Origin of the sequence: Chryseobacterium sp. Chry.R1, from assembly GCF_039645525.1 — a bacterium.
In the GTDB taxonomy this organism is placed as follows: domain Bacteria; phylum Bacteroidota; class Bacteroidia; order Flavobacteriales; family Weeksellaceae; genus Chryseobacterium; species Chryseobacterium proteolyticum.
In genome coordinates, this window is record NZ_CP151793.1 from 2,537,548 (window position 1) to 2,595,218 (window position 57,671).

Annotated in this window: 51 protein-coding genes (2 of these 51 only partly in view); 37 read left to right on the forward strand and 14 right to left on the reverse strand. The window is 37.3% G+C overall.

What is annotated here, in order from left to right:
- Both AAEU33_RS11595 and AAEU33_RS11600 read left to right on the forward strand, forming a co-directional pair.
- Window positions 1-441 carry the final stretch of a cupin domain-containing protein gene (locus AAEU33_RS11595; protein ID WP_345987623.1) on the forward strand. It extends 726 nt beyond the left edge of the window, so the window shows 441 of its 1,167 coding nt (coding positions 727-1,167); its start codon lies off the left edge, out of view; the stop codon is at window positions 439-441.
- A 294-nt stretch (window positions 442-735) separates the two neighbouring features.
- Window positions 736-2,244 carry an adenosine kinase gene (locus tag AAEU33_RS11600; RefSeq protein WP_345987626.1) on the forward strand — a complete coding sequence of 503 codons (1,509 nt, stop codon included), beginning with the start codon at window positions 736-738 and terminating at the stop codon, window positions 2,242-2,244.
- Window positions 2,245-2,323: 79 nt separating this feature from the next.
- Here the strand turns inward: AAEU33_RS11600 and AAEU33_RS11605 are convergent, their stop codons facing one another.
- The 4 genes from AAEU33_RS11605 to AAEU33_RS11620 all read right to left on the reverse strand — a co-directional run bounded on the left by AAEU33_RS11605 (window position 2,324) and on the right by AAEU33_RS11620 (window position 5,538).
- Entirely contained in the window at window positions 2,324-2,500 is a 177-nt protein-coding gene (locus tag AAEU33_RS11605; protein ID WP_273648494.1) for a hypothetical protein, read from the reverse strand.
- A 184-nt stretch (window positions 2,501-2,684) separates the two neighbouring features.
- On the reverse strand, window positions 2,685-2,963 hold the full coding sequence (locus AAEU33_RS11610; RefSeq protein ID WP_306614667.1) for an Ada metal-binding domain-containing protein: 279 nt from the start codon (window positions 2,961-2,963) through the stop codon (window positions 2,685-2,687).
- Window positions 2,964-3,039: 76 nt separating this feature from the next.
- Window positions 3,040-3,753, reverse strand: a complete 714-nt coding sequence (locus AAEU33_RS11615) for a 2OG-Fe(II) oxygenase (protein WP_345987629.1) — start codon at window positions 3,751-3,753, stop codon at window positions 3,040-3,042.
- Between the two features lie 162 nt (window positions 3,754-3,915).
- A complete protein-coding gene (locus AAEU33_RS11620; protein WP_345987631.1) occupies window positions 3,916-5,538 on the reverse strand; it encodes a hypothetical protein in 1,623 nt (540 codons plus the stop codon).
- A 467-nt stretch (window positions 5,539-6,005) separates the two neighbouring features.
- On the opposite strand from AAEU33_RS11620, the gene AAEU33_RS11625 reads away from it, so the two are divergent.
- Window positions 6,006-6,617, forward strand: coding sequence for a DUF4142 domain-containing protein (locus AAEU33_RS11625; RefSeq protein WP_345987633.1), 612 nt, complete (start codon window positions 6,006-6,008; stop codon window positions 6,615-6,617).
- A 161-nt stretch (window positions 6,618-6,778) separates the two neighbouring features.
- Here AAEU33_RS11625 and AAEU33_RS11630 read toward each other — a convergent pair whose 3' ends face one another.
- On the reverse strand, window positions 6,779-9,181 hold the full coding sequence (locus tag AAEU33_RS11630; protein ID WP_345987635.1) for a hypothetical protein: 2,403 nt from the start codon (window positions 9,179-9,181) through the stop codon (window positions 6,779-6,781).
- A gap of 372 nt (window positions 9,182-9,553) precedes the next feature.
- Between AAEU33_RS11630 and AAEU33_RS11635 the strand changes: the two genes are divergently transcribed.
- The 9 genes from AAEU33_RS11635 to AAEU33_RS11675 all read left to right on the forward strand — a co-directional run bounded on the left by AAEU33_RS11635 (window position 9,554) and on the right by AAEU33_RS11675 (window position 17,315).
- Complete coding sequence (locus AAEU33_RS11635) at window positions 9,554-10,210, forward strand: MarR family winged helix-turn-helix transcriptional regulator (protein WP_345987637.1); 657 nt, start codon at window positions 9,554-9,556, stop codon at window positions 10,208-10,210.
- 36 nt (window positions 10,211-10,246) lie between these two features.
- Window positions 10,247-11,743: an oleate hydratase gene (locus AAEU33_RS11640; protein ID WP_345987639.1), complete on the forward strand. Its 1,497-nt coding sequence runs from the start codon at window positions 10,247-10,249 to the stop codon at window positions 11,741-11,743.
- Window position 11,744: 1 nt separating this feature from the next.
- A complete protein-coding gene (locus AAEU33_RS11645; RefSeq protein WP_273648485.1) occupies window positions 11,745-12,581 on the forward strand; it encodes a phytoene/squalene synthase family protein in 837 nt (278 codons plus the stop codon).
- 12 nt (window positions 12,582-12,593) lie between these two features.
- A complete protein-coding gene (locus tag AAEU33_RS11650) occupies window positions 12,594-13,061 on the forward strand; it encodes an SRPBCC family protein (RefSeq protein WP_172279167.1) in 468 nt (155 codons plus the stop codon).
- 1 nt (window position 13,062) lies between these two features.
- Window positions 13,063-13,515: a beta-carotene hydroxylase gene (locus AAEU33_RS11655; protein WP_345987642.1), complete on the forward strand. Its 453-nt coding sequence runs from the start codon at window positions 13,063-13,065 to the stop codon at window positions 13,513-13,515.
- On the forward strand, window positions 13,512-14,219 hold the full coding sequence (locus AAEU33_RS11660) for a lycopene cyclase domain-containing protein (RefSeq protein WP_172279163.1): 708 nt from the start codon (window positions 13,512-13,514) through the stop codon (window positions 14,217-14,219). The genes AAEU33_RS11655 and AAEU33_RS11660 overlap by 4 nt, the downstream gene beginning before the upstream one ends.
- A gap of 34 nt (window positions 14,220-14,253) precedes the next feature.
- Window positions 14,254-15,537 (forward strand): deoxyribodipyrimidine photo-lyase, encoded by a 1,284-nt coding sequence (locus tag AAEU33_RS11665; RefSeq protein ID WP_345987644.1) that lies wholly within the window; start codon window positions 14,254-14,256, stop codon window positions 15,535-15,537.
- A gap of 10 nt (window positions 15,538-15,547) precedes the next feature.
- The gene (hemH, locus tag AAEU33_RS11670) at window positions 15,548-16,576 is read left to right on the forward strand and encodes a ferrochelatase (RefSeq protein ID WP_345987646.1); all 1,029 of its coding nucleotides are present in this window, start codon (window positions 15,548-15,550) and stop codon (window positions 16,574-16,576) included.
- A 64-nt stretch (window positions 16,577-16,640) separates the two neighbouring features.
- Complete coding sequence (locus tag AAEU33_RS11675; protein ID WP_345987648.1) at window positions 16,641-17,315, forward strand: MarR family transcriptional regulator; 675 nt, start codon at window positions 16,641-16,643, stop codon at window positions 17,313-17,315.
- Between the two features lie 70 nt (window positions 17,316-17,385).
- On the opposite strand, the gene AAEU33_RS11680 is transcribed toward AAEU33_RS11675, so the two are convergent.
- On the reverse strand, window positions 17,386-18,336 hold the full coding sequence (locus AAEU33_RS11680) for a beta-1,6-N-acetylglucosaminyltransferase (RefSeq protein WP_345987650.1): 951 nt from the start codon (window positions 18,334-18,336) through the stop codon (window positions 17,386-17,388).
- A 329-nt stretch (window positions 18,337-18,665) separates the two neighbouring features.
- On the opposite strand from AAEU33_RS11680, the gene AAEU33_RS11685 reads away from it, so the two are divergent.
- Window positions 18,666-19,787 carry a cation:proton antiporter gene (locus AAEU33_RS11685; RefSeq protein ID WP_345987652.1) on the forward strand — a complete coding sequence of 374 codons (1,122 nt, stop codon included), beginning with the start codon at window positions 18,666-18,668 and terminating at the stop codon, window positions 19,785-19,787.
- A 187-nt stretch (window positions 19,788-19,974) separates the two neighbouring features.
- Entirely contained in the window at window positions 19,975-20,427 is a 453-nt protein-coding gene (locus AAEU33_RS11690) for an Hsp20/alpha crystallin family protein (protein WP_172279151.1), read from the forward strand.
- A 125-nt stretch (window positions 20,428-20,552) separates the two neighbouring features.
- Here AAEU33_RS11690 and AAEU33_RS11695 read toward each other — a convergent pair whose 3' ends face one another.
- Window positions 20,553-20,870, reverse strand: a complete 318-nt coding sequence (locus tag AAEU33_RS11695) for a nuclear transport factor 2 family protein (protein WP_172279149.1) — start codon at window positions 20,868-20,870, stop codon at window positions 20,553-20,555.
- A 20-nt stretch (window positions 20,871-20,890) separates the two neighbouring features.
- Window positions 20,891-21,685: an SDR family oxidoreductase gene (locus AAEU33_RS11700; protein ID WP_345987654.1), complete on the reverse strand. Its 795-nt coding sequence runs from the start codon at window positions 21,683-21,685 to the stop codon at window positions 20,891-20,893.
- 144 nt (window positions 21,686-21,829) lie between these two features.
- On the opposite strand from AAEU33_RS11700, the gene AAEU33_RS11705 reads away from it, so the two are divergent.
- The gene (locus tag AAEU33_RS11705) at window positions 21,830-22,183 is read left to right on the forward strand and encodes a helix-turn-helix domain-containing protein (protein ID WP_228456963.1); all 354 of its coding nucleotides are present in this window, start codon (window positions 21,830-21,832) and stop codon (window positions 22,181-22,183) included.
- A 77-nt stretch (window positions 22,184-22,260) separates the two neighbouring features.
- Here AAEU33_RS11705 and AAEU33_RS11710 read toward each other — a convergent pair whose 3' ends face one another.
- On the reverse strand, window positions 22,261-22,851 hold the full coding sequence (locus AAEU33_RS11710) for a Crp/Fnr family transcriptional regulator (RefSeq protein ID WP_345987656.1): 591 nt from the start codon (window positions 22,849-22,851) through the stop codon (window positions 22,261-22,263).
- Between the two features lie 197 nt (window positions 22,852-23,048).
- On the opposite strand from AAEU33_RS11710, the gene AAEU33_RS11715 reads away from it, so the two are divergent.
- The 13 genes from AAEU33_RS11715 to AAEU33_RS11775 all read left to right on the forward strand — a co-directional run bounded on the left by AAEU33_RS11715 (window position 23,049) and on the right by AAEU33_RS11775 (window position 35,728).
- Window positions 23,049-23,561, forward strand: coding sequence for a YceI family protein (locus AAEU33_RS11715; protein WP_345987658.1), 513 nt, complete (start codon window positions 23,049-23,051; stop codon window positions 23,559-23,561).
- Between the two features lie 255 nt (window positions 23,562-23,816).
- Window positions 23,817-24,638 carry an alpha/beta hydrolase gene (locus tag AAEU33_RS11720; protein ID WP_345987660.1) on the forward strand — a complete coding sequence of 274 codons (822 nt, stop codon included), beginning with the start codon at window positions 23,817-23,819 and terminating at the stop codon, window positions 24,636-24,638.
- Window positions 24,639-24,654: 16 nt separating this feature from the next.
- Complete coding sequence (locus AAEU33_RS11725) at window positions 24,655-24,966, forward strand: hypothetical protein (protein ID WP_002978753.1); 312 nt, start codon at window positions 24,655-24,657, stop codon at window positions 24,964-24,966.
- A 32-nt stretch (window positions 24,967-24,998) separates the two neighbouring features.
- Window positions 24,999-25,631 (forward strand): hydrolase, encoded by a 633-nt coding sequence (locus AAEU33_RS11730; RefSeq protein ID WP_273648470.1) that lies wholly within the window; start codon window positions 24,999-25,001, stop codon window positions 25,629-25,631.
- 19 nt (window positions 25,632-25,650) lie between these two features.
- A complete protein-coding gene (locus AAEU33_RS11735) occupies window positions 25,651-27,039 on the forward strand; it encodes an alginate export family protein (protein ID WP_345987663.1) in 1,389 nt (462 codons plus the stop codon).
- 20 nt (window positions 27,040-27,059) lie between these two features.
- On the forward strand, window positions 27,060-27,803 hold the full coding sequence (locus AAEU33_RS11740; protein WP_345987665.1) for a M17 family peptidase N-terminal domain-containing protein: 744 nt from the start codon (window positions 27,060-27,062) through the stop codon (window positions 27,801-27,803).
- Between the two features lie 6 nt (window positions 27,804-27,809).
- Complete coding sequence (locus tag AAEU33_RS11745) at window positions 27,810-29,699, forward strand: amidohydrolase (protein WP_345987667.1); 1,890 nt, start codon at window positions 27,810-27,812, stop codon at window positions 29,697-29,699.
- Between the two features lie 12 nt (window positions 29,700-29,711).
- Window positions 29,712-30,137, forward strand: coding sequence for a DoxX family protein (locus AAEU33_RS11750; RefSeq protein WP_172279125.1), 426 nt, complete (start codon window positions 29,712-29,714; stop codon window positions 30,135-30,137).
- Between the two features lies 1 nt (window position 30,138).
- Complete coding sequence (locus tag AAEU33_RS11755) at window positions 30,139-30,612, forward strand: DNA starvation/stationary phase protection protein (protein ID WP_172279123.1); 474 nt, start codon at window positions 30,139-30,141, stop codon at window positions 30,610-30,612.
- A gap of 4 nt (window positions 30,613-30,616) precedes the next feature.
- Window positions 30,617-31,282 (forward strand): YoaK family protein, encoded by a 666-nt coding sequence (locus tag AAEU33_RS11760; RefSeq protein WP_172279121.1) that lies wholly within the window; start codon window positions 30,617-30,619, stop codon window positions 31,280-31,282.
- A gap of 45 nt (window positions 31,283-31,327) precedes the next feature.
- Complete coding sequence (locus AAEU33_RS11765) at window positions 31,328-33,595, forward strand: histidine kinase dimerization/phosphoacceptor domain -containing protein (protein WP_345987670.1); 2,268 nt, start codon at window positions 31,328-31,330, stop codon at window positions 33,593-33,595.
- A 12-nt stretch (window positions 33,596-33,607) separates the two neighbouring features.
- Complete coding sequence (locus AAEU33_RS11770) at window positions 33,608-34,960, forward strand: sigma-54 dependent transcriptional regulator (protein WP_345987672.1); 1,353 nt, start codon at window positions 33,608-33,610, stop codon at window positions 34,958-34,960.
- 126 nt (window positions 34,961-35,086) lie between these two features.
- On the forward strand, window positions 35,087-35,728 hold the full coding sequence (locus AAEU33_RS11775; RefSeq protein ID WP_345987674.1) for a TMEM175 family protein: 642 nt from the start codon (window positions 35,087-35,089) through the stop codon (window positions 35,726-35,728).
- On the opposite strand, the gene AAEU33_RS11780 is transcribed toward AAEU33_RS11775, so the two are convergent.
- From AAEU33_RS11780 to AAEU33_RS11800, 5 genes are all read right to left on the reverse strand, one after another.
- Window positions 35,707-37,266 carry a sigma-54 dependent transcriptional regulator gene (locus tag AAEU33_RS11780; RefSeq protein WP_345987676.1) on the reverse strand — a complete coding sequence of 520 codons (1,560 nt, stop codon included), beginning with the start codon at window positions 37,264-37,266 and terminating at the stop codon, window positions 35,707-35,709. The genes AAEU33_RS11775 and AAEU33_RS11780 overlap by 22 nt on opposite strands.
- A 181-nt stretch (window positions 37,267-37,447) precedes the next feature.
- On the reverse strand, window positions 37,448-38,095 hold the full coding sequence (locus tag AAEU33_RS11785) for a MarR family transcriptional regulator (protein ID WP_345987678.1): 648 nt from the start codon (window positions 38,093-38,095) through the stop codon (window positions 37,448-37,450).
- 35 nt (window positions 38,096-38,130) lie between these two features.
- Complete coding sequence (locus AAEU33_RS11790; protein ID WP_345992764.1) at window positions 38,131-38,829, reverse strand: SDR family oxidoreductase; 699 nt, start codon at window positions 38,827-38,829, stop codon at window positions 38,131-38,133.
- 10 nt (window positions 38,830-38,839) lie between these two features.
- On the reverse strand, window positions 38,840-39,121 hold the full coding sequence (locus AAEU33_RS11795) for a TIGR03643 family protein (protein ID WP_172279109.1): 282 nt from the start codon (window positions 39,119-39,121) through the stop codon (window positions 38,840-38,842).
- A complete protein-coding gene (locus AAEU33_RS11800) occupies window positions 39,121-40,599 on the reverse strand; it encodes a cryptochrome/photolyase family protein (protein WP_345987679.1) in 1,479 nt (492 codons plus the stop codon). The genes AAEU33_RS11795 and AAEU33_RS11800 overlap by 1 nt, the downstream gene beginning before the upstream one ends.
- A 333-nt stretch (window positions 40,600-40,932) precedes the next feature.
- Between AAEU33_RS11800 and ribA the strand changes: the two genes are divergently transcribed.
- The 9 genes from ribA to AAEU33_RS11845 form a co-directional block, all read left to right on the forward strand.
- Window positions 40,933-41,523, forward strand: a complete 591-nt coding sequence (ribA, locus tag AAEU33_RS11805; RefSeq protein ID WP_345987681.1) for a GTP cyclohydrolase II — start codon at window positions 40,933-40,935, stop codon at window positions 41,521-41,523.
- A 48-nt stretch (window positions 41,524-41,571) separates the two neighbouring features.
- A complete protein-coding gene (locus AAEU33_RS11810) occupies window positions 41,572-43,002 on the forward strand; it encodes an SDR family oxidoreductase (RefSeq protein ID WP_345987682.1) in 1,431 nt (476 codons plus the stop codon).
- Window positions 43,003-43,577: 575 nt separating this feature from the next.
- Entirely contained in the window at window positions 43,578-43,991 is a 414-nt protein-coding gene (locus tag AAEU33_RS11815; protein WP_345987684.1) for a transcription termination/antitermination NusG family protein, read from the forward strand.
- Between the two features lie 178 nt (window positions 43,992-44,169).
- Window positions 44,170-46,845, forward strand: coding sequence for an amino acid adenylation domain-containing protein (locus AAEU33_RS11820; RefSeq protein WP_345987685.1), 2,676 nt, complete (start codon window positions 44,170-44,172; stop codon window positions 46,843-46,845).
- A complete protein-coding gene (locus AAEU33_RS11825) occupies window positions 46,838-50,572 on the forward strand; it encodes an amino acid adenylation domain-containing protein (RefSeq protein ID WP_345987687.1) in 3,735 nt (1,244 codons plus the stop codon). The genes AAEU33_RS11820 and AAEU33_RS11825 overlap by 8 nt, the downstream gene beginning before the upstream one ends.
- 115 nt (window positions 50,573-50,687) lie before the next feature.
- On the forward strand, window positions 50,688-51,668 hold the full coding sequence (locus AAEU33_RS11830; protein WP_345987688.1) for a condensation domain-containing protein: 981 nt from the start codon (window positions 50,688-50,690) through the stop codon (window positions 51,666-51,668).
- A 5-nt stretch (window positions 51,669-51,673) separates the two neighbouring features.
- On the forward strand, window positions 51,674-51,985 hold the full coding sequence (locus AAEU33_RS11835; RefSeq protein ID WP_345987690.1) for a condensation domain-containing protein: 312 nt from the start codon (window positions 51,674-51,676) through the stop codon (window positions 51,983-51,985).
- Between the two features lie 107 nt (window positions 51,986-52,092).
- A complete protein-coding gene (locus AAEU33_RS11840) occupies window positions 52,093-54,537 on the forward strand; it encodes a condensation domain-containing protein (protein WP_345987691.1) in 2,445 nt (814 codons plus the stop codon).
- A 17-nt stretch (window positions 54,538-54,554) separates the two neighbouring features.
- Window positions 54,555-57,671 carry the 5' portion of an amino acid adenylation domain-containing protein gene (locus AAEU33_RS11845; RefSeq protein WP_345992766.1) on the forward strand. It continues 2,262 nt past the right edge of the window, so only the first 3,117 of its 5,379 coding nucleotides appear in the window; the start codon lies at window positions 54,555-54,557; the stop codon falls past the right edge of the window.

Here is a 57,671-nt window from a genome sequence, read left to right on the forward strand (position 1 = left end):
GTTTATGAAAAATATCCTGGTGGTTCTACTATAAAAGTATCTGCTCAGGAATTCCCTATTCAAAAGACTTTAACTGCTTTACGGATGGATATCGAACCAGGAGCAATCCGTGAACTGCACTGGCATCCTAATGCCGACGAGTGGCAATACGTTATGAGCGGACAGGGAAATCTGAGTATTTTTGGTTCACATGGACGGGTAAAAACAATGCCTTATAAAAAAGGTATGGTTTCTTTTATCAAGCAAGGTTTCGGTCACTATATAGAAAACACCGGCACTGAAACCCTTAAATTGATTATTGTTTTCAATTCTGACGAATATCAGGATATATCCTTGAATGACTGGCTGGCCTCTAATCCAGCGCAACTTGTTGAAGATCATTTTGGAATTACCCCAGCCCTGACGGCTAAAATAGCAAATCACAAAAAAGGAATTTTTTAGTTTTGGAAAATATGGAAAAATAAGGCTTCTGAAGTATAATCTCAGAAGCCTTATTAATAAGATGCTGTTTGGGGTTCATTCAGGTTGAAATAATTTTGATGATCCTAAAAGAACAAAATATAAATCAGGAGTATCAAAAATAAAGTCGTTGAGACTCAGTTCTTAGCGGCTGCATTCCTTTATTTTATCTGAGATTCTGCCAGGTTGAAGTTGTTTTACTCAAAAAATTAATTATATTTTTGATAATAATTAATTCTTAGGCATGCCGAATTATGCCATATAACCCTCGATATTATGATGAAAAAATATATTACTTATCTGTTATTTTTTGGATTTCCTTTATTTGGATGCCAAAGCAAAGTGGCTGAAAATTCTGCATATCAACAAAACTGGATGCAGCTGGAACAGCAGAATAAAGCAATTGCTTTCGATGCTGATGTAAAGTTATCTGATGCTGAAATTGCTTTGGATCAAAAACTATTTCAGATAAGAAAAGATTTCCTGGCCGGAGCAGAAAAGCAAAAAGTATCTTTATATAATAGCTCATTTAATGAATTAAAACCTCTGATTGAAAGCAGTAAATTATTTGAGATCTTCCAATCAATGCCTAAAGGAGGATTACTGCATACGCATAGTGGCGGGATCACGGATGCTAAATGGGTAATTGCTGCAGCAAGAAAATATAAAGAATGCTATATCTATGATCAGGCGGATACCAAAGATTTTATTTTCGGGCAGCTGGCGTTTTTTCAAGATGGGAAAGTCCCAAAAGGATTTGTCAGCCTTGATCAAAAATTGAGTTCCGAACCCGGCTTTGAAAAACAGTTGACAGAACTTCTTCTGCTGAAGCGGGAATCACTCTGTACGTATTCGGATTACTGGATTGAATTTGAAAAACGCTTTACAAGGATAAGCCTCCTGTTACCTTACCGTCCTTTTTTCAAAGAGTATTATAAAAAAGGATTTGAAGATTTAGCGGCAAATAAAGTACAGCATGTAGAAATAAGATATGTTTTTGATGAATTGTACGATTTTCAGCATGGAAAATGCCCTCTGAAAACTTCAGTCACAGATTTGCAGGAAGTAGTGAAAGAGATACAGAAAAAGTACCCGGAATTCAGTCTGAAATTAATTTACTCAAGTTTTAAATTTTTAGATCCACAGGCTATAGGAAAACAACTTGAAACAGCTTTTGAACTTAAAAAAGAATTTCCGGATGTTATTTCAGGTTTTGACCTTGTGGCCGATGAGGCTGCCGGGAATAGTATTTACTCTTTTCGGGAAGATTGGGCGAAACTGAATGAACTCAGTAAAAAGTATGGCGTAAAGATGCCTCTTTTCCTTCATGCAGGGGAAAGCGTTTCTGTCTTTAATAAAAATATGATCGATATTGCATCACTGGACAACCCAAGAATCGGACATGGTTTGAATCTGATCTATTTTCCCAAAACTATGGAACTGATCAAAAAACAAAATAAGCTTGTTGAGGTTAGCCCGATCAGTAACCAGGTTTTAGGATATGTGAGTGATCTGAGAAATCATCCTGCAAGAGTTTTGCTAAGTAACGGAATACAGTGTTCCATTAACAGTGATGATCCTAGTGTTTACGGATACGAAGGTCTTGGATATGATTTCTGGGTCGCGTATATGTATTGGGAACTTGATGTAAAAGCCCTGAAGAAGCTTGTTTTTAATTCAATTAATTATTCGTCTCTGAATGAAAGTGAAAAGAAACAGTCATTGACGTATCTGAATAAGCAATGGGATGATTTTGTTAAGGAGATGAATGGCAGGCTTAAGTAATCAGATATACTATAAATATAAGAAAAGCATCATTATTTTAATGATGCTTTTTTTGTGAGCAGATCTCAATATTTCATTACTAGTCCGGATCCGGATAGAGTGGTGGACAGCTGTTAAGGCGGTCACATTTCATATCAAGCGTCTCGCATTGTCTTGGTGTACACATCGGATAAGATAGATCCGGATCATTTCCTCCTGTAATTTTTTTCAGTTCTCTTTTGGTGAGCTTTTGGGGTAAGTTTTTTAAGTTTTTCATAAAATTGGTATTTAGTTTTTATTTTTTTATAAAAAATACATATCCAATATACATAAATAAACTTTATTAAAATATGATGTGAGGAGCGAATGAGAATTCCGTAAATTCCTTTTCAAAGTATTTAATAATGGATACAACAATATAGGATTAATATTCACTTTTATTATGTATGATCCGATGATTCTTATGTAGTTCTCACTTTACTAGTCTTCTTTTTCCATTCCTCATATTTTTCCTTCATGCAGTTTCCGCAAGGCCTATAGTTATATGTAAGCGCTTCTTCTTCGTTTTTAAAGAAAACACGGTTTTCGGTCTTCATTCTTTTACCTGAAGAACACGAAAGTAAACCATAAATCTTTGCTTTTTTATAACCACCAAGTGTTATAACGCCATTACGGATCAGAGAGCTGAGCGCTTTTTTTCTTTCCTCGGAAGTCTGGCCGAGATCGGTATGCTTTATCATCTTATTGCTTGATATTGGTTTCCAGATTTATTTTTATCTCAAAAAGTCTTTTAAACCGTTTTGATGGAGGTAAGACTTAACTCAATCCATCATGGAAAATAATACCCAGGCTGTGCCTGTGTCCACTGTAAACAGGACTTACACCATGTTTCATATGAACCCGGTAATACCCTTTAGACCCTTTCACCGGACGGAAATTGGTTGTGAGTATCAGCATATCGCCCCGGTTGGGTTTTAATACATTAGCTTTGGATTGCGCACGGGGAATCTGCTCTGTTATAACAAATTCTCCTCCTGTATAATCCTCCTCTGTCTGATCTAGCATAAAAACGATCTGCATCGGAAAATAAATTTCACCATACAGATCCTGATGCAAGGTGTTAAATCCACCTTCACTATATTTTAATATTAATACTGTTGGCTTTTCCTGGTTATGTTCCATACAGAGTTTTTTCATCTCCTTATGTGTGGAAGGGAATGTTTTTTCGATAGCAAGTTCCTGCATCCACTGATTGGCCACCGGTGCTATTTCAGCATATACCTGTTCCCTGATCGTGGTAATGAGTTCAGGTAAAGGATATTGGAAATATTTATACTCTCCCCGGCCAAAACGATATCGTTCCATATTGATGGTTTTGCGGTACGTGTTGTCTGCATTGTATAAAGCAATTAAATTGTCACATTCCATTTTGCTTAATACATCCCGGACAATCACAAAACCCTTATCGTGCAGTTCTCTTTTTACTGAATGCCAATCCTTCGCAGCAAGCCTCTTTTCTATATCTTTCATATCATGATCTTTATGAAGTAAAATTAGCTTTACACAGAGAAATAAGAAATCCGAAACTTGCGGTATTGTACTAAAATTGATGTGGATTTTCTTTAACGATGCTATTGTTGCAGCCATATGCATATCCGCATCTTACTATCGCAGTATATGGTCAGTATCTTTTTATTTAAATTTCAGACCTATCATGAGTATCATTGTGGTATCCATAGCGACTTGCTCGTGTCCACGTTTTACATGTTCAAAACCATATGCCTGATTGAGAAGAGCTGTACGTTTTATAGCAACATCCTTTTTACTATAAGGATGAGCTTTGTCCTCCTCATTGTTTTTCTTCTTGGCATGATTATACATTAGCCCTTCAGATAATATACGATCGCTTATTAGGAACGATCTATTACTCTGTAAGCGCATGTCGGTAAGCCTTTGTCCTGTGCTTGTGTCGACTGGTGACATAAAAGCAGGTTCCGATAGGGCACACCTCGCACAGGTATATTTAAGTAAAAGTTTTCCTTCAGACAAATAACCTTCAAAAGGTACGGACAGGTAAATATCAGCCGGCCGGCTGTACATTTGGTAAATGGCCGTCATAATAGCTGGTTCAGCACAGTTACTTGGCATCCAGTTTTCAAGCATAGTGATCCTGTTTTGTCTATTTTTATTGTCCCTATATTCGGGAGTTTGCAGGAAATATAAGCTGGATTGCATTGAAGGTGGTTTTATGCCAAGGCGTTGCATAATATCCACGTGCTTAAGTAACCTTTCGACTGTTTTTTCATAAGAATTACCGGCTGCATCTATGGGATCGGGGACTCCCATACTGATATAACTATTTCTTTCAATCTGTACTTCTTCTAAATTAAATTTTTCACCATAAGGTCTGATACCAGAGGCTCCAAAGACAGGTCTGAAAGTTGCTCCACTACGATCTTTCATGTGTCCCTCTTTAATGTACATAATACAAATACATCCTTTCCTGCTACCAGGTAATATGCCTGTTTCTCCTGTAAACAAATTATGCTTCATTAAAAGTTTGCGCGCATGCTGATGCATGATTTCATGTCTGTTAATTTTGTTGGAACTGTTGAATGTGAGCCACCGGCTTTTTGGGAAAATTGCTGCCAGGCGTGAGTCACTAGGCAATAACATAACACCTGATTTTATAAGCGATATATAACGTTCATCAATTTTCAGAAACTGAGTAACTTCTTTGAACAGCTCTTTTTCTTCTTTTTTTATCCTGATAGCTGTTTCTTTTTTCTCATCTTCGAGGTCTTTTTTTGTTTTTTTTATTTTTTGATCATATGATCGCTCAGACTTTCTAATTATTTTCCTCTTGTATCCTTCATGGGTACGTTGCCTGAAATGTATTGGTCTGGAACGTTCATATTCCAGCTGGCGAATTTGATCTGAGTATCTTTTTTCAAGTTTAGCCAATTCAATCTTAGGCTTATCCACCATATCTTTCAGGTGAGACATAATAGTCAGATAATTGATCTTATAATTGTACATTTTTTTCATTCTGCTTAACTCAGCTTCTAAGATTTTGTGCTCTTCCGTATCGGGTGTAGATGAGATGTAATTTTGCCTTATACGGTTTATGTAATACAAATCCTCTTTCAGGTAAAAGCTGACATCTTTTTTTACAATCTTTAAGTCATATTCATAGTCCTGTAGTGATCCTTCTGAACCCCATTGAAATCTTTCATCGTTGTCAATATCCAGGCTTTGCAAAATAGTTTGTATCTGAGATAGGTCTTCCTTTTGCTTTACAAGTTTTTCTTTCATAATATTATTTCTTAAGCGATATGTAATATTTTCATTTCTCCATTTTTGTGGTTTTATTTTCCATCTTATGGGACATTATGATTCTGGAATTCTATTGAACTGAATCCCGAAACATCTCCATAAACCAGGTTTGTATTGCTAATTTCCTATGAAAATTGAATTTGTGGGTCAGGGCATACCCCTATTTTTTGTAAATCAGGTGTTGGGTTGGGGTATTGTTTTCTTTTTTCTTAATGAATTGAGCATATAGGTTTTAGACTACAGAGGTATTGGTTTTACAATGTTTTACCATAAGAAAGATTTACCCCTTGAGAAACATAAAAAGATAAAAAGTGATTGATGAATATGATTCAGGTCATAAAGTATCCGGTTTTACTTTTCTAAATTCGATGTGAAACAGAAATGATCTTCTCCGGTGTAAGGGATGATTTTTTTTATTTTACTGACCAAACCAATTTAATTATATTATGAAAAATTCAATTTTAACCCTTCTTGCAGTTTCCACGATGTTGGCCTGTAAGAAAAGCGAAACAACGACAGTTAATCAACCGATGGACAGTACAGCAGTGGCTCCCTCCGTTGATTCACCAGCCGTGACGGCCGATTCTACCACTGTAACAGGCACTACCAATACCAAAGTCTCTCTTTCGGATCAGGATAAGAAATTTGCCGATGGAGCAGCTCAGGGAGGTTTGATGGAGGTAATGATGGGGAAGCTTGCCGCGACGAATGCTTCCGACAAAAATGTAAAAAACCTGGGTGAAATGATGGTAAAAGATCACAGTAAAGCGAATGAAGAACTAAAAAGCTGGGCGTCAACAGTTGGTTATACTTTACCAACAAGTTTAGATGCTGAAAAACAAAAGAAGTACGATGAGCTGAAGTCTAAAAAAGGAGCAGAATTCGATCGTATGTATAGTGATCTTATGGTGAGTGACCACAAAGAAGATATTGCAGAGTTCAAAAAAGAAGCTGCTGATGGTCAGGAAGCTTCACTGAAGTCATTTGCAAGCAAAACCTTACCAACTTTGGATCACCATTTAATGGAAGCACAAAAAACAAAATCCGGAATAAAGTAAAAATAAAGCCACAAATTGTAAGAAACGTAAATCTTAGAATGATGTGTGAACCGTTTTTTTCGATCCTGTGGCTTTATTTTATTAATCTTACGGATTAACAAATAATAGAAGATTCGAAAACTGCACGTTTTCGAATCTTTTTATTTGGAGATAGATAAATACTATTTAAACACCCTGTTTTCATACAGAATATTGTCATCTTCATCAAAACTGATGATCAGTACCTTATATTGTTTTGCGGTGTCGTTATTGAAGAATTTAATTCTTGGAGGAACATAATCACTGTCATACAGATTAGGATTCCAGTAAAGCGTTTCCCGGGTGTCATTTTCAATTTTCTTTGCAGGATCATCCGTATCCAGTGTTTCAATAGGAAATTCTGATGGTTTGTCGTATCCCTTTATAACCGATAGGTTGTTCTTTTGAGGATCCTTCTCGTTACTTTTAGATTTCATATTGCCTCTCATTGTATAGATGAGTACTGCGTTACCGATTAGTCCGGAACCCTTAATAATTTTCACCATGGCAATATTGTTGACCGGAAGGCTGGTGATCATACTTGCATCGGTAGGGGTTTCATCCAGGTAAAGCTTGGCTTGCTGACCACGGATATAGGGTACATTGATCGCTGAGTTATTTCTCTGGAATGTTAAACCGGCAGCTCTTCCCTGCAGCCAGTCCAATATATTGGTTGATCCGGCGACATGTTGGTCCTCGTTAACGAAATCGAATATAGTGGAATTCACGGAACTGAACATTCCCGAGGATAGTTGTTTGTTTAATTCTTCTTTGGGATCCTTCTTTTTTCCTGTTAATTGTACTTCTTCAATTTGGACATCAATATGTTCCAGCTTTTTAATATTTTTCTGAGTGTTGATGGCTTTTGAAATGGCCGGAGGAAGTTTTTTATTCTCAGTGGCTGTTACCAATGTGTATTTCGTAGCCGGCAAGCTTCCTTTAAAGGGTGTTGGGGTAACCAAGGGTTCTACCGTCACGAATAAATGATCATTTTCTGATTCCTTACCCTTCTCAGAATTTGCAAATACGGAAACGTTCAGGGGTTCATCAAAACTAAGATTGTTCAAATAAATATATCCCATCTGATCGGTTCTGAACTGATTGATACTGGGTTCGTTTTCCCCTAATTTCAGAACTACGTTTACATTGGTATCTCTCATCAGGGCGTTGTCTTTAAGGGGTTTTATCCTGTAAGAAAGAAATTTCTGAGAATTGGCTTTAATGACGGGAACCGTTCCGCTAAGTACTGAATTCCAGTCAAACCTTTTCCAGTTTTCAGAAATAAGCAGGGCATCCAAAGCTTCGGTATTGGCATTTTTAGAGAAGTATTGGGCTGGACTGTCTATTTTTGAAGAAAGATCTCCTGTTAACCAAAGGCTGCTCAGGATATTCTCTTCTTCAGTTGTGTTACTTCCGTCATCCTCACTTACCAGAACCGTATAATTTTTAAAATAAGACTCCGGTGAAAGGTCGATACTGTTGAAGGATCTTGGTGTCTCTTTTAAATTCTGGCCAACAATTTCTGCTTTCTCAATCTTTAAATTATTCGGTTTGATAAAGCAAAGTCTTTTTGCGACCAGATTGTCCTGTTCATCAAAAATAGCCAGCTGTAAAACACCATTGGCCCCATTGCTGATTTTTGTAGGGATCGTGCTTGAGACTTCACTGGTTGATTGGGTAATATTTGCCTTGTAAGCTAAGTGATTATTAATGGTGCCTACAATTTTATAATTCTGAAGCTGTTGTTTTAAATTGACTCCTTTTAAACTGTATTTTATCCCTTCATTCGAGCTGGAAACTTCTACATGGAGACCACTGTCTGCAACTTCGGGTAAATTGATGGTTTGTTTTTTTCCTGTATTATCCTCAATGATGACCTGGTATTTTTTTCCTGATGCCGGCGTTATTTTAAAAGAAGCTACATTTTTATCAAGCGAGGTGAAAGTGGTTATAGGAACATTTGGATTTTGTACGTCTATTATTTTTCCACTCCATTTTTCCGGAAGAGAAACATTGCCATAAAGTCTTACAGCAAATTTTGTAGGTGTACCATTAATGAAGTTTCCACCTTCAGGAAACGCTTTGGCTGACCAATCTGAATTTTTAGCAACTTCTAATGCTTTAGTTGAGGTAGGATTGTAAACCGGAAGGGTTTTAACAATTTGGAAATCATCGCTGAAATTCGTCATGTACGGAGTATAGGCCCTTACAAAATAAACCTGCTCCGGAAGGTCTGCTTTAAGCTTGAAATCTCCGCTGCCTTCGCCATTGGTAAGAAGTACTGTTTTCCAGTCTATTAACTTCTTATCGGAATCGTACAATTCCACAAACAGGGTGGTGGATAATGTCGAACGGTTGTAACCGTCAAATACAAAACCTTTAAACCAGATCTGGTCTCCCGCTGCATATTGAAGTTTATCGGTAAGGAGGTATACTTTTTCCTGTTCGTAATTATTTTCAAGATTAGTGATTGCTTTTTCCAGTTTGGTTTGTGATAATAAGGGTTGAACCGTTGAAATCAGCATTAAAAAGAAGATATTTTTCATAAAAATCTTAGTGCATTTGTCCAATGCTAAATTACTCAATTAAAGATTCCGAATTTGATATTTGTCTTTTAACTTAAAAAATTAATAAGATTTTAATTAATTATGAGATTTATATATAAAATTTTGGTTATAAGCTTGTTTATAGTTTATTAATATACATTTTTTTTTCCTCTCTTTTTATTCTGTTCCTTGGTGTTTTAAAATTGTTTAATTAATTGTTTATTAAAATGTTATTGGATTTTATGATCATATGATATTCTTTAATTTAAATGCTCTTACCGATTGGCTTATACGACTTTTAACAAAAATAAAATACAATAAAGGTATATTTATATTCTTTTATAAGTATATTTGTGTACTAATTTATTCGATATGAATTATGATCTTATCAAAACAGTGGTAGAGCTTATTCAGCAATTTATGGAGCAAAATGAAGACAAAGCTCTATACAGTAACGACATCCAGGGTTTTGCGGAATGGTTAATTATTTCGCATCCTGAGGATTCTGAATCAGAACCTGGATGGCTGCGGATGGAATCAGGAAGGAGCACCGACAGTATTATCAATACTTTATTGACAAGGATGGGGAGATATGCAAAATCTTACTCGCGATCAACAACCTACCACTCCGTTTTTTCAAGCCAGGATGATTTCATTTACCTTATAAGCCTGAAGTCTGTAGGACCCATGACCAAAATGGAATTGATAAGACGTAATGTGCATGAAAAATCTTCGGGCATTCTTATTATTAATCGTTTGATCAGAAATGGCTGGGTAAAACAGGAGATTTCTCAAAAAGATAAAAGAACAAAACATGTTCAGCTAACACAGGAAGGCCTTACTGTATTAAATGAGCATATGGATGAAATCCGTAAAGCCTCAAGGGCTGTAGTAGGAAACCTTACCCATTCTGAACAAATGCTGTTCATTGCCATACTCTCTAAATTGGATGAATTTCATCATTCCCTTTACCGTATGAATCTGGAAGCCCAGGAATTACTGGACGCTGTCTATAAAAAGCTGAACTGATGAAGTTTAAAAGTCTGTGTTAAAATGATTAAATAAATGATAACGAATACCAATAGCTTAAGAAAAAGAATTGCCGTGATAGGCTCGGGATTTTCCGGACTTTCTGCTGCTGCGTATGCTGCAAAATCAGGACATGAAGTACATGTATTTGAAAAGCATAACCAGCCTGGCGGACGGGCAAGACAATTTAAAACGGAAAACGGGTATGTTTTTGATATGGGACCAAGCTGGTATTGGATGCCTGATATCATTGAAGACTTTTTCAGTGATTTTGATTATAAAGCATCCGATTTTTTTCAATTGGTATCGTTAGATCCTCAGTTTGAAATGGTTTTTTCAAAAGAGAAAGTCTCAGTTCCCGAGAAAAACAGTGAAATCCGGGATTTATTTGAAAAAATAGAACCCGGAGCTGGCCGGCGTTATGATCAGTTTATGCAGTCTGCTCAATTCAAATATGAAACGGGGATGAAAGACTTTGTGACAAAACCATGTTACAGCTGGCTTGAATTCGCTTCTTTAAAAATAGCGGGTAGTGCTCTGAAACTTGATCTTGTAAGTAATTTCAGAAAATATGTTTCGGGCTACTTTTCGGATCCGAAGCTCAGATCACTGATGGAATTTCCCGTTATATTCCTCGGTGCTTCACCGCAACATATTCCCGCATTGTACAGCCTGATGAATTACGGAGGATATGTCATGGGAACAAAATATCCTATGGGAGGATTTTATCAGCTTGTTCTTGCCATGAAGAAGGTGGCAGAAAAACAAGGCGTAACTTTCCATTTTAACCATAACGTACAGCAGCTCAATACTGAAAAAGGCAAAGTTACTTCCATCAGGATCAATGGGGAAGACCATGAATTTGATGCCGTCATTGCCTCATCAGACTATCATCATACCGAAACATTAATTCCTGAATCCCTCAGAAACTATACCGATGCCTATTGGAAAACCAGAACCTTTGCTCCTTCATGTCTCATCTACTATCTCGGTGTTAAAGGGAAAATTCCTCATTTAAAGCATCACACCCTGTTTTTTGAAAATGAGCTTGACGATCATATAGATTGTATTTATAAAGATAAGAAGTGGCCGTCAAAACCCTTGTTTTATGTATGCTGTCCTTCAAAGACAGATCCGGATGTAGCACCTCAGGATGGCGAGAATCTTTTCTTGCTGTTGCCTCTTGCTCCGGGAATACATGACGAAGAGTCTCTAAGAGAGCAATATCTGATGAAAATGCTTGCAAGAATTGAAAAACATACGGGAGAAAGCGGTCTCCTATCCAGAATTGAATACAAAAGAAGTTATTGTGTCAGCGATTTTATTTCAGATTATAATGCTTATGAAGGTAATGCCTACGGATTATCCAATACATTATCCCAGACGGCTGTTTTAAAACCTAAAATAAGAAACAAAAAGATTAAGAATCTTTTTTATACAGGACAATTAACTGTTCCGGGACCGGGTGTTCCTCCGTCAATAATTTCCGGAAAAATTGTAGCGGCTGAAGTTAGTAAACTAAAAATAAATTAATATGAAAAAATTGTTTGATGAATTGTCTTACGAAGTCAGTAAGAGCACCACACAAAAATACAGTTCCAGTTTCTCACTAGGAATATTGGCATTGAAGCCATCCATCAGACCTGCTATTTATGCTATTTATGGTTATGTACGCCTGGCAGATGAAATTGTTGATAGTTTTCATTGCTATGATAAAGAGAGACTTTTGAAAAGATTAAGAGCTGAAACCTATCGGGCACTGGAAGAGGGTATATCGCTGAATCCCATTTTGCATTCCTTTCAGGAAACAGTTCGCAGGTATGATATCGATACAAGGCTGATCAGGCAGTTTTTACACAGCATGGAAATGGATCTTCATAAAATTGATTATAACTCGGAACTCTATGATGAATATATCTATGGCTCTGCTGAAGTGGTGGGTTTGATGTGTCTGCAGATTTTTACTGAAGGTGACAAACAGCAATTTGAAAAGCTGAAACCGTTTGCCATGAAATTGGGCTCTGCTTTTCAGAAAGTTAATTTTTTAAGGGATTTGAAAGATGACTATCAGGTCCTTGGACGAACCTATTTCCCGTCTGTAAATATGTCTGTCTTTGATAACACCGTGAAAGGGCAGATCGAAAAAGAAATTGAAGGAGAATTTAAAGAAGCATTACAGGGAATTAAAAAATTACCAGGTTCCTCTATGTTCGGAGTATATCTCGCATACAGATACTATCTGTCATTGTTTGAAAAAATAAAGAAGACAAGCTCTCATCGTATTTTACAGCAAAGAGTCAGGATCGCTAATTCACAGAAACTTTTTGTTGCGTTCAAAAGCTATATAAGATACAAAGCTGCTTATTTCTAATTAATAAAAAGAATGTTACACAGATTATACAGGGAGCAACAATTAAATTGTACTATCGAATCGGTCTGGAATTTCTTCTCATCGCATGATCATTTTTCTGAAGCAACTCCTGAAGTAATGAATTTTCTGGTTGTTTCGGGTATTCTGGACCGGCCGGTTTTTAAAGGAATGGAAATAGAGTATAGGGCCTTTTCTTTTTTAGGAAGCCCGATCAAATGGGAAATGATGATCAGCCAGGTAGAAGATTATAAAAGCTTTACCGGCTTCCAGAAAAAAGGTCCGTATAAGTATTGGAATCATTTTCATGAATTCATTCCAAATGATAAAGGAGTATTGATGAAAGATACTGTAGATTATGAACTTCCCCTGGGGATCATAGGAAGAATAGCCCATCGGTTATTTATAAAGAAAAAGCTCGAAAGTATATTCGATTTAAGGTCCGGCGTTTTAAATGCTCTTTTTAACAATAATGATTATTAACATGAATTTTCTGATCGTCTTAGGTGTTTTTATTTCAATGGAAGGCGCAACATGGCTCATCCACAGATATATTATGCACGGTTTTCTCTGGAGCCTGCATCGCGATCATCATGACCATAGTCATGATGGAAAACTGGAAAGAAATGACCTCTTCTTTTTCATTTTCGCAAGCCCGGCCATTGCTCTATTATACCTTGGAGTAAAACAGGAATTCAGTTATCTTTTTTTTGTAGGCCTTGGAATAAGCCTTTATGGAATGGCCTATTTCTTTGTGCATGATATTTTTATTCATCAAAGGGCAAAGGTCTTTACTAAGACAAAGAATCCGTATTTCCTTGCCATCAGACGTGCCCATAAACAGCATCATAAACATCTGGGAAAGGAAAGCGGGGAGTGCTTTGGTTTTTTGTGGGTTCCTGTAGAATATTTTAAAATGTATTTCAATAAAAAATGATGCCTTATACTTACATACTAATCAATTTTTTCACTGTTATCATTTGCTTTTTGGCTTCTTTTGATAAGAGAATACAGTTTCATAAGCTTTTCGGAAAGTTTTTGATTTCCTCTGCTATTGTAGCCATTCCTTTTATTGGCTGGGATATATGGTTCACTGCAAAAGGGGTGTGGTGGTTTGATCTCAGGTACACTATGGGATTTAAGATGGCCGGACTTCCTATTGAAGAGTGGCTGTTTTTTTTCTGCATTCCCTTTGCGTGTGTTTTTACCTACTACTGTCTGGACAAATTTTTTAATCTGGACTGGGCCAATGCTTTCAATAACCTGATCGTATTTGCTGCCGTTATTATCCTCAGTGTTACAGGACTTCTTTTTTATGACAGAATATATACCCTGGTAACGATCATTGTTACGATTTTCACCCTTTGTTATCTCCATTTTATAGGTAAAAAAGAATGGATAGGGAAAGCAAGCTTTGTGTATCTGGTCTTAATGCCGGGATTCTTTGCTGTAAATGGAATACTTACCGGTTCTTTGATTCAATCTCCAGTGGTGAATTATAACGCTGATGAGTTTATGGGGATCAGAATGGGGACCATTCCTGTCGAAGATGCTGTGTATGGTTACAGCCAGTTTTTGCTTATTATTTATTTCTTTAAAAAACTGACTGAAAGTAAAGAACAGAAAATTCCCAGCTATTAAACAAATACTATACTTTAATTGTAAAAGATACCTCATGGAGAAAGTAAATATTTTTTGGTTCAGAAGAGACCTTAGGCTGGAAGATAATGTTGGGCTTCATCATGCCCTTACCTCAGGGTTAAAGGTTGTTCCTGTTTTTATCTTTGATACTGAGATCCTGGACCGTCTTCCGGATAAAAATGATAAACGAGTAGATTATATTCATCAGGCTTTGCAACGGATGCATCAGACTTTGCAAAAATACAACAGCGGACTTACGGTTTATTATGGTAGTCCCGTCGATGCCTTTAAAAAACTAACGGAGGATTTTACTATTGATACGGTTTTTTGCAACAGGGATTATGAACCTTCAGCCATACAAAGGGACCAACGGGTAGCTGATCTGCTGCTGAAAAGTCATATTGATTTTAAAGATTTTAAAGATCAGGTACTGTTTGAGGGTAATGATATTGTGAAGGATGACCTTTCTCCTTATACCGTTTTTACTCCGTATTCTAAGAAATGGAAGGCAAATTTGAAAAACGTAGAAACTTTTACCATACAATTTGATCAGTTTGCAGATTATAACGGGCCTTCGGAGATCATCTCACTGAAAAAAATCGGATTTAAGAAAACAGACCTTGAATTTAAAGAACCTGAGCTGAAAAAGAATATAATAGATTCTTACGGAAAATACAGGGATTTTCCAGCTATGGATCATACCACACACCTTGGGATCGCACTGCGTTTCGGTACCATTTCGGTAAGGAAATGTATACGGTACGCTGTTAAGCATAATGAAGTCTGGCTTAATGAGCTTATCTGGAGGGAATTTTTCATGCAGATTCTGTATCATTTTCCAGATGTTGTCCATCATTGTTTTAAAAAGAAATATGAAGATATTAAGTGGAGGAATGATGAAAAAGAGTTTAAGGCTTGGTGTGAAGGTAAAACAGGATATCCTATTGTGGATGCCGGAATGAGAGAGCTCAATCAAACCGGATTTATGCATAACAGGGTAAGAATGATCACTGCAAGTTTTCTTACCAAACATCTGCTCATTGATTGGCGATGGGGAGAAGCCTATTTTGCTGAAAAATTATTAGATTATGATCTCGCAGCCAATAACGGGAACTGGCAATGGGCTGCAGGTTGCGGTTGTGATGCCGCACCTTACTTCAGGATATTTAATCCATATGAGCAGGCTAAAAAATTTGATAAAGACACTAAATATATCACAAAATGGCTTCCCGCAGATTACAAGGAAGAACCGATTGTAGAACATGCAAAAGCCAGAGAAAGAGCATTAAAAATTTATAAGGAAGCATTAGCAGAATAACGAAAAAGACATGGCAAAAAAAGGAATTTTATTAATCAATCTTGGTTCACCAAGATCAACGGCGGTAGAGGATGTAAAAGAATATCTGGATGAATTCCTGATGGATGAAAAAGTGATTGATTACCGGTGGATTTTCCGGGCACTTCTGGTTCGTGGAATTATTTTAAATACCCGCCCGGCGAAATCAGCAGAAGCTTATAAAACCGTCTGGACAGATGAAGGCTCTCCACTTATTGTTATAACAAAAAAGATACGGCAAAAGCTGCAAAAGCTCGTGGATGTTCCCGTTGAAATAGGAATGCGGTATGCTGAACCCAGCATTGAAACAGGCATCAGGAACCTGGCTGAAAAGGGAGTTACTGAAATTATTTTACTTCCGCTTTATCCCCAATATGCGATGAGTACCACCGAAACTGTGATTGAAAAAGCTGAAGAAATAAGAAAGACAAAATTTCCCCATATAAAGATCAATTACATTCAGCCTTTTTATCATCGGGACCTGTATATCAATTGTCTGGCAGAAAGTATCCGGGAGAAACTTCCTGAAAATTTTGATGCCTTGTTGTTCTCTTATCATGGGGTTCCGGAAAGACATATTTATAAAACGGATCCAACGAAGACCTGCAATATGAATGATTGCTGTTATAAAAATACCCTTCCGAGCCATTCGTTTTGTTACCGCCATCAGTGTTTTAATACCACCGAGCAGGTGATCAAAAAACTGGGATTACCTAAAGATAAAGTGATTGTCTCTTTTCAGTCCCGATTGGGAAAAGACAAATGGATTGAACCTTACACAGATCATACATTAAAAACGATTCCCGGAAAAGGAATTAAAAATCTTGCTATTGTTTGTCCTGCATTTGTTTCAGATTGCCTTGAAACCCTGGAAGAAATTTCAGTTGAGGGAAAAGAACTCTTTCTCGAAGCAGGTGGTGAAAATTTCAATTATATACCTTGCCTGAATGATGAAGACCGGTGGATCGAAGTCATCCGGACACTTTGCGAAGAACAGCTGAATCAATTTTATTTGGTCTAGCTCATAATGGTAAGCTATAGACTTGTATGAGGAATTTGGTATATTTGTAAACTATTTAATTAAAATGAATTACACGCTTATTAAAGATTGTATAGATCTGTTACAGGAGTTTGAAACGGAAGTCCGTTCCAATCCTGATTTATATCCGGGCAATATCCAGGGCTTTAAAACATGGATTTCTGCTCAGGGAAATATGGGGTCAAATTCTTTAGAGGAGCCTTATTGGGAGGGTAAAGAGAACGGAAGGACGCCGGAAAGTGCTATCAGTACACTGCTCGTTCATCTGAATCGGTATGCAAAAACCTATTCAAAATCTGCTATTCTGGATTCTGAATTTTCCACCCAGGAAGATTTTATTTATTTAATTAATTTAAAGGCGTTCGGAGAAATGACAAAGATGGCTCTTATCAAAAAAAATATTCATGATAAACCGGTAGGTATGCTTATTATTGCAAGATTGCTGCGCCAGGGACTTATAGAGCAGACCGAATCCGAGATCGATAAACGCAGCAAATTGATCCGTATCACGGAAAGGGGATTATCGATTTTAGAAAAACAAATGGAAAAGATCCGCCAGGCAACTAATATTGTGGCAGGAAACCTTAATTATAACGAAAAGATGGAACTTATACGTATTCTCAATAAGCTGGATCGCTTTCATTATCCCATTTTTTCACGGAACATCCATTCCGATCAGCTGATCAATACTGTATATGAAGAGTATATATTGAAAGATTAATAGCTTTTTTACCAGATAATGAGGGGATAGAAGATCAATATCACTTACTTGGTAAGTTTTAATAACTCTATTACGACCATTTATCGTTATGCTCATCCCTTTTTAGTTCTCTTTCCACCTCGTTCACTTCAGTTAGTGGAAGGTCGTAAGTTTCATCAATATATTTAAGAATATTTTGATGGATCTCATGATTTAACTTTCGGATAAAAAGCTGGTTAGTGGTTTTTAATAATCCGATAAGATGATTTTGGGATTGATCCCTGTTAAAAAAAGATTTTTCAATAGATGCCCTTTTATCATCATTTACAATAATATCTTTAAAAACTGTATTCATGAGCACAGTCTGAAAAAATGATTCTGCAGGTAAGAGCGTATGTAAATAATAATCCTCAAAATCCATTACCCGCTTGTTATTGGTTAAAAAGGAACATGTTTCTCGGGTGAACATAAACCATTTTCCGCCGATATAAGGAGTAACACCGTCCATGAATGCCCTTTTATAAATCATAGAGGAGATTTTATGGGTGAGTTCCGTGAAGTGGTTCTGTATCCTCTGAAGCGTAGCAGGTCTGTAAAACTTCTGATCATAATAAAAAAGATAGTTCCTGCCATTATTTACTGTGAGAAACTGACGGATAATATTTTGTGATTTAAGCGGATAATCTTCTCCGCTTAGGTTGACAAAATAATCCCATTCTGCGTTCACATTAAGTAAGTATTCCATGGCATTAAGTTCTGCCTGAATCATACTGAATCCGCCAGCTACGATATTTATGCTTTCCAGAATATAAACGTTGGGAAAATGTACCAGATACTGCTGGATTTCCTCGGTAAACTCTTCTTTGGCTTTCCGATCTATATGAACCAGGTAAAACTGATCACGGGTGTAAATTTTTTCGAACATTGCCTTAAATATTTCCGGCTTGTGGTGTACCATGATAAAATAAGCAATTCGGATCTGGGAAGACGGGTTACTACCTGATTTGTGGGATAAGGGCTGCGGTACTGCGGTGGTTTGCATATGTTGGAATTATAAAATTATCCGCTCTATGCAAACAATTAGATTTATGGGGGTAAGGTATGAATATATTTTTGATAATCAGTTGATTAATGTATGTTGAATGCCTCCCTCAATAAATCTTAGCAACCAGGAACCATGAAATTTTGACAGTATTTCAGAAAAAATATCACAGCATATCGACTGGTATTTTTTTTGTTGACTTTCCACATAGCCGGCCAGCTACCTTTACACTGTCGTTTAAACGGATTTTACTTGTTTGAATCTAAAGATTGAAATATTTAAACCCTAATAGTTATAGAGATATGCTTTGGACAGTATGTGTTTTGTGTATGACAATTTTAGGTCTGATGTTTTTGCTGAAAAAACTTAAGCAGCCCTATCTTATCGCTTATATTATTGCCGGGGTATTGTTGGGACCCTATGTTTTCAGAATTGTAGATAAACCAGATGAAATAGAAGTTATTGGCGAGATCGGGATATTGTTGCTGATGTTCTTCATCGGAATGGAAATCAATATTCCGAATAAAAGAAGTCTTATTATTAAGCCTGTGATGGCGCAGAGTATTAAAGTGTTGCTGAGCTTTGTATTTGCCTATCTCCTAGGAAGGATACTTCACCTGGACTATAAAAGTATTCTCCTGATTGCCATCCTTTTCATGTTCAACAGTACAGCAGTTGTTGTCGATTTTATGAAGAGGCATAGAACGTTAAATACCGCCTTTGGAATAATTATACTCAATATCCTGTTATTGCAGGACCTTCTTCTTGCTCCAGTACTGACCCTGCTGAAGTTCTGGAGTGGTGAAGAATTCAACATCTTTAACTTTGTGCTTCCTTTAGCTTTATGCATCGGTATTTTTTTAATATTCAGGAAGGTCAGAAATTTAAGGGAGATCAGAATTTCAAGTACTTTTCTTGAAAATGACCATGATCTGCAGGTTTTTTTTGGCCTTTTTATCTGTCTTGGCTTTGGTCTTATTGCGGAAACCATTGGTCTTAGTGCCGCATTGGGAAGTTTTATAGCAGGAGTTCTGGTTGGAAAAATACAGGCATTCCACTGGCTTGAAAACTCTTTGTTGCCCTTCAAGGTTTTCTTTATTTCACTTTTTTTCGTATCCATTGGTCTAAGACTGGATATTAATTATCTTTTATCCAATTATATGCTGATTGGTATCGGTACTTTAGTCGTTTTAATAAGCAATAGTATTATGTCATCCGTTTTCTTTCGGATTCTGAACTTCAGCTGGAAAGACAGTTTTTATGGTGGAGCATTGCTTTCTCAGACCGGGGAATTTGGGATCCTGGCACTATCTATTGCCTATAAATCCGATATGGTAGAATATGATCTGTATAAAGCCGGATTAGGTATTACCTGTTTGTCTCTATTGCTATCCACCTTTTGGATCAGTTGCGGTGCATTCGTTAAGATTCGTAAATCTGTACGCACTTAAAATAAGAAATGAGAGATATGGGATTGAAATCAGGACTCATTTTGTGTCACAAAAATGAAATTTTGACAGAAATTCTGAAAAAATATCACCATTTATCCGGTGGTATTTTTTTTGCTGGTTTTTAAGTACAGCTGGCCAGCTGATGTGTTATTAAATAATTGTTAAACTTATTTAAAAAGAGATTACTATGAATAATCTAATGAAAAGAAACGGAAACAGCAATTTAGGCATTTCAAACATCTTTGATGATTTTTTTAGTCGTGAACTTTTTAACTGGGGTAATAACAATTACTCATCTACCAGTACAACCGTACCATCGGTAAATATAAAGGAAAACGGAGATGCGTATGAGGTTCAGGTTGCTGCACCTGGAATGGATAAGAATGATTTTGATATCAGCCTTGATGGTAACCTGCTGACCATTTCATCCATGAAACAGGACAGTAGTGAAACAAAAGAAGAGAACTTCACCCGAAGAGAGTTCAGTTATCAGTCCTTCCAGCGTAGTTTTGAACTTCCGAAAAATGTTGTTGACCAGGATAACATTAACGCGAAATATGAAAACGGATTGCTTATGCTTACTATTCCTAAGAAGGAAGATGCAAAGCAGAAACCACCAAGAAGGATTGAAATATCATAAAAATATTTAAAAAAATGGCTACCCATGGTAGCCATTTTTTATTAAAAGAGAATGAATAGCAGTATTTATAAACCAAAAAGCTGAAGTGAAATCTCCAGCTTTAATTAATTGTATCGGTTATTATATTAACCGGTTACTTTCAATGATTGAATATATCCGTCAGACAATTGAAAATGATACTTCAAAACAATAGGGCTGCCAGGAAAGTCTCCTAAAACTTCTGCCGATAAAATATTTTCATTTTCATTATAGTCTAAAGGCTTCATAGTAGCATTGTAATCTTTGTTGGCTTTATCAATCCATTTTTCAATTTCGGTTTTTCCGTTATGAGTTTTGCCTTCATCAAATACTTCTGCATTTTCATTAAAACAATTGGCATAAGCAATACTGTCAAAATTGTTTTGGGCTTCGATTAAATCTGTGATAACTTTTGGTAGGTTCATTTTTTATTTTTTTAAGATGATTAAACTGTTGGCACTGTGCCACCATCGATTACAAATTCAGTTCCGGTTAAATAGCTGGCTCTTGGTGAAACTAGGAAACCTACTAATTCAGCAACTTCTCCCGGTTCTGCGGGTCTGTCGTAAGGTATTCCACCCAATGCATCCATAACACTTTGCATGGCCTCTTCTTCTGTACTATTTGCATTTCTTGCAATCTCACCCAGCCACGCTGTGGATGCCGTTGTATTGATCCATCCCGGTGAAACAGTCAGCACGCGGACACCTTTGGGGGTTACTTCATTTGACAAACTTTTACTGTAATTGATCAATGCTGCCTTTGCAGCTGCATACGGCAAAGTAGAATCATACAACGGCAGTTTACCCTGGATTGAAGCAATATGAATAATAACACCGCTTTTGCGCTCTATCATTTGTGGTAAAAACCCTCTGTCCAGTCTGACCGGAGCAAGCAGATTGGCTCGAAGAGTTGATTCCCAATCTTCATCGTTCAGTGCAATGAAGCCTCCCGCAGGTGTTGATGAAGAACCAAGGTTGTTCACAAGAATGTCGAGTCTGCCATAAGTAGACAGCACTTCGCTGATGACATTTTGTGTTCCTTGAGCTGTACTTAAATCGGCCGAAATAAAATGCAGGTTTTCATTTTCTTTTTCAGGCTTGTTTCTCGCTGTAATAATAACCTTTGCACCGGCTTGTAGCAATCTCTCTGCTATGGCTTGTCCGGCCCCTTTTGTTCCTCCTGTTACCAAGGCAATTTTACCTTGAAGTTCATTGTTGTAATTAAATTGATTTTCCATTGTCTAATTCTTTGATACAAATTTCCGAAGTATCACTATTTTAGGCAATAACGGAAAATCGAATTGCATAGGGATAATTTATTCCCCTATTGTACAATTTGGTACATTGAGCTACATTTGTATATGCATGAAAGAAAAATACCTTTGAATTTGAACTGTGGCCTTGACCTTATTGGTGAAGTCCTTTATGGCAAGTGGAAAATCCGCCTGCTATGGTTTATCTATCAGGGACATCTGCGTCCAAGTGAATTACAGCGTAAAATTCCTGATGCATCAAGGCGTGTATTAAATATTCAATTAAAAGAACTTGAAGAGCATGAACTTGTCACTAAAAAAATCTATGCTCAGGTCCCTCCCAAAGTTGAATATTCACTCACAGATTTTGGTAAGACACTAATTCCTGTAATTTCTGTATTAGGCGGTTGGGGCGACGAGAATGAAGATAGACTAAGAAGAGTGATTCTGTCAAGAATGGGAGAGCATGATAAACATTCATAGCTTGCTTGATTTAATTATTAACGCTCAAAACAACGTTAACTATTTAATTGGTGATTCTTATTAAATTTTTCTCAAATCTATTTCTGTTTACGGATACGGCTTAAAGTTTCTTTTGTAATTCCCAAATACGATGCAATAAGATGTTGTGGAAATCTTTGTAAAAATGCAGGATGAGTTTTAAAAAGATTATGATAACGTTCTGCTGCGGAAAGGCTTATTGCATTATTGATGCGATTTTGCATCGCTATGCCGTGGTTCATATCCAATCGTTTTGTCAATTCATTTAAAGCCGGAACTTTTGTCATTTCGTTAATGTCTTCTTTTGAAATCATCAACATCTCAGTATCCTCATAGGCTTCAATAGTATAAATGGACGGTTTTGAGCCTAATAGACTTTCTCGATCAGCTACCCACCAGCTTTCCAGATAAAGGTTGATGACGTTTTCCTTTCCAGAGTCGTCCACAGAATATTGTTTCATTGCTCCCTTAATGATGAAACCGCAGTATTTGCAAATTTCTCCCTGCTTTAGAAAAAACTGTTTTTTTTCAATTTTTTTGTAAACAAATAACTCTCGTATAAATTTTTTGTCATCAGAACTTAATGTGGATGAGCTGTGAGCTTCGATATAACTGAAAAGAATTAAAAAACTGTCCTGATTGATATTCATAGTTAGGTCCTGAACTGATTTCTTGATTTACGAATTTAATGAAAATTATCTGGTCATTAAAAGTTATTATCAAATCCGTTATCAAAATAAATCATTGAATCATTTTGATGCAAAATATTTATTATCAAATATCAACAACTTCCAGACTTGGATGCCTGTAAATTTGCGATATAAATAACCTTTAAAATATAATTACAATGGCTACAAAATGGAACCTAGACCCGACACACAGTGAAATAACTTTCAAGGTAAGACATATGATGATTTCAAATGTCAAAGGAAATTTCACCAATTTTGATGTGCAGCTTGAAGCAGAAGACGATACTTTTACCAATGTAAAAACAGTAGCAACTATTCAGACAGATTCTATATCTACATACAATACCGATAGAGACAATCACCTGAAATCGGCAGACTTTTTTAATGTTGAATTACATCCGGTAATCACTTTTGAAGCTTCTGCATTAAGCAATGAAGTAAAGGGTGATCTTACCATTAACCACATTACAAAACCAATTACTCTTGATGTGGATTTCAACGGAATTAAAACAGATCCTTACGGAAATACGAGAGTAGGATTTTCTTTTGAAGGGAAAATCAATAGAAAAGATTTCGGACTTACCTGGCATGCTGCGCTTGAGGGCGGAGGAGTAATGGTAAGCGATGAGGTGAAACTTGCGGGCGATTTACAGTTTGTAAAACAGCAATAAGAATCAAATAGCAAACAATAGAAAAGCCTTTGAGGTTCCAAAGGCTTTTGTTTATTTATGATCGGAATTTTAATGGAATTTACTTCCATTGAACTTTCTTTATACAAAACTAAATAATGCAATCATAAAACTACGATATTTCGTAGTTTTTTTATTATGATATTTTAAATAATATTCTGTAAATCAGGTGTTTTGTTGTTTTGGGCTATTTTTTGACATTATGCTCATAAGTTTAATTCAAAAAATAATACAACAATGAGCACATTAACATTAAAAGACGGAACAGAAATTTTTTACAAAGATCAGGGACAAGGACCTGTCTTGATGTTTCACCACGGGTGGCCATTATCATCTGATGACTGGGATGCACAGGTAATTTTCTTTTTACAGAAAGGCTACAGAGTGATTACCCACGACAGAAGAGGCCACGGACGCTCGAGCCAGAATATCTACAATCATACTATTGAACAATACGCTTCTGATGCTGCAGAACTGGTTGAATTTTTAGATCTGAAAGATGTTGTACACATCGGGCATTCAACAGGAGGTGGAGAAGTGATCCGTTATGTTAACAAATATGCAAACGGAAGAGCTAAGAAAGCGGTTCTGATCAGTGCCATTCCGCCGGTAATGGTTAAGAGTGAAAATAATCCTGACGGTGTTCCGATGTCAGTTTTTGATGATATCAGAGAACAGACGATGAACAACAGAAACCAGTTTTATTATGATCTTACTTTCCCTTTCTATGGCTATAACAGAGAAGGAGCGAGTGTAAAGGACGGAGTTCAGAGAAACTGGTGGAGACAAGGATTGATGGGAGGAATTGTTGCTCATTATGACGGGATCAAAGCCTTTTCAGAAACAGATTTAACGGAAGATTTAAAAGCTGTGGATATTCCTGTTTTGGTGATGCATGGTGAGGATGACCAAATCGTCCCTATTGCCAATGCGGCATTAAAATCAATTAAATTACTAAAGAACGGAAAACTGATCACATATCCGGGGTTCCCTCACGGAATGCCTACTACAGAGCATCAAACCATCAATAAAGATATTTTAGCTTTTATTACAGAATAATCAGCATTCTTTACCAATGAATACGATACAGCCAGCTTTTGATACGTTGACTGAGGCCGTTCAGTGGCTTAATCAAAACGGATATACAGAAGATTTTAACCTTAAAAATGATTGCATCAGGCTCAATAATTTTCTTGATGTTTCTCCGGAAGACTTTAAAATACGATATACATTCCGCTTTGAAGGAGATACCGATCAGGGAGATGAAGAAGTAGTCTACGGCATCGCTTCCGACAAGTATTCTGTAAAAGGCATCCTGACGAGCGCTTACGGAATCTATGCCGATACTGTAAGTACAGAACTCATCAGAAAACTATCATCCAATTAACGTAACCCCAATTATTTAATAAAATAAACTTTATGAAACCATCATCAAAACTTCTTTCCCCTGAAAATCATGCACTGGTACTTATTGATTTTGAAGGACAAATGGCATTTGCAACCAAAAGTATCTCTATGAACGAACTGCGTAACAATGTAGCAGTACTCTGTGGAGCATCCAAAATATTCAATGTTCCGACCATCATTACTACGGTTGCAGAACAAAGTTTTTCAGGTCCTGTTTTCCCGGAAATCGAGGAAGCATATCCTATGGCAACCTCAGGCTATATCGACAGAACAACGATGAATACATGGGAAGATGAAGCTGCTTATAAAGCCATTACAGGAACCAAGAAGCAAAAACTGGTTCTCGCAGGATTATGGACAGGCGTTTGTATTGTGGGGCCGGCATTATCTGCACTTGAGGAGGGCTATGACGTGTATGTCATTACCGATGCCTGCGGAGACGTAAGTGATGAGGCGCACGAAAGAGCGGTACAGAGAATGATCCATTCAGGAGTAAAGCCCATGACTTCCATTCAGTATATCCTTGAACTTCAGAGAGACTGGGCACGCCAGGAAACCTATGGTCCTGTAACTGACCTGATGAAAAAATATGGTGCTTCTTACGGATTGGGAATCCACTATGCTCACCATATGCTGAATCACTAAAATTCATATACCATTTTCAATGTTGAAATCTGCACCTTCAATACTGTTCTTAAAAGCTTTTATCATAACAGTTTTTTTATATTCTGAAACGTTCTCATCCCAGAGCTTTAAACTTCTGCGGTATGAAGAAAATTATGAATATCTGAAAGATTCCACCAAAAGCTTTTATGATAACATTAAATATCTCCCTCTCAATGAAAAGAAAGACATCTATCTCTCATTGGGTGGCGAGGCAAGGTATGAATATGTGGATTTCAACAACGAAGATTGGGGAAGGCTTAACATAGGACACAACGACTTTTTTCTCCAACGCTATGATCTTCATGCAGATTGGCATTTCGGGAAAAACTTCAGAATATTCTCACAGATCAGAAGTGCTTTACAAAACGGAAGAAAAAACGGTTCAAGAGGCATTGATGAAGATCAGCTGAATATTCAGAATCTCTTTCTGGATGCAGGTCTGGTGAATAAGGAAGATCAGAAGCTGACAGTGAGACTGGGAAGACAGGAGATGGACTACGGTTCCGGTAGATTAATTTCTGTAAGGGAAGGGCCGAATGCAAGGTTGTCTTTTACAGGAGCCAAAATCATGTATTCCTATAAAAATGTTTCTTTAGATGCTTTTGCGATGATGGCAGGCTCTGTCAGGACCGGAGTTTTTGATAATACCGTTTCAAAGCAGCTTAATCTTTGGGGACTTTATTCCAAAATTATTATTCCTGAAGCCGGAAATCTGGATCTATATTACCTCGGAATCCGTAGAGATGAATCTGTTTTTGAAGCCGGAACAGCCAGAGAAAAGCGCCATACAGTTGGCGGAAGGCTGTGGAAATATGGCGGCGGATTTATTTATAACCTGGAAGCTGCCTATCAGTTCGGACGTTTTGGAAACGAAAAGATCAGTGCATGGACGGGCTCTGTGGATGTAGGGTATCTCTTTGAAAACCTTACATTCAAGCCAAGCATTAATCTGAGAAACGATTATATATCAGGAGATCATTCTAAAAATGACGGAAAGCTCAATACATTTAATCCTTTATATCCGAAAGGAGGCTATTTCGGCTTCAGCCCGCAAGTGGGGCCTGTAAATTTAATTGATATACATCCGTATATGACCCTTGATCTGGCTTCCAGACTCAAAATGCAGATGGATGTTGTCTTCAACTGGCGATATTCCCTGAACGACGGTGTCTACCGGCCAAGCGGAGCATTGAATCGTCCCGGAAGCAGCTCAGATAAAAGGTATATCGGAACGGCTTATTTAACCAGCTTTACCTATAATTTCAACAAACATTTCTCTTTGGTGAGCGGACTTCAGTATTTCCACAAAGGACCTTTTATCGAAGATATCATTCAGGATGCAAAAAGCGGTGTTTTCTGGAATATCAGGCTGGGATTCAAATTTTAATCATTACTAAATCATTTATTATGCAAAATTCAATTTCAAAATACATCAATTGGTCAAAAACAATCTTTACAGTATTGGTGTTGGCAACTGCGGGAACCCAATTCGTTTCAGCACAGGCTGCTGCAGAAAAAACAGCTATCGGGACCTCAAAAACATGGGGAACTGTTGACGGGATTTCTGTCATAGGTATGGTACAGGGGCCATCTGCGGCCAAAGCAGATTTACAGATCGCCTGTGTTTTCGAGTATACGGAAGGAGATATTTTCAATCCTCCTGCGCTTCCCAAAGAACTGAACGGTATGGTTCATCTGGATGAAGCATTAAAAGGAATTATTACAGAAGTCCGTAAAAAAGGACAGTTCAAAGGACACGCTTTGGAAACCTTATTAATTAATCCTCCGAAAGGAAGCCTTGCCTCCGGAAAATTGCTGTTGATAGGCTTGGGTAACAGAAATTCTTTCGATGCCGAACTGATGAAAGAAGTAGGAAGTGTTGCCATGAGAGAAGCTTTGAAACTACAGGTACATACCGTATCCTTTGCCAGTGATATCAAAGATGCCGGAATTGATTCTCCGACAGCCCTGGTGGCAGAAAATGTGGTTTTGGGCGCTTTTGATGCCTACCGTACGCAGTCTTATTTAAAAGCTCAGCATTTATCCGATACAATGAAACTAAAAAAACTGATTTTGCTGGCCGGACCGTCTTTTTTCACCGTTGCCGGAGGAGGAATTCAGGAAGCTATATCGAAGTTGAACACCAAATAATTAAAGATGAAAGCAGACCTTATCGTATACAACGGAAAAATCCACACTTTCAATAAAGAAACTCCGGAAGTTTCTGCAGTGGGCATTAAAGACGGGAAAATTATTGCGGTTGGAAATGACGGACTGGCAGATCAGTTTGCAGATGAATCCACAGAACTGATTGATCTTAAAAAGAAAAGAGTTGTGCCGGGAATCAATGATTCTCACATTCACCTGATTCGTGGCGGATTGAATTACAATCTGGAATTAAGATGGGACGGTGTTCCCTCACTGGCTGATGCGCTCAGAATGTTAAAAGACCAGGTAGACCGTACGCCTTCTCCGCAATGGGTTCGTGTCGTAGGAGGATGGTCCGAATTCCAGTTTGCGGAAAGAAGGATGCCAAACCTGGAGGAAATTAATGCTATCGCCCCCGAAACACCAGTTTTTATTCTGCATTTATACGACAGGGCATTGATGAACAGAGCTGCATTAAAAGCAGTAGGATTTACCAAAGATACTCCGGCTCCGGCAGGCGGACATATTGAAAGAGATGCTAACGGTGAACCCACAGGGTTGATTATTGCCACACCCAATGCCATGATCTTATACTCAACACTGGCAAAAGGCCCGAAGCTTTCTTACGAACACCAGCTGAATTCCACAAGGCATTTTATGACAGAACTGAACCGCTTCGGAATTACCAGTGTCATTGATGCCGGCGGAGGATTCCAGAATTTTCCAGATGATTATCAGGTGGTGAACGAACTGAATGAGAAAAAACAGCTTACCGTAAGGATTGCCTATAATCTTTTTACCCAGAAACCTAAGCATGAATTTGAAGATTTCAGCGATTGGATCGACACGGTAAAATTATATCAGGGGGATGATATGTACCGCCACAACGGGGCAGGAGAGATGCTGGTATTTTCTGCAGCCGATTTTGAAGATTTTCTTCAGCCAAGACCTGACCTGCCTGAAAACATGGAAGCAGATCTCGAAAAAGTAGTCCGTTTACTGGTAGAAAACCGCTGGCCATTCAGACTTCATGCAACCTATAATGAAAGCATCACCCGTTTTTTAAATGTTTTTGAAAAAGTAAACCGGGATATTCCTTTTAATGGTCTTCCATGGATTTTTGATCATGCAGAAACCATTGATGAAAAAAATATAGAACGTGTAAAAATGCTTGGCGGAGGAATCGCCATCCAGAGCAGAATGGCTTATCAGGGAGAATATTTTGCAGACCGTTATGGTTCCGGCGCCGCAGAAAGTACACCACCCGTAAAAAAAATGCTGGAAATGGGAGTTCCTGTAGGTGGAGGCTCAGATGCCACAAGGGTAAGCAGCTACAATCCGTGGGTTTCCATGTATTGGCTGACCGCAGGTAAAACTGTTGGCGGACTTCAATTGTATCATGAAACAAAGCTGGACAGATCAACAGCATTGGAACTGTACACAAAAGGCAGCGCATGGTTTTCTCAGGAACAGCAGAAAAAAGGTGATATCAGGGTAGGAATGTTTGCCGATCTGGCAGTTCTTGATCAAGATTATTTTACGGTTGATGATGAAGATATCAAAAATATTGAAGCGGAAATGACCATTGTAGACGGGAAAATAGTCTATGCCAAAGGAACATTCTTATCTTATGCACCACCATCTATTCCTGTGCTTCCGGACTGGTCTCCCACCAATCTTTACAACGGATATTACCCTGCAGGCGGACATTTTCAGAAAGAAATTGAGAAAAATGCGAAACAGGATTTAAAAGCCCCGCTAACCTCACAAATTCACAGCTGTGCAGGAAGCTGCGATATTCACCATCATAACCATAACCAGGCAAGAATGAGCAATGTGCCCGTTAATAATTACCACACATTCTGGGGAGCTCTAGGCTGTTCGTGCTTTGCCTTTTAAATATCAATACATATGGAAATTTTAAAACAGATCCTTTCATCGGATTTAGGTTCACCATGTAATGATGCTTCATTCTTGGTTTTCCGGGTACTCCTTGCGATTCAATTGTTCAGAGTGCATGGCTTAAAGAAATTCAGACTGGAAAACGGGCAAAGGGAAGTCATTCCAAACCCTCTGGGATTGCCTGATCAACTCAATGCCATAGTCGCTTCATTTGCTGATCTGATAGTTCCGTTTCTGATTATTTTAGGATTGGGAACCAGGCTTGCGGTTTTACCGACAATCGGCGTGACGGCTATCGGATATTTTGTGGTTCATAGAAAGGATTCATTGGAAGTGCGGGATGTTCCTTTTATGTACACCCTTTCCCTGTTACTGATTCTTGCATTGGGTGCAGGAAGATATTCACTTGATTATTACTTACTAAATATTTTATAAAATGAAAACTTCAATCGGAATTAAAAACGAAAATTTAGCAAAAGTTGCTGAGGTACTGGTTACCACTTTAGCAGACGAATTTGTATTGTATACCAAAACTAGAAAAGCACATTGGAATGTCGAAGGACCGGATTTTTACAATAAACACCTGTTTTTTGAAGCACAATACGGGCAGCTGGACGACATCATTGATGATCTGGCTGAAAGAATCAGGACGCTGGGACATTATGCACCGGCTACTTTAAGGGAATATCTTGAATTAACCCATTTGTCTGAGCACCATCTTGAATCGAACGACAGCCTGATTTACATCAGAGCGCTTCTTTCCGACCACGAAAGTATCATCATTCATCTTCGTGAAAATATTGAAAACTTCGCTGTGGAATTCCGTGATTCAGGGACAAGCGACTACATTACAGGATTACTGGAAACCCATGAGAAAATGGCCTGGATGCTCCGTTCACATTTAAAATAGGAAAATGGAAGTAAAACATAATATCGGCTTTGTCACCTTATTGTTAACCATGATTGCCGGATACTGTGATACTGTGACATTTGTAGCGGCAGATGCCCTTTTTTCGGCACATGTTACAGGGAACTTTATTGTATTTGCCTATCAGTTTGTGAAGGGATCGGATATTCATGCCTGGGTAAAGCTGCTTACTTTTCCGGTCTTTATTCTCGCGGTTATGGCAGGAGGGAAGATTGCCGGGAAAGTTATCAATCATTACACGCTGTTATTCTGGGAAGGAACATTGCTTTTTTTAGCCGGAATTATTGTTGCCGTTCTCAGTTACTACGGAACGTTTTCAGAAGTTATGATGTATACTGTGGCTATGATGACCGTTTTTGCGATGGGGCTTCAGAATGCTTTCGGGAAACTCTATGCAAAGGAAACTCATGGTCCTACTACCATGATGACAGGAAATGTAACCCAAGCTTCCCTGGATTTTGGAACGCTTCTGTCAAGTGGCTTTCAACACCCTGAAGCCTGGGCAAGCCTGAAGAAGCAGTTGGTTACCATACTTGGATTTCTGATAGGCTGTTTTTTAGGGGCATATGCGGGAAAACAATTTGGACTCGAAACATTGATTTTACCGGGGCTGGCCATGATCATCTGCTATTTTTATCACCGTAAAAACTAGTACGGGACTATGGCAAAATACGGTATAAAATATTACCTTTAAAAAATGAATTTCAGGCTTTATTTTTTATCTAAAAATCTATTTAAAGTAGTATATTTTTCATTGGTTTTTATGTTTTCATGGAGTATAAAAGCACAAATCCAAGAAAATCCTGCACTGTTGAGAAAACAGATTTCCTCTTCCCCCAATACTGCTCAGAAAACCGCTTTATTGTTGCGGCTGAGTAACTATTATATTAGTAAAAAAGGAGAGTTGAAGGCTGATCTCGACAGTGCCGCTATTCTGAACAGACAGGCAAAAGCACTGAATATGAAATCCGGAGATCCGATGTCTGCCGGAAAGCTCATATTTCTGGATGCTAAACTAGATAAAGAAAGAGGCAGTAAAAACATTGCTTTATCCAAAATGAAAGAAGCACTTGCTTATTTTGAAACCCATCAATTTAAGGAACAGGCCGGAGAGGTATACAACGAGTTATCGTATATGTATGACAATAAACCCGAGTATTTTGATACTAAAATTAAACTGAAAGAAAAAGCATTGGAACTTTTTAAAAATTCAGGATCAAAACTGAATCAGGCAGGCGTCTTAAAAGATCTTGGAGAACTATATTATATCAAAGAAAGTCCTGATAAAGCGCTCGGTTTGCTCAGGCAATCCTTTTCTGTTTATAAGTCGTTGAAATTCAGAGAATTACAAAGTGTGTACAATCTTATTTCCCAGGTTGAAATTCAGAAGGCGGATTATGGGGAAGCGCTCCGTTATGGTCTTCTGGCAGAAAAAACAGCAGAAAGGGTGAATGATTATTCTTTGCAGATGTGTTCTATTTACAGCAATATCGGAATGGTGTATTACTATCTTCACCAGAACGACGATGCTATGAGATATTGGGAAAAATCCTTAGCTACTGCTAAAAAAAATAAAGATAACAGCTACATCAGAACCGTTGCCAATAATATTTCTACGATGCTGATCAGGCAGAAAAAATTTAAGCAGGCTATTACCATGATAGAAGAATACAGAGAACGTTACCCTATCGTAGACCAGGATTTTGAAATGTCAGAAAATTATATCCTGTTCAGCACCTATACCATTTTAAAGCAGTTTAATAAAGCCGAAGCCTACTACAAAAAACTGGTCGCCTATTACGGTGAAAATGCAGAAAAGAACAATCAGCAGGCTTCATTGCTGCGAAGCTTTGTTTTTTATCATTACCAGACCCGTAACTTTGATAAAATGTACCGCAAAGCGAGGCTTTTTGATTCGATAGCTAAAAATAACGGAAATGATATGCTTCGTTCGGAAAACCATTTAATGTGGTTCAAAGCAGATTCTGTACAGGGAAAATACCTGGATGCCATACAGCATTATCAGCTGTACAAAAAACTTTCCGATTCTGTTTTTAACGGCGAAAAAAGCAAGCAGATCAATGGCCTTAAAATTCAGTTTGAGACAGAACAGAAAGATAAAAACATTCAGCTGCTGACCCAGAAAGCAAAACTACAGGATATTAAGATTGCGAATGATACCTTTATCAGATATGTTTTCATTGGAAGTATTCTGGCACTGATCCTTTTTGCTGCCTTGTTGTATAACCGATCAAGATTAAAAAGCAATGCCAATAAAAACCTGGAACTGAAACGTAAGCAGATTGATGAACAGAACGAACAGCTGAAAAAATTACTTGCCGAAAAAGAATGGCTCTTAAAAGAGATCCATCATAGGGTCAAAAACAATCTGCAGATTGTGATCAGCCTGCTGAATACGCAGTCTGCTTACCTGGATAATGAAGATGCCCTGATGGCCATCCAGAACAGCCAGCACAGAATGCATGCTATGTCCATTATCCATCAGAAACTTTATCAGTCCGATAATCTTTCGATGATTGATATGTCATGGTATATTTATGAGTTGATCACTTATATCAAAGAATGTTATTCGTATGACAAAAAAATTAATTTCACAGTGGATACTGATAAAGTGTTACTTGACGTCGCTCAGGCGGTTCCTATGGGATTAATTGTTAATGAAGCAGTCAATAATACGGTAAAATACGCGTTTCCGGATGACCGGAAAGGTGAAGTTTCCGTCTCATTCAAAAATACGGATGACCATCTTTGTGAACTGATTATATCAGATAATGGAGTAGGGCTTCCCGAAGATTTCAATATTGAAGAAACGGAATCCCTGGGAATGAACCTGATGCGGGGGCTTACTGACCAGTTAGACGGGACCTTCCATCTCGAAAATAAAAGTGGATTAAAAATTACAATTACATTCAGAAGAAATACAGAAATAACTCCTTCCAACTAAAGGCTGACTATCATGAAAGAAAAAATATTAATTGTAGAAGATGAATTTATTGTAGCCAATGATCTGAAGCTGATGCTGATGAAAGCCGGTTACCAGATCACAGGAATCGCATCTTCGGTGGTTCAGGCCAGAAAACTGATTGCAGACAGCAAGCCGGATTGGGTACTTCTTGATATCATCTTAAAAGGAGACCTCACAGGAATTGATCTCGCCTGGGAACTGCGTGAAATGAATCTGCCTTTTCTTTATATTTCAGCCAATACCAACCAGTCTACTCTGGAAGCAGTGAAAGAAACGCAGCCCTACGGATTTATGGTAAAACCTTTCCGGGAGCGTGATATGATTGTTATGCTTGATATTGCCAGATACCGTTATGATATGGAAAGAGGCTGTGAACTGTGCACAGATAACGGAAACAACGAAGTGATTGAAGGAATTATCGGGAAAAGCAAGGTACTTCAGGATGTCGTTGAAAAAATACGGGTAGTAGCTCCTACAGATACGTCTGTTCTGGTGGTCGGAGAGAGCGGAACCGGAAAAGAAAAAGTGGCACATTCTGTCCATGAGCTTTCAGACCGCAGCGCACATCCTATTGTTGTAGTCAACTGTGCCGCACTGCCGCATGCGCTTATCGAATCCGAGCTCTTCGGGCATGAAAAAGGAAGTTTTACGGGTGCCAATACATTGAGGATCGGAAAGTTTGAGCAGGCCAACGGAGGAACCGTCTTCCTGGATGAAATAGGGGAACTGCCACTGGATTCACAGGTTAAATTACTGAGAGTTTTACAGGAAAAGGAAATTGAGCGGCTTGGTGGAAATAATATAGTTAAAGTAAATGTAAGAATTGTTGCAGCGACCAACCGCTCCCTGGAAAAAGAAGTGGCGGAAGGAAGATTCAGGCTGGATCTGTATTACCGTTTGAATGTTTTCCCTATTGAACTGCCTCCGCTGAGAGAAAGAAAGGAAGATATCGTATTGCTGGCCCATTTTTTCCTGAATAAATATGCCGCTGCTTCGAGAAGAAATATCACTTCTATCAGTGAAAAAGCATTAGAACAGTTGCTGAATTATCACTGGCCGGGAAACATTCGTGAGCTGGAGCATTTGATCGAACGAAATGTTCTGTTGGCCAAAACCGCAGAAATAGAAAGCTTTGATCTGCCCAAAATCATTGAAAAATCTTCTGAAATGCCAGGCCAGCTGAAATCATTGGAAGATATGGAAAGAGATCATATTATGAGTGCGCTTCAGACTTCCAACGGAAAAGTTTCCGGACCTGGCGGTGCTGCAGAGCTGCTGAAAATACAAGCTCAGACTTTATATTCCAAAATGAAAAAATTAGGAATTGACAAAGGCTATAAATAATCACGGGCAAAGCTAACCGGAGACCATATTTTCATTCTTTTTTTTAATCATAATTCTTCAAATAATTGAGGACAAAATCATTATGCCTTTACGCAGAATATCAAATAATAAATCAATCAGGTAATTATGGAAAAAGAAACACTCAGAATAGAAGGATTCAGTGATGGCGTCTTTGCAATAGCTGTTACGCTTTTGGTATTGGATCTTCATTTCCCTGAAGAGCATTCAATACAGAACGGGAACGATCTGCTGGTCTTTCTGAAGAATCAATGGCCGGCATTTCTGGCATTTATCCTTTCATTTTTCAGCATTTTCATCATGTGGGTAAACCATCATAAGATCTTCAAACAGATCTATAGTCGGAATTCCGCAATTATGTTTGCGAATGGACTGATCCTTTTTCTGGTTTCAGCAGTTTCTTATCCTACCGCTTTGCTGGCAAGGTATTTTGACGGTGAAGCTTCCTCTGTTGTTGTGGCACTTTATACCGGTATTTTTGTTCTGATCAATCTTGCTTATAATTTATTATGGTTTCTAGCCACCCAGAATAAAAAACTTTTGCGTCCCGGTATTACCGATGCTGCTATAAAAAAGATCCATAATAATTACCTTTACGGGCTTCCGATTTATGTGATTGCATTAATCCTGTCGTTCTGGATCCCGGTCTTGTCGCTGCTGATCATTTTAGGCCTTTGGATTTTCTGGGCTTTGTCTTCCGGGAAAATAGAAATGGAGCTTGACAAACATTATTCAGATCCCTTGAAATAGTGTTTTTTTTCTATTCCGAGTTTCTGCATTTTGGAAATCAGCGTGGTTGGCGGTAATCCCAGCAGCTTTGCAGCACCTGTTTCACCAAAAATACGGCCGTTACATTTTTTGATTATTTTTAGAATATATTCCTTTTCGAATTCCTGGAGCGTTTTGATCCGGAAATCCTGATCCGTATTTTGAGAGTTAATAACTTTCGGAAAATCCATTTCCCTGATCATATTTCCTTTTGCCGTCAGCATGCTTCTTTCAACCATATTTTCTAGTTCACGGATATTACCGAGCCATGGATTGGCAATCATCATTTTTGCCACGTTCTGAGAAAAACCGGTAATCTTTTTGCCTGTCTTAGGATAGAGTTTCTTAAGGAAGTAGTTTGCCAGTAAAGGAATATCCTCTTTTCTTTCCCGCAAGGCAGGAAGATGGATAGGAAATACATTCAGCCTGTAAAAAAGATCACTTCTGAACCGTCCTTCCGCGACTTCTTTTTCAAGATTCCTGTTGCTGGCCGTAATGATCCTTACATTCACTTTTATTCTTTTGTTTCCCCCGATCCTTTCGATTTCTTTTTCCTGAAGAACCCTCAGAAGTCTGGCTTGCAATTCCAGGGGAAGTTCACCTATTTCATCCAGAAAAATGGTGCTGTTGTGCGCCTGTTCAAACTTTCCTTTCCGCTGTTCGGTTGCTCCGGTAAAGCTTCCTTTTTCGTGCCCGAAAAGTTCGGATTCTATCAGATTGGCAGGAATGGCCGCACAGTTTACCCTGACCATCTTCTTTCCCGAAAATTCTGAAAGTTCATGAATAGCCTTTGCTATAAGCTCCTTTCCTGTACCCGTTTCTCCAAAGATGATGACATTGGATTGTGATGGAGCTACCTGTGAGATCTGTTCAAAAATAGTCTGCATTACTTCACTTTGTCCCACAATTCCATGGAAACCATACTCACTTTTCTTTTCTTCTTCAGTTTCTTTAGGAAAGTTCTGGATATTTCCCTGAAACGCTTTCAATTGTTCCTGAACATCAATATTATGAAGAGTAATGGAAACCTGGGTAGAAACGCTGTTTAAAATTCTTTCCGGAATAGCATCTCTTGAGATAAAATTTCTGTAGAAAAGGAAAAGCACATTTTTATTTTCATTAACAGCAGGCAAACCTAATCCCACAGCCATTCGCATTCCCGAATTTCTAACTTCGGTAAAACAGGAAGGAAGTGATGACAATTCTTTAAGATCAAAAAACAGGGGTTCCGCGGAATCAAGGCATTTTTTTAAATACGTATCAAGTGCATGATCTATAGTGTAATTTTGATTTTCAATCCCACTGATGAGCATTTCAATAGTCCCTCTGTAATCCCTGATGATCATACAATCATTAAAGCCCAGTTCAGTTTTGAAAGAGGTATTGAGAACAGAAAGAAATTGTTTTTTGTTTAAAACGGTAGAAAAGTCTTTGGTTAAACGGACAATGATAAGCTGTTCTTTCTGCATGTCCTGCAGGCGTTTCATCATTTCTGCATTAGGATCAGAAGGCTTGCTCATAGAAAATTCTTACTTGAAAATTTAAAGATAGGAAAATTGAGAAAAAGATCTCATTTAAAGAAACAAAAAAGCAACTTCGAAGAGTGAATCTTTATTTGGTGGTTTAGCCTTTACAACCGGTGTCGGTCCGGGAATAGGCGATTTAAGGAGATCATGGTTTAAACTTCACGTAATTCTGGATCTAGTCGAATGCTTCAGTAATCTCGTCAATGTTAGAATTTTTATATTGAAAGTAAAGATTAGAATGAAAATCATTAAGCTTTCTGAGTAATTCCAGAAACTCATTTTTTTCATTATTTTCAAGCTTCCCGGCAAGAATTCTTGAAGTTATATTTACTTTTTTAACAGAACGGTGGAAATAATCTTCTCCTTTTTTAGTGATGTTCAGACGTTTGCTTCTTTTGTCTTCGCTGTCGTTTTTTTCTTCAATTAAACCGTATTCCAATAAACGCTTGATAATTTGAGTCCCTGTCTGTTTCTCATGTCCGTTTCTTTCAATGAGATGAATTTTAGTCAGGTTTGGTTCATCTTTCAGTCTATACAGATAGGTGAATTCTTCATTGGCTAATTCAGGAAAGTCATTAAGTCCTTTTCTAATAAGTTGCTTGGAATATCTTGCCAAAAGCAGAACCTGTTTGCAGATTTCATTTTCGGTAAAAGCAACCTGATGCTCTTCATTTTTAAAAAGCTTTGTAGGGCTTTCTTTTCTGTATTTCTGATCATTGAGCCAAAGACGGAAATCCTCAGTGGTAGAATGAGGTTTACAAGCTTCGGAGTTTTCAAATTCTTTTACCTTATGAAGCAAATCAATGAAAAAATCGGTATTCATGGCACAAATTTAATCTAAAAATATATCTTTTTACGTTAAAGTTTCACACTTCCCATTCCACCGTCGATTCCAAAAATCTGGCCCGTAATCCAGGAAGATTTATCGGAAATTAAAAAAGCTGTCATTTCCGCAATTTCTTCGGCATTTCCAATTCTTTGCAGAGGATGCCTTTTAGCGGATGCTTCCTTTTTTTCAGGAGTTGATAAGAGGTTTGAGGCGAGCTCAGTATCTGTCAAAGAAGGAGCAATGGCATTTACCCTGATTTTATGCGCCGAAAATTCAGCCGCTAAACTTTTGGTAAGACCTTCCACAGCGTTTTTGCTGGCAGCAATTGAAGAGTGAAACGGCATTCCCAGTTTTGCCGCTACAGAACTGAAAAATACAATAGAGGCACTTTCAGATTTTTTAAGATTCGGTAAAAGCTTTTGAATAACTTTCACTGCTCCTATCACATTAATTTCAAAATCATTCTTGAACTCATCTATGGTAAGCCTGTTAAACGGTTTCAGATTAATGCTTCCGGGAGAGTATACCAGTCCGTCTACAACTTCAGGAAAAGTAATTTCATCTAAATTTCCGGAAAGAATATCCATTTGATGGAATGTTATATTAGCGTGATTTACCCCGGGATGTATTGTTCTTGAAATTCCTATGATTTTATTTTGTTCGGAAAGGATTTCTGCTGTTGCATGTCCAATTCCTTTTCCACATCCGACGATGACAATATTTTTCATGATTACTCTATTATCTTTTAGAAATTTTATTGTTGCTAATGGTTCTTTGTCTACTGCATTTAAAGCGAATGATATCTTCATTTCGCTTTTTTAAATGTTTTTGACTCACGCCGGAATTCACCCTCGTTCTCCAAAGTTTAAAACTCGATTCTTTTAATTCAGCACGCATTATTTCAATCACTTCAGATTCTCTGATCCCAAACTGAAATGCTATAGCTTCAAATGGAGTACGGTCTTCCCAGGCCATCTCGATAATCCGGTCCCTTTCCCGTATATTGAAATTTTTATTCATTATTTCAGATTTTCAATAAATTCTTTTGCTCTTTTTATATGCTGTTTCCGTTGCTCTTCCGGCATTTTTTCAAGCGTTCTCAACATCATGCCCAGCCTTGGATTTTTGGCGAAAAAATCCTTGTTATCATTGATGAAGTTCCAGAAAAGTGCATCCCATTGTTCTGCCCATTCTCCGTTGGGATAATCGCTCATTTTTTTGATGTAATTGCTGCCACTGATGTAGGGTTTCGTACTCATTTTGCCACCATCCGAAAAGGTGCTCATTCCATATACATTCGGAACCATTACCCAGTCATAAGAATCAATGAACATTTCCATAAACCACTGATATACTTCATCAGGATCGAATTGGCAGAGGTTCATTAAATTAGCAAAAATCATCAGCCTTTCGATGTGGTGTGCATAGCCGGTTTTTAGAATTTTCTGAATTGAGCTGTCAACTGGCTGGATTCCCGTTTTAGCGGTATAAAAAGATCCCGGAAGTTTTTGCTTGTGTTTCCAGTAATTTTTATTCCGCTGATGCACACCCTGATAAAGATAAACGCCCCGGACAAATTCTCTCCATCCTAAAATTTGTCTAACAAAACCTTCCAGTGAGTTTACCGGAATATCATTTTCCTTTGCAAAGGAAATGGCTTTTTCCATAACATTTTCCGCAGTTAAAAGTCCTACATTCATTAATGGAGAAAGAACACTGTGATGCAGAAAATATTCTTTCTCCACGATGCTGTCTTCATAAATGCCAAATTCCGGAAAACGCATTTCCAGGAATTGCTCAAGCCATTTTTCGGCTTCTTTGAAAGTTGTAGGATAAAGCTGTTCATCTGTAAGAATTCCGTAATTTTTTGAAAAATGTTTTTCGGTATATTCTTTCGCCTCCTCATAATATTGATTGTTTGTCGGGAAATATATGAAAGGTGCTTTTTTATTTTTAGGATATTTTCTTCGGTTTTCCGTATCATAGGTCCATTTTCCTCCCAGCGGTTTTCCTGCCTTCATCAGGATATTCCGGGTGATTCTCTGCTGCTTGTAAAAATCAGTCTGATGGTATGATTTCTTCCCTTCAAAGTAATCTTTCAGCTCTTCTTTGGTATTCAAAAAAAGAGAGCTGTCATGAATTTCAAGATCTAATTTGGTTTGTCTTAATCTTTTTTCCAGCCAATTATCACAAACATCTGTCGTTTTTATAGTTTTAAAATGGTCTTTTTCCAGTTTCAGAATTAAGTTTCTGATGTCTGAGTATTTCGATGAACTTTCGATATATTCAACCTCAAAACCGGATTTTTTCAATGTATGTTCATAGAACTTCATTGTCGCACGATGAAAAGCTATCTTCTGTTTATGAAACGCATATTGCCTGAAAAATAAGAATTCCTCTATCAAAAATACCGGCTGATCTTGGATAAGGTAATCAGTATCCTCAAAAAGCTGATGCGGAAAAATCAGTTGAGCGGTATGTTTTATTATTTTAGCCATAATCGTCTGAATTCTTGCTTAGGGTTGTAAAGTTTTGCCTGTTCTCTGGATTAAAAGGCCGGTTGTTATTTATCAGTGCTCAATTTTATTTTATTTCACCTTGTCAAAAAAATTAATTTCGAAAGGTTGTAATTAGTGAAACATTGATCCGGGACTTCTCTTTCATTTATTATAACTTTTTGGTATTCAATATATAATTCAGTTTTTTTTCCTGTGTGATATTGGATTTTCCTGCATAAGAAAATGTATTTATCTACAAATTTAGTAAATAATTTTATTTTTATTTAAAATAAAGTATAAATTTGTACTATATGATTTTTTAATTTTTAAATTATGTTGACAATACAAGCGCAATCGAATATTCCAACTGATTTTGGAATGTTTACTGTTTATGCATTTTCAGAGTTCGAAGATGATTGGAATCCGAATCTGGTTTGGGTGGCAGAAAGTACAGATTTTAGTACTGCGGTGAACGTGCGTTTTCATTCGGAGTGTATCACCGGCGAAGTTTTTCATTCTAAAAAATGCGAATGCGGGCAACAGCTGGATGCTGCTATGAAATATGTGCATGAGAACGGCGGAATGATTATTTATCTGCGTCAGGAAGGTCGGAATATCGGAATCATCAACAAATTGAGAGCTTATGCACTTCAGGAAAAAGGCTTTGATACGGTAGAAGCTAATCTGAAACTGGGATTACCGGCTGATGGCAGAAATTTTGATATCGCGATAGAAGTGCTGAAGATTTTGAAAGTAAATGAAATTAATCTGCTGACCAATAATCCTGAAAAGCTGAAATCTCTTGATAACAGTGGAATTAAGCTAAAGAATAGAATTCCGCTGGAAATAGAGTCGAATGAGGTCAATGAAAGTTACCTGGCAAAAAAGAAAGATTATTTCGGGCATCTTTTAGAAAAGGTATAATTTTTTCTTTCACCGGCAAACATTGTCAAACCACCAAAGCCTAATCCTATGAAAAAAATTCTGCTCACCGGCGCAACCGGATACATCGGAAAAAGAATGATCGACGTTATCGCTGCTCAGGGTTATCGGGTTATCTGTTGTTGCAGAGATAAAAATCGTTTTTCCAAAAGTGTCGATATTAAAGATAATCAGGTGGAGGTAGTGGAAGTAGATTTTTTAAAACCTGAAACCCTGGAAAATATTCCGAAAGATATTTCAGGAGCGTATTATCTTATGCATTCGATGAGCAATAGCAATGATTATGCTGAAAAAGAAAAAGAATGCGCTGTTAACTTTTCCAATTTTATTGAGAACACGGAATGCAAACACATCATTTATCTTTCGGGTCTTGTCAACGAAAAAGAATTATCCCAACATTTAAGTTCCCGGTTTGAGGTTGAAAAGATTCTTATGCAATGTAAAATTCCTGCCACGGTCTTAAGAGCCGGAATTATCATTGGATCAGGAAGTGCTTCTTTTGAAATTATAAGAGATCTGGTAGAAAAATTACCCATAATGATCGCTCCAAGGTGGCTTCACACAAAATGTCAGCCGATAGGAATTGCCAATGTTCTTGATTTTCTGATTTTTACATTATTTAAAGAAAAGGCCTATCGCAGAAATTTTGATATAGGTTGTGATAATGTGTTGACTTATAAAGAAATGCTCTTGGAATTTGCTAAAATCAGAGGGCTGAAAAGAAAGATTTTTACAGTTCCCGTAATGACACCCAAACTGTCCTCGTATTGGTTGTATTTTATTACTTCGACATCCTATAATTTGGCTTCCGCACTGGTTGGAAGTATGAAAATTGAGGTGGTATGCAGGCCAGAAAGCTTACTGGAAATAAAACAGATTACGGGTGTTCAGCCATTTTCATATGATACAGCCTTAAGAAGAACTCTCGCTAAAATTCAGGATAAGGAAATTATATCAAGCTGGAAGGACAGCTTTATCAGCAGCAGAAGTGATTCCAATCTGAAAAATTATCTTGATGTCCCAAAATATGGATGCTTTACGGATCTAAGAACTGCAGAATACGATGATCGTGAAAAATGTCTGAATCGGGTTTTTTCTTTAGGAGGAACAAACGGCTGGTACGGGCAAAGCCTATGGAAAATACGGGGGTTTTTGGATCTATTGATTGGCGGACCCGGATTGCGGCGTGGGAGAACACATCCCGATCAACTTCACGAAGGTGATGCTTTGGATTTTTGGCGTGTTTTATATGCAAACAAAGAAGAAGGAAAACTTATTCTCTTCGCAGAAATGAAACTTCCCGGTGAGGCATGGCTCATGTTTAAAACTTATAAAGGAAAGCTTTGGCAAAAAGCGGTTTTCCGGCCGCATGGACTGACCGGGAGATTATACTGGTATTCTGTTTTACCATTTCATGGGATTATTTTTAAAGGTATGGTAAAGAGATTAGCAAAAGAGTGACTGTTTTAAGTTATCAACTCACAACGAATATTGTCGCTCAATCTGTCATTACAGCAACGAATTTTAAAATTAAAAAACGGCATCGAAGAATGTAATCTTTGCATGAGTCTTGTGGCCTTGATGAGATTGTTATCAAATAATTTATTGTTAATCTTGTTAATTTGTTGAAATTTATAAAGTCTACTTAAATCTTATTATGTCACTGTTTTTTGATTTAATTTAGGGGCGAATTTTCGATTGTTCATTTCATTACTTGTTGATATATTGTACATTAATATTTTAACTATTTTACCTAACTTACTGTAAAAAAGTGAATAATAAGAGGTGTTGTATGCTAATGAGAAATTAATTTTTTGTTAAATTCAAAATTTAGTGACATAATTTAAATGTTTTTTTTTTACATTAGCAACTCAGAAAAACTAAACACTAAGAATCGAAAAAATCAAAGATTAAAAATATTATCATCTAAAGTCTCTTTAATAATCTCTCTTTTTTTTAGTTCTTTAATATCTCTTTTGTCACAAGAAACTGTGACTTAAGTGGCGAAGCTGTAATAACCGTGATTGCTTAACATTATGAACTTTATCAAAGGTTGGTATGTAATCTATACCAAATCCCATCTCCAAAGAAAAATAGCTCAGAATTTAGCTGAGCGAGATTTTACGATATATCTATCTCTCAATATAATAATGTCACAATGGAGTGACCGTAAAAAGAAAGTAGAAAAGCCTCTTTTTAATTCGTATGTCTTTATTTATCTGGAAATAATAAAAGATTATTTCAAAGCACTTATAATGGATGGGATTGTATTATTTATCAGATCTGGAGGCAAATTAGTCCCGATTTTAGATGAAGAAATAAATCGCATTAAAGTATGTCTGAACCATTATTATGAGGTAGAATGTAAAAGGATACATGAACTGAATATAGAAGAAAAAGAAGTTATAATATCCGGCCCTTTCCAGTCTTATCCATGTAAAATTCTATAATAAATAACAATCAAAAGATTTGTGTAAGAATAGATTCTTTACAACAAAGTCTGATCGCTGAAATCCAACCTTATCATTTAATATAATGCTAAACACATCCTCTTTATCAAATATTTTTTGGCTAAATAAGACAAAAAATAAAGAAACTGTTGTCTTATCTGAAGATAACACTGCATCTTTGGAAATCGAGATTTTGAAGTGTGATCTGGATAGTTTTCTGAAAATTTCAAAAAACAGTTCTTTATCCAAATTAACCATTCTTTCATCTATTTTTTCTTTTTTACTTGATAGATATTGCGAAGATTTTCAAGGTGTTATTAAGGTGTTTGCATCTGATCATATTCCATTAAAAAATAAAATATTATTGGATGTTGAGAAAAATACAGAGATAACATTTAAAGACCTTTTGAAGAGTTTTGCAAGCAATATTAAAGAAGCTGTTTCTCATTCTGATTACAATAACAATGATCTTGATTTAACGAAATACTCTAATTTTTCGATTCAGTATGGGAAGAGTTCTGAATCCGTACAGGATAATCTTTCTCTTTTGTATAACGAATCTGAAGAAAAGGTTGTTTTAAGTATTTATTATAAAGATATTTATAGAGGATATTTAATTGAGAATTTATTGAAGAGTTTAGTGCATATTCTTTCCAATTATGATCAATTACTAGATACAAGTCTCACCGATTATGCCCTTGTTTCAGAAGAGGAGGGAGTAGAAATGCTTAGCAGGTTTAACTTGACAACTGATTACCCTTCTGATCAGACAATTATTGATTTATTTGATTCTCAGGTAAGGAAAAATCCCGACGGGCTTGCAGTAATCTATGGAGATGTAGCTTTGAGTTATGCTGATCTTGATATGGAATCCAATAGGTTGGCTCATTATATTAAAAATCAATATGATATAAAGGCTGATGACCTGATCTGTATTCAACTTCCCCGGAATGAAAAGATGATCATATCCATACTGGGTATATTAAAATCTGGAGGAGCATATGTTCCGATCGATAGAGATTATCCAAAAGAACGGATTGACTACATTCTATCTGATACTAAAGCTAAAGTGAATATAGATGAAGTATTCCTGGCCAAGTTTAATGAAGTTAAACATGCATATTCAGCGGAAAGCTGTGGTTGTGCAATAAAAGGAAATCATCTGGCATACGTTATTTATACATCAGGAACTACGGGAACCCCTAAAGGAGTAATGATCGAGCATCAGAATGTATTTCATTCTACGATCAACAGAATTGCTTTCTATGATATTGAAAGTATGTTACTTGTCCCTTCTTTCTCTTTTGACTCTTCGGTAGCCGTAATCTTTGGAACACTGTGCAGTGGCGGAAGATTATTTATTGAAAGCAATATGAATATTAAAGATGTTGAATATATTTCGCATCAGATTATAAAAAATAAAATTGAGGGAATATTATGTGTTCCCAATTATTACTCCAGTTTGCTTACTTATCTCAATGAAAACATTTCAGGAGAAAGTACGCTGAAACATGTCATTGTTGCAGGCGAGGAATTAAGTAAAAATTTAGTATTAAATCATCAAAAACATAGCGATGCTATTCTGTATAATGAATATGGTCCTACAGAGTGTGCAGTATGGTCATCTGTTTCCATTGTCAATGATCCAAATGTAAATATTGGAAAGTCTATTTCGAATACACAGATTTATATATTGGATGAATATGGACATTTGTTACCAGTTGGAGTTCATGGAGAATTGTATATAGCGGGAGCAGGTTTAGCAAGAGGTTATTTAAACCGTGAAGATCTGACAGAAGAGAAGTTTATAGACAATCCGTTTGTTGAAGGTACAAAAATGTACCGTACCGGAGATTTGGGAAGATGGTTGCCAGATGGTACAATAGAGTATCTGGGAAGGATTGATGATCAGGTAAAGATCCGTGGGCATAGAATAGAGCTTGGAGAGATTGATCATCAGGTGCTTTCTTTTAGTGAATCTATTAAATCTGTAGTTACGGAAGTTAAAGAACATGAAGGAGACAAAAAGCTAGTGGTGTATTATGTCAGTAATTCTGTTATTGACAAGCAGGAACTAGCTTATTATTTAGAGAGTAAGCTCCCCCAATATATGCTACCTGGTTTTTACGTTGAGTTAGCGCATATTCCACTGACCAGTAACGGAAAGATCGACAGAAAGAGTTTGCCAGAAGTAAGCACTTCAGATTTAATCAAGACTGAATATGTAGCTCCAGTAACAACGGAAGAAAAAGCATTGGTAGAAGTCTGTGAGCAGGTTTTAAAATACAATCCCGTCAGTATCCGTGATAACTATTATAACTTAGGCGGAGATTCTATTAAGTCGATCCAGATCGTATCCAGATTACGTCAGCGTGGCTATAGCTTAAAAGTAGAACATATTTTACAATATCCTGTTTTAGAAGAGTTGGCTCGTTATATGACAAGAGATATTGCAGTGATCGATCAATCTGTAGTAACGGGTTATAGTATTCTGACTCCTATCCAAAGGTATTTCTTTGATAGCGAGGAACTGTCTGATAAAAACCATTACAACCAGGCTGTTATTTTAAAGAGCAATGAAAGACTTTCAGGTTCTATCTTGGAATCTTCGATCAAACGTCTTGTAGAACACCATGATGCCTTAAGAATGGTGTATAGCCAGAAAGAAGGTGAGTGGAATCAATATAATGCAGGATCAGAAGGTCATCATTATCATTTTGAATATTTTGATATCAGAGAAGAAGGCTCTTTTGAAAACGAGCAGAGTTCTTTACAAAAAATAGGAGATCGCCTCCAAAGCACCATCAATATAGAATCCGGAATATTATTCCATATAGGATGTTTCGATGAGTGATGGTGACCGAATCATATTGGTTATTCACCACCTTGTGGTTGACGGAGTTTCCTGGAGGATTTTGCTTGAAGATTTAGGAAGCTTATATGAATCGGGAATGAAGGGAGTATCTTATGAGCTTCCTTCCAAAACAGATTCTTTCCAGAGTTGGGGAGCAGCATTGAAGAAGTATAGCAATAGTTCTTCTTTATCCCAAGAGCGTTTGTATTGGGAAGGTATAGAATCAGAGATTTATCCGGTTATTCCAACCGATTACCCTGCAAAAGGCAAACATATTTTAGATAGCAGCATCAGCTTTTCCTTAAATGAATCGTCTACGAAATTATTACAGGGGTGTGCAGGTAAGAAATACAGTGCAGAGATTAATGATGTTTTATTGACGGGATTGGCCTTATCCTTACAGGATCAGTTTGGTATTAACAAGACCAAGGTGCTGATGGAAGGCCATGGTAGAGAGGTGATGAGTACAGGCCTTGATATCAGCAGAACAGTAGGATGGTTCACCAGTGTGTATCCTTTTTCGTTAGATATCAACAATAAGAACCAGCCTGCATTGGTGAGTATCAAAGAAAATTTGAGAGGTATTCCACATAAAGGGATTGGTTACGGAGTATTAAATTATTTAGGGGATTCATTTTCTTCAACAGGAAGTCCTACTATTCAGTTCAATTATCTTGGAGATTTTGATGATACAATAGGATCAGCATTTAATTATAGCTCAGAGTCTATCGGGAATCCGGTATCTGAAGAAAACCTAGGAACCGATATTCTATTGGATGTTTCAGGAATCACGATAAGTGGTGCCATGACTATCAAGATCCGTTATTCAGGAGATCTCTTTACTGAAGCTACGGTTCAGAAATTGATGGATAGCTATCAGAATCATTTGGAGAAAATGATTGGTGAGAGTGAATGCTCAGAGGTGATTTTAACACCATCAGATCTTACTTATAAAGGATTGTCATTCAATACGATTCAGGAGATCAATAAGAAAGGGGATATTGAAGATATTTATGAGCTTTCGCCAATGCAGCAGGGCTTGTATTACCATTGGCTTGTGGAACCCAAAGGAGCCACGTATTTCATGCAGACTTCGTACAGGACAAAATCCGAGGGTCTTGATCTGTCGGAAGTAGAAAAGGCATTTGGAATCCTTGTCAATCGCTATACGGTTTTAAGGACTTCTTTTGATAATCGTTATGGAGAAGTTCCTTTGCAGATCGTTCACAAAAAAGCACAAGTTGACTTTAAGCATTTAATCTTAGAATCAGAGCTTGAATTAGATACTATAAAAGAAGAGGATATAGCCCAAGGATTTGACCTGGGTGTACCTACCCAAATGCGCCTGACGGTTATCACGCTTCCTAATGGAGAATATGAATTCATTTGGAGTCATCACCATATTATCATGGATGGGTGGTGTCTGAGTATCCTTATCAATGATTTCGCTGTTATTTTGAACTCCCTGAAGCAAGATGTGGAGATTAATTTGCCGGAATCTAAAAAATATTCGTCTTATATCAACTGGCTGAAAACAGTAAATAAAGAAGAAGCCTTAAGTTACTGGGGAAATTATCTCAAAGGGGTGGTTTCTCCAACACTTATTCCTTTTAAAAAGAGTACATCAGAAAAGGATCCTCACTTTATTACCGAAATAATAAAAGTAGAAAATGAGGAATTCGCTGGTATTAGCAATCTTTGTAAGAATCTGGGAATCACTCTCAATACATATGTCCAGGGAGTTTGGTCTTATTTGTTAAGTTGTTATAATGCATCTGAAGAAGTAGTTTTTGGGAGTGTGGTTTCAGGAAGACCGGCAAATATTGAAGAGGTTGAGCATATAGTTGGACTCTTTATCAATACTATTCCTGTATGTGTGAATGTAAGTAAAGATGAAACACCAAGAAATTTACTCGAAAAATTACATTACGATTCTATTCAGGGTACCGGATACCATTTTACCGGTTTATCCGATATCCAGTCTCTATCTTCATTAGGAAAAGAGTTGATCAACAATATTATCGTTTTTGAGAACTATGCAAAGCGGGATGTTGATAATCATCTTTCGATCATGGGAATGGCTGATCAAAAAGCAGATACTTTTGAACAGACGAATTATGATTTTAATATTATTGCCGTTCCGGGAAAAAATAGCTTATCAATAGATTTTAAATACAATTCATCTGTATTTTATAAATCTTTAATAACATCTTTAGCCGGGCATTTTAAGAATATATTGGGACAGTTTGCTGCTTTTCCTGATCAGGCAATCAAAAACTTCAGCTATTTAAGTAATCCGGAAGTAAAGGAATTATTGGAAGACTTCAATGGTGCAGAAACTTCATATTCTTCTGAAAAGACTGTTGTAAAATTGTTTGAAGAACAGGTTAATAGCTGTGCGAATAGTGTAGCACTAACATATGATGATGTAAAGCTTAGCTACAATGATTTAAATACAGAATCTAACCGTCTAGCTCATTACCTGAGAAATCATTACAATATCAGGTCTAATGACTTGGTTTGTATTGAACTGCCACGTAATGAAAAGATGATTGTTTCGATTCTTGGAATTCTAAAATCAGGAGGAGCGTATGTTCCGATTGATGTGAATTACCCTCAGGAAAGAACAGAATATATTATAAAAGACACCAAATGTAAATTATATATCGATGAGTCATTCTGGAAAGAGTTTGATTCATTGAAAGAAAATTATTCAATAGAAAATCTTTCTACAGAGATTCATCCTTCAGATCTGGCTTATGTTATTTATACGTCGGGTACAACAGGAAACCCTAAAGGAGTTTGTATCAGCCATTCTAGTTTGATGAACTATATTTCCTGGAGTAATGGATATTATTTTAATTGTGGAGACCGAGGCAATTGGGGATTATTCACTTCAATATCCTTTGATCTTTCAGTTACTGCACTATTCTGTTCTCTGACGAGAGGATGCTCTTTATGGTTGGGAGAGAATGAAGCAGACATTTTAGCTGTTCTTATGAATGCGTTTGAAAATCCGGATATAGATATTTTAAAATTAACGCCTTCTCATATTTCATTATTAAAGAATGTAGAAATCAATAATACGGGTATCCGAAAAATTATTTTAGGAGGAGAAAAGCTTTATAATGAGCATATTCAGATTATTCACACTATCAATAAAGATATTGAGATCTATGATGAGTACGGCCCAACAGAGGCAACCGTAGGCTGTATTGCCCGAAAAGTTGAACTATCTGTTAACACGATCGGAGGTCCAATTTCGAATACACAGATTTATATATTGGATGAATATGGACATTTGTTACCGGTTGGAGTTCATGGAGAATTGTATATAGCGGGAGCAGGTTTAGCAAGAGGTTATTTAAACCGTGAAGATCTGACAGAAGAGAAGTTTATAGACAATCCGTTTGTTGAAGGTACAAAAATGTACCGTACCGGAGATTTGGGAAGATGGTTGCCAGATGGTACAATAGAGTATCTGGGAAGGATTGATGATCAGGTAAAGATCCGTGGGCATAGAATAGAGCTTGGAGAGATTGATCATCAGGTGCTTTCTTTTAGTGAATCTATTAAATCTGTAGTTACGGAAGTTAAAGAACATGAAGGAGACAAAAAGCTAGTGGTGTATTATGTCAGTAATTCTGTTATTGACAAGCAGGAACTAGCTTATTATTTAGAGAGTAAGCTCCCCAATATATGCTACCTGGTTTTTACGTTGAGTTAGCGCATATTCCACTGACCAGTAACGGAAAGATCGACAGAAAGAGTTTGCCAGAAGTAAGCACTTCAGATTTAATCAAGACTGAATATGTAGCTCCAGTAACAACGGAAGAAAAGCATTGGTAGAAGTCTGTGAGCAGGTTTTAAAATACAATCCCGTCAGTATCCGTGATAACTATTATAACTTAGGCGGAGATTCTATTAAGTCGATCCAGATCGTATCCAGATTACGTCAGCGTGGCTATAGCTTAAAAGTAGAACATATTTTACAATATCCTGTTTTAGAAGAGTTGGCTCGTTATATGACAAGAGATATTGCAGTGATCGATCAATCTGTAGTAACGGGTTATAGTATTCTGACTCCTATCCAAAGGTATTTCTTTGATAGCGAGGAACTGTCTGATAAAAACCATTACAACCAGGCTGTTATTTTAAAGAGCAATGAAAGACTTTCAGGTTCTATCTTGGAATCTTCGATCAAACGTCTTGTAGAACACCATGATGCCTTAAGAATGGTGTATAGCCAGAAAGAAGGTGAGTGGAATCAATATAATGCAGGATCAGAAGGTCATCATTATCATTTTGAATATTTTGATATCAGAGAAGAAGGCTCTTTTGAAAACGAGCAGAGTTCTTTACAAAAAATAGGAGATCGCCTCCAAAGCACCATCAATATAGAATCCGGAATATTATTCCATATAGGACATGTTTCGATGAGTGATGGTGACCGAATCATATTGGTTATTCACCACCTTGTGGTTGACGGAGTTTCCTGGAGGATTTTGCTTGAAGATTTAGGAAGCTTATATGAATCGGGAATGAAGGGAGTATCTTATGAGCTTCCTTCCAAAACAGATTCTTTCCAGAGTTGGGGAGCAGCATTGAAGAAGTATAGCAATAGTTCTTCTTTATCCCAAGAGCGTTTGTATTGGGAAGGTATAGAATCAGAGATTTATCCGGTTATTCCAACCGATTACCCTGCAAAAGGCAAACATATTTTAGATAGCAGCATCAGCTTTTCCTTAAATGAATCGTCTACGAAATTATTACAGGGTGTGCAGGTAAGAAATACAGTGCAGAGATTAATGATGTTTTATTGACGGGATTGGCCTTATCCTTACAGGATCAGTTTGGTATTAACAAGACCAAGGTGCTGATGGAAGGCCATGGTAGAGAGGTGATGAGTACAGGCCTTGATATCAGCAGAACAGTAGGATGGTTCACCAGTGTGTATCCTTTTTCGTTAGATATCAACAATAAGAACCAGCCTGCATTGGTGAGTATCAAAGAAAATTTGAGAGGTATTCCACATAAAGGGATTGGTTACGGAGTATTAAATTATTTAGGGATTCATTTTCTTCAACAGGAAGTCCTACTATTCAGTTCAATTATCTTGGAGATTTTGATGATACAATAGGATCAGCATTTAATTATAGCTCAGAGTCTATCGGGAATCCGGTATCTGAAGAAAACCTAGGAACCGATATTCTATTGGATGTTTCAGGAATCACGATAAGTGGTGCCATGACTATCAAGATCCGTTATTCAGGAGATCTCTTTACTGAAGCTACGGTTCAGAAATTGATGGATAGCTATCAGAATCATTTGGAGAAAATGATTGGTGAGAGTGAATGCTCAGAGGTGATTTTAACACCATCAGATCTTACTTATAAAGGATTGTCATTCAATACGATTCAGGAGATCAATAAGAAAGGGGATATTGAAGATATTTATGAGCTTTCGCCAATGCAGCAGGGCTTGTATTACCATTGGCTTGTGGAACCCAAAGGAGCCACGTATTTCATGCAGACTTCGTACAGGACAAAATCCGAGGGTCTTGATCTGTCGGAAGTAGAAAAGGCATTTGGAATCCTTGTCAATCGCTATACGGTTTTAAGGACTTCTTTTGATAATCGTTATGGAGAAGTTCCTTTGCAGATCGTTCACAAAAAAGCACAAGTTGACTTTAAATATCATACAATAGGATCTAAAGATTCCCTGGAAAACGATCTGGAGATTATTAAAGAAAATGATATTATCCGTGGTTTTGCTCTGAATCAACCTACACAATTACGTTTGATAATAGTAGAATTATCAAATGATACATATGAGTTTATTTGGAGTTATCACCATATCATTATGGATGGATGGTGTCTGAGTATCCTGATCAACGATTTCTCTGCAATATTAGACTCGCTTAAACAAAGTCTGGAAGTCAATTTACCAGAACCTCAGAAATATTCTGCTTATCTTAAATGGCTAAGCGGGATTGATAAAGATTCGGCAATGTTGCATTGGAAAAACTATTTAGAAGGAATTAGTGCTCCAACGCTTATACCTTTTGAAAAGAACTCCAAAGAAGAACCTCCTCATTTTGTTACCGAAAAATTTAGTGTGGTGGGAGATGAATTTAAAGAAATTGATCAGCTGTGTCAGAAACTTGGAATTACTCTCAATACTTATATACAGGGTGTGTGGTCTTATCTTTTAAGTAAATACAATTCCTCAGAAGAAATCATATTCGGAGCTGTTGTGTCAGGAAGACCGGCAGAAATTGAGGACGTAGAACGTATGGTCGGATTGTTTATCAATACCATCCCTGTAAGGATTTTGGTTAACAAAGATGATACACCGCGTAGCCTTTTGAAAAAAGTACATCAGGATTCTATACAGAATACAGGATATCATTTCAACAGTTTGGCGGAAATTCAATCCTTATCTTCTTTAGGGAAAGATTTGCTAAGCAACATTATTATATTTGAAAACTACGTAAAGAATGAACCGAATGAAAACTTTGAAAATGTAAAAGTTTTTGATCAATCCAACTATAACTTTACATTAGTCGCAGAACCATATGAGGATCATTTAAATATGGATTTTGAATACAATGCATCAGTATATTCTTCTTTTATCAAGATTCTGGTTTCTCACTTGAAAAATGCCCTTAACCAATTTAAAACGTACATTGATACCCCTCTTTCGGAATTAGATTATCTAAGTTTCTCTGAGCGAGAGTTCCTGATCAATGAGCTTAACACTACAGAAGTTGCTTATCCTGCAGATACAACAATTCTTAGTTTATTTGAAGATCAGGTGAATGTTACTCCTGACAATATTGCTGTTGTTTTTGATGATCTTAGCTTAAGCTATACCGAATTGAATGAAAAAGCATCCAGCCTTGCTCTTCAGCTTCAAAGTGCTTATGGGATCAAGAAAGGCGATTATGTAGGAGTAATGCTTAATCGTGGAGAAAATCAGATCGTTTCTATTCTTGGGATATTGAAGCTAGGAGCAGTTTATGTACCTATAGATGCGAATCTTCCAGAATCCAGGAAAGAAGTGATGACTTCCGGCTTATCTTTATTGATCACCGAATCTTACTATTTCTTTGACCTCGATTTCTACTCTGGTGAATCTTTTTCTATAGATTTAGAATTTACAGAAGAAGATGCCTCAGGCTTTACATCAGAAGTTTTAGAAAGAGATGATATTGCATACATCATCTACACTTCCGGTTCTACGGGAGAACCAAAAGGAGTTTTGAATACTCATGGCGGTATTTTGAATACAATGTTATTCCAGAAAGAATTCTTCGAAGTTCCCTCTTATGAGAATGTTGCTCAGTTTGCTTCTTTTTCATTTGATGCTTCTATTTCAGAGATTTTTATGACGTTGCTAAGTGGTAAGAGTCTTCATATTTTGAGTGATTCAGTTAGAAAAGATGTTTATGCCTTTGAAGAGTATGTAAACAATCATTCCATTGATCTGGTAACACTGCCACCGGCATTTTTCAGTTTACTGAATGTTGAGAGACTTCAGGGATTGAAAGGTTTAATAACCGCAGGAGAATCAGCCGTTATCGGTAAGACGAAAGAATATTTAAAGTATGGAACTTTTTACAATGCATATGGTCCTACAGAGACGAGTATCTGTGCTACCGTACATAAACTTGAAAAGGAAGTGATTTAGCTTCTTCTACCATACCTATCGGTCAGCCTATCGCCAATACGCAGATTTATATTTTAGATGAGAATAAACATTTGGTTCCTGCAGGAGTAAGCGGGGAGATGTATATCTCTGGATCTGGATTAGCTCAGGGTTATTTAAATAATCCAGAGCTTACCGAGAAGTTTGTAGACAATCCATTTATTCCGGGTACGAAGATGTACCGCACAGGAGATTTAGGAAAATGGCTAGCTGATGGTACAATAGAGTATCTAGGAAGGATTGACCATCAGGTCAAGATCCGTGGTCACAGGATAGAGCTTGGAGAGATCGACAGCCAGGTGCTTTCTTTCAGTGAATCGATTAAATCTGTTGTTACAGAAGTAAAAGAGCATGAAGAAGATAAGAGTTTGGTGGTGTACTATGTAAGTGATACCCCGATTGACAAGCAGGATCTGGCGAGACATCTGGAGAGCAAGCTTCCACAATATATGTTACCCGGTTTTTATGTAGAGCTTGACCAGATTCCTTTAACAAGCAATGGAAAGGTTGACAGAAAGAGTTTACCAGAAGTAAGTTCAGAAGATCTTATTACCACAGAATATGTTGCAGCTACCAGTAAAGAAGAAAAGGTATTAGTCTCTGTCTGTGAGCAGGTCTTGAAACACAGTCCGATCAGTATCCGTGATAACTATTATAATTTAGGAGGAGACTCCATAAAATCCATTCAGATAGTTTCCAGACTTCGTCAGCAGGGTTATAGTCTGAAGGTAGAACATATTTTACAATATCCTGTATTAGAAGAGCTGGCTCGGTATATGACAACAGATGTTGTGAATATTGACCAGTCTGAAGTTACAGGAGAAAGTATTCTAACTCCTATCCAGAGGTATTTCTTTGAAAGTGAAGGGATCACCAATAAAAATCATTATAATCAGTCTGTTATTTTAAAAAGCAGTGAAAGACTGTCGGCTTCTGTTTTAGAAACTTCCTTAAAATGTCTTGTAGAGCATCATGATGCTTTAAGAATGGTGTATAGTCAGAAAGAGGGAAAATGGAATCAGTATAATTCAGGAATTGATGGCGTACATTACCGTTTAGCGTCTTTTGATATCCGGGACAGTGGCAGTGAATCAGAAGAATTATTCCAATTACAACAAATAGGAGAGGACCTTCAGAGTACAATCAACATAGAGTCCGGAGTTTTATTCCATGTGGGTCATGTTTCCATGAGTGATGGGGACCGTATCATTTTAGTTGTTCATCATTTGGTAATGGATGGGGTTTCGTGGAGAATTTTGCTGGAAGATTTAGGTAATTTATATGAGTCAGAAATTAGAGGACAACAATATTCTCTGCCCTCGAAAACGGATTCTTTCCAGAGTTGGGGTAAAGCCTTGGATGAATACAGCAGAAGTTTGGAACTATCCAAAGAGCGTTTATATTGGGAAGGCGTAGAATCTGAAAACTATACAGCTCTTGTTACAGATTATCCTGTAGAAGGCAAACAGGTTTTAGATAAAAGCTTAGGCTTTAGTTTAAGTACTGATGCTACTAAATTATTACAGACTCGTGCAGGGAGGAAATACAGTGCAGAGATCAATGATGTTTTACTGACCGGTTTGGCATTGGCATTACAGAATCAGTTTGGGGTTAGCAAGACCAAGGTATTAATGGAAGGACATGGTAGGGAAGTGATGAACACAGGACTTGACATCAGCCGGACGATAGGTTGGTTTACCAGTGTATATCCTTTTAACCTTGATATCAGCGATAACAGTCAGCCTGCTTTGGTAAGTGTAAAAGAAGGTTTACGAGGTATTCCAAACAAAGGGATTGGTTATGGTATTTTGAATTATCTGGGTAATGCATTTTCTTCAACAAGTAATCCTTCCATACAGTTCAATTACCTTGGAGATTTTAATGATACAAGTGGTAATGATACCGGAGATAAGGAATCATTTTTCAAATATAGTTCTGAAGATATTGGAAGCCCTGTGTCTAAAGAGAATCTGGGAACTGATATGCTATTGGACATCTCAGGGATGACAGTAAATGGGGTAATGAATATCAACATCCGCTTCTCGGATAAGGTATTTACAGAAAATACGATACAAAAACTTTTATCCGCTTATCAGTCTCACCTGGAAGCTATAGTGAAAGAGAGTGAAGACTCACAGGTGGTTTTAACCCCGTCAGATCTTACTTACAATGGCTTATCATTCAGCACCATTGAGGAGATCAGTAAAGGGAATGATATAGAAGATATTTATGAGCTTTCCCCGATGCAGCAGGGCTTGTATTATCATTGGCTGGTAGATCCTAAAGGATTAGCATATTTTATGCAGACTTCGTACCGCATTAAAGCTTCTGAGCTTAACTTATCTTTGGTAGAAAAGGCATTTGGGATATTATTAAACCGTTACACGATTCTTCGCACTTCCTTTGAAAACCGTTATGGAGAAGTGCCTTTACAGATTGTTCATAAAAAAGCTCGAATTGACTTTAAGCATTTAATCTTAGAATCAGAACTTGAACTAGATAATATCAGACAAGGTGATATAGATCGTGGTTTTAATTTGGGTGAACCTACACAGATGCGTTTGCTGGTTGTACAATTTCCTAATGGTTATTACGACTTCATCTGGAGTCATCATCATATCATTATGGACGGCTGGTGCCTCAGTATTCTGATCAGTGATTTTTCTACAATATTAGGCAGTCTTCAAAATGGTATTGCTATTCCATTACCGGATACTGAGAAATACGCTTCATATATTAAATGGCTTGAAAGCGTAGATAAAGAAGAAGCTTTAACCTATTGGAAAAATTATCTCAAGGGAATCGATTCCCCGACATTAATTCCTTTTATTACTACCAATGAATCATCCCACAACCATTACCTTAATGAAACCCTTACCATAGGAGAACATGATTTTGAGGCTATTGAAGACTTCTGTCAGGGTTCCGGTATTACGTTGAATACATATGTCCAAGGAGTGTGGTCTTACTTGTTAAGCTCTTATAATGCATCCGAAGAAGTAGTCTTTGGGAGTGTGGTTTCAGGAAGACCTGCTGAAATTCCTGGAATTGAGAATATGGTGGGGTTATTTATCAATACAATACCAGTATGTGCCCGAATTGGTGAGGAGGATACT

What these genes read in the sequence shown, in the direction of transcription:
- AAEU33_RS11600 (WP_345987626.1), top strand. Translation starts at nt 736, where the DNA reads ATGATGAAAAAATATATTACTTATCTGTTATTTTTTGGATTTCCTTTA.
- AAEU33_RS11605 (WP_273648494.1), bottom strand. Translation starts at nt 2,500, where the DNA reads ATGAAAAACTTAAAAAACTTACCCCAAAAGCTCACCAAAAGAGAACTG.
- AAEU33_RS11610 (WP_306614667.1), bottom strand. Translation starts at nt 2,963, where the DNA reads ATGATAAAGCATACCGATCTCGGCCAGACTTCCGAGGAAAGAAAAAAA.
- AAEU33_RS11615 (WP_345987629.1), bottom strand. Translation starts at nt 3,753, where the DNA reads ATGAAAGATATAGAAAAGAGGCTTGCTGCGAAGGATTGGCATTCAGTA.
- AAEU33_RS11620 (WP_345987631.1), bottom strand. Translation starts at nt 5,538, where the DNA reads ATGAAAGAAAAACTTGTAAAGCAAAAGGAAGACCTATCTCAGATACAA.
- AAEU33_RS11625 (WP_345987633.1), top strand. Translation starts at nt 6,006, where the DNA reads ATGAAAAATTCAATTTTAACCCTTCTTGCAGTTTCCACGATGTTGGCC.
- AAEU33_RS11630 (WP_345987635.1), bottom strand. Translation starts at nt 9,181, where the DNA reads ATGAAAAATATCTTCTTTTTAATGCTGATTTCAACGGTTCAACCCTTA.
- AAEU33_RS11635 (WP_345987637.1), top strand. Translation starts at nt 9,554, where the DNA reads ATGAATTATGATCTTATCAAAACAGTGGTAGAGCTTATTCAGCAATTT.
- AAEU33_RS11640 (WP_345987639.1), top strand. Translation starts at nt 10,247, where the DNA reads ATGATAACGAATACCAATAGCTTAAGAAAAAGAATTGCCGTGATAGGC.
- AAEU33_RS11645 (WP_273648485.1), top strand. Translation starts at nt 11,745, where the DNA reads ATGAAAAAATTGTTTGATGAATTGTCTTACGAAGTCAGTAAGAGCACC.
- AAEU33_RS11650 (WP_172279167.1), top strand. Translation starts at nt 12,594, where the DNA reads ATGTTACACAGATTATACAGGGAGCAACAATTAAATTGTACTATCGAA.
- AAEU33_RS11655 (WP_345987642.1), top strand. Translation starts at nt 13,063, where the DNA reads ATGAATTTTCTGATCGTCTTAGGTGTTTTTATTTCAATGGAAGGCGCA.
- AAEU33_RS11660 (WP_172279163.1), top strand. Translation starts at nt 13,512, where the DNA reads ATGATGCCTTATACTTACATACTAATCAATTTTTTCACTGTTATCATT.
- AAEU33_RS11665 (WP_345987644.1), top strand. Translation starts at nt 14,254, where the DNA reads ATGGAGAAAGTAAATATTTTTTGGTTCAGAAGAGACCTTAGGCTGGAA.
- hemH (WP_345987646.1), top strand. Translation starts at nt 15,548, where the DNA reads ATGGCAAAAAAAGGAATTTTATTAATCAATCTTGGTTCACCAAGATCA.
- AAEU33_RS11675 (WP_345987648.1), top strand. Translation starts at nt 16,641, where the DNA reads ATGAATTACACGCTTATTAAAGATTGTATAGATCTGTTACAGGAGTTT.
- AAEU33_RS11680 (WP_345987650.1), bottom strand. Translation starts at nt 18,336, where the DNA reads ATGCAAACCACCGCAGTACCGCAGCCCTTATCCCACAAATCAGGTAGT.
- AAEU33_RS11685 (WP_345987652.1), top strand. Translation starts at nt 18,666, where the DNA reads ATGACAATTTTAGGTCTGATGTTTTTGCTGAAAAAACTTAAGCAGCCC.
- AAEU33_RS11690 (WP_172279151.1), top strand. Translation starts at nt 19,975, where the DNA reads ATGAATAATCTAATGAAAAGAAACGGAAACAGCAATTTAGGCATTTCA.
- AAEU33_RS11695 (WP_172279149.1), bottom strand. Translation starts at nt 20,870, where the DNA reads ATGAACCTACCAAAAGTTATCACAGATTTAATCGAAGCCCAAAACAAT.
- AAEU33_RS11700 (WP_345987654.1), bottom strand. Translation starts at nt 21,685, where the DNA reads ATGGAAAATCAATTTAATTACAACAATGAACTTCAAGGTAAAATTGCC.
- AAEU33_RS11710 (WP_345987656.1), bottom strand. Translation starts at nt 22,851, where the DNA reads ATGAATATCAATCAGGACAGTTTTTTAATTCTTTTCAGTTATATCGAA.
- AAEU33_RS11715 (WP_345987658.1), top strand. Translation starts at nt 23,049, where the DNA reads ATGGCTACAAAATGGAACCTAGACCCGACACACAGTGAAATAACTTTC.
- AAEU33_RS11720 (WP_345987660.1), top strand. Translation starts at nt 23,817, where the DNA reads ATGAGCACATTAACATTAAAAGACGGAACAGAAATTTTTTACAAAGAT.
- AAEU33_RS11725 (WP_002978753.1), top strand. Translation starts at nt 24,655, where the DNA reads ATGAATACGATACAGCCAGCTTTTGATACGTTGACTGAGGCCGTTCAG.
- AAEU33_RS11730 (WP_273648470.1), top strand. Translation starts at nt 24,999, where the DNA reads ATGAAACCATCATCAAAACTTCTTTCCCCTGAAAATCATGCACTGGTA.
- AAEU33_RS11735 (WP_345987663.1), top strand. Translation starts at nt 25,651, where the DNA reads ATGTTGAAATCTGCACCTTCAATACTGTTCTTAAAAGCTTTTATCATA.
- AAEU33_RS11740 (WP_345987665.1), top strand. Translation starts at nt 27,060, where the DNA reads ATGCAAAATTCAATTTCAAAATACATCAATTGGTCAAAAACAATCTTT.
- AAEU33_RS11745 (WP_345987667.1), top strand. Translation starts at nt 27,810, where the DNA reads ATGAAAGCAGACCTTATCGTATACAACGGAAAAATCCACACTTTCAAT.
- AAEU33_RS11750 (WP_172279125.1), top strand. Translation starts at nt 29,712, where the DNA reads ATGGAAATTTTAAAACAGATCCTTTCATCGGATTTAGGTTCACCATGT.
- AAEU33_RS11755 (WP_172279123.1), top strand. Translation starts at nt 30,139, where the DNA reads ATGAAAACTTCAATCGGAATTAAAAACGAAAATTTAGCAAAAGTTGCT.
- AAEU33_RS11760 (WP_172279121.1), top strand. Translation starts at nt 30,617, where the DNA reads ATGGAAGTAAAACATAATATCGGCTTTGTCACCTTATTGTTAACCATG.
- AAEU33_RS11765 (WP_345987670.1), top strand. Translation starts at nt 31,328, where the DNA reads ATGAATTTCAGGCTTTATTTTTTATCTAAAAATCTATTTAAAGTAGTA.
- AAEU33_RS11770 (WP_345987672.1), top strand. Translation starts at nt 33,608, where the DNA reads ATGAAAGAAAAAATATTAATTGTAGAAGATGAATTTATTGTAGCCAAT.
- AAEU33_RS11775 (WP_345987674.1), top strand. Translation starts at nt 35,087, where the DNA reads ATGGAAAAAGAAACACTCAGAATAGAAGGATTCAGTGATGGCGTCTTT.
- AAEU33_RS11780 (WP_345987676.1), bottom strand. Translation starts at nt 37,266, where the DNA reads ATGAGCAAGCCTTCTGATCCTAATGCAGAAATGATGAAACGCCTGCAG.
- AAEU33_RS11785 (WP_345987678.1), bottom strand. Translation starts at nt 38,095, where the DNA reads ATGAATACCGATTTTTTCATTGATTTGCTTCATAAGGTAAAAGAATTT.
- AAEU33_RS11790 (WP_345992764.1), bottom strand. Translation starts at nt 38,829, where the DNA reads ATGAAAAATATTGTCATCGTCGGATGTGGAAAAGGAATTGGACATGCA.
- AAEU33_RS11795 (WP_172279109.1), bottom strand. Translation starts at nt 39,121, where the DNA reads ATGAATAAAAATTTCAATATACGGGAAAGGGACCGGATTATCGAGATG.
- AAEU33_RS11800 (WP_345987679.1), bottom strand. Translation starts at nt 40,599, where the DNA reads ATGGCTAAAATAATAAAACATACCGCTCAACTGATTTTTCCGCATCAG.
- ribA (WP_345987681.1), top strand. Translation starts at nt 40,933, where the DNA reads ATGTTGACAATACAAGCGCAATCGAATATTCCAACTGATTTTGGAATG.
- AAEU33_RS11810 (WP_345987682.1), top strand. Translation starts at nt 41,572, where the DNA reads ATGAAAAAAATTCTGCTCACCGGCGCAACCGGATACATCGGAAAAAGA.
- AAEU33_RS11815 (WP_345987684.1), top strand. Translation starts at nt 43,578, where the DNA reads ATGAACTTTATCAAAGGTTGGTATGTAATCTATACCAAATCCCATCTC.
- AAEU33_RS11825 (WP_345987687.1), top strand. Translation starts at nt 46,838, where the DNA reads ATGAGTGATGGTGACCGAATCATATTGGTTATTCACCACCTTGTGGTT.
- AAEU33_RS11840 (WP_345987691.1), top strand. Translation starts at nt 52,093, where the DNA reads ATGACTATCAAGATCCGTTATTCAGGAGATCTCTTTACTGAAGCTACG.